Source organism: Arthrobacter sp. Soil_C_60 (genome assembly GCF_057656375.1).
Genome location: NZ_JBDGKM010000004.1, coordinates 226,812 through 284,482, shown reverse-complemented (window position 1 = coordinate 284,482; position 57,671 = coordinate 226,812). Strand labels below are relative to the sequence as shown.

Below are 57,671 nucleotides of genomic sequence, written 5' to 3'. Positions count from 1 at the left end.
CGCGCAGACGCGGGAAATACCGTTCGCAGACCTTGCATCCGTGGCCGAGGTCCCCGGGTCCGCCCCGTAATCCACAAACGGCAAATAGCGGGTATTGCCGCAGGGCCGCAGGCGCCAGACTGGTCGCACATGACACTTTCACTGGAGGCAAAATGTGCGACATATGCAACGGGATGACGCAGGACGAGGCGCTGGAAAAGACTGTCCGCACGGTTGCCCGGTACGGCTGGCAGCTTGTCATGGTCTCCGGTACAGCGACGGAGCCGTCATTTGGCTACACGGTCGGCCTGACAGAGCTGCCGCATCCCGAGATTCTGGTCACCGGGCGCTGCCAGGATGACACGGTAGCGCTGATCAACGAACTCGTGCATATGGTGCGCGGCCATGGGCGCGCCCTGATGGCGGGCATGGTCCTGCTGCTGCAGGCCCGCGATGTCTACCTGGCGCCGGTGGAGCGGCCGGAAGGTGTTGTCTTGACTGCCGTCTCGTTGTACGGCCCCCGGGCAGCTGCGCTACAAGCCGTCTGGGCGGACGACGACGGCTGCTTGCCTTGGGAGCAGGAGGTTCCGGACACGCTCACCCAGCCGCTGTACGGTACACCGCCCGGGCTATAACCGGCAGGGAACAGCAAACCCGGGGCTCCCGCGATGTCCTCGCAGGCGCCCCGGGCAGCTTTCACGCTCAGTTGTCAGTGACCGCGCGCGATCCACTCGTCCAGCTGCGGTGCCTCGGCGCCGATGCTGGTTGAATCGCCATGTCCGGTGTTCACCTTCGTTTCCGCCGGCAGCGTCAGCAGACGCGACTTGATGGAATCGATGATGGTTTCGAAGCTGGAGTAGCTCCGACCGGTTGCGCCGGGGCCGCCGTTGAACATGGTGTCGCCACTGAACAGTACGTTCTCCGACTCCAGATGGAAGCAGACGGATCCGGGGGAGTGGCCCGGAGTGTGCAGCGCTCGCAGTTCCGCCCCGGCTACCTGGAAGGTATCGCCGTCATTGATCTCATGGTCCGGTGCGGAGTCCGGGAAGATGGCGTCCCACAGCATGCGGTCGGCTGCATGCAGGTATACCGGTGCCTTCACCAGGTCCCGCACTTCGCCGACGGCACGGATGTGGTCGTCATGCCCGTGGGTCAGCAGGATGGCCTTGACCGTCCTGCCCTCCACGGCCTGGGCCACAGCTTCCGGGTTGTGCGCCGGATCAATGATGATGGCTTCTTCGGCATTGCCGACAATCCACACATTGTTGTCCACGTCCCAGGTACCGCCGTCCAGCGAAAAGGTCCCGGAGGTGACGAGGTTTTCGATCTTCACGCTCATGCGACCTCGACCACCGAACGCAGCACCTTGCCCTCGTGCATCTTCTCGAAGGCTTCCTCCACCTGGTCCAGCCCGATGCGCTCGGTGACGAAGGCATCGAGATCCAGGTTGCCCTGCTTGTAGTGGCTGACCAGCATCGGGAAGTCGCGGCTGGGAAGGCAATCGCCGTACCAGGAGGACTTCAGCGAACCGCCGCGGCCGAAGACGTCGAGCAGCGGCAGCTCGATCTTCATGTCCGGCGTGGGAACGCCGACCAGGACCACGCGGCCGGCCAGATCGCGGGCGTAGAACGCCTGCTTGTAGGTCTCCGGGCGGCCAACAGCTTCAATAACGACGTCGGCGCCGTTGCCTCCGGTGAGGGCCTGGATCGCCTCGACCGGATCCTGCTCCTTCGAGTTGACGCCATGCGTAGCGCCCAGGGACTTGGCCAGCTCCACCTTGTTGTCGTCGATGTCGACGGCGATGATGGTCGTCGCGCCGGCCAGCTTGGCGCCGGCGATAGCTGCGATGCCCACGCCGCCGCAACCGATCACGGCCACGGACTCGCCGCGCTTGACCTCCCCGGTGTTAATCGCCGCGCCGATGCCTGCCATGACGCCGCAGCCGAGCAGGCCCACGGCGGCGGGGTCGACGTCGTCGTCCACCTTGGTGCACTGGCCCGCGGCGACCAGCGTCTTCTCGGCGAAGGCGCCGATGCCCAAGGCGGGGGACAGCTCGGTGCCGTCCTCCAGGGTCATCTTCTGGGTGGCGTTGTGGGTGTTGAAGCAGTACTGCGCTTCGCCGCGCTTGCACGCCCGGCACTCGCCGCACACGGCGCGCCAGTTGAGGATGACACGGTCACCCGGGACAAGATCGGTCACATCGGGGCCGATGGCGCTGACCACGCCGGTGGCCTCGTGTCCCAGCAGGAACGGGAAATCATCGTTGATGCCGCCCTGCTTGTAGTGCAGGTCCGTATGGCAGACGCCGCAGGTGAGGATGTCCACCAGCGCTTCCCCCGGACCCGGATCCGGTACCAGAATGGTTTCGATGGATACCGGGGCATTCTTTTCCTTGGCAATTACTGCCCGAACTTTATGAACCATGCCTGGGTCGTTCCTTTCGCGGAGTCATCAGGTCGGCCGGTTGGCCGTATCACCATCATCTTAGGCAGCCATGTAGGGCCGATCACAATTACCAAAACGATTGTTATGGAAACTGCCGCCTGTGTCTACCTTCCACGCCCGTGGCGGTCGGAATGCGGTCTCCGTCTCGGGGGCGCCGTTAAGTAACAAACCGCGCCGGAGCGTCATCTGCGCTCCAGCGCGGTCTGCGGAAAATATCGCGGGATCAGGCCGCGAGGCGTTCCTGCACTTCGGCGAGCGAGGGGTTGGTTGCGCTGCTGCCATCGGGGAAGAGCACGGTTGGCACCGTCTGGTTGCCCTCGTTAATCTGTTCCACCAGCTCCGCGGTGCCCGGCACGTTCTCGATGTTGATCTCCGTGTAGCCGATGCCCTTCGCATCCAGCTGTGTCTTCAGGCGGCGGCAGTAGCCGCACCAGGACGTGGAGAACATGGTGATAGTGCCGGCTTCCGGGGTGTATTCCAAGGTGACTCCTTCGCAGAACTGCATTTAAAGGTGCAAACGGCGGCGGGGCCGCAAACATTCCCGCCGCCTGTGCGCACAATGGCAGACTGGGGAGATGTGCGGACGATACGTCATGGCAAGGGCCGTCGGTGACCTGATGATGGAATGCGGCGCTGAAGTTCCGGGGGACTTCGGACTCAAGGAGTCATACAACGTGGCGCCCACGGACGACGTGCCGATCGTCCTGGAGCGGCTGATCGACGGCGCCGTCCGCCGCCAGCTGCATATCGCCCGCTGGGGCCTGGTGCCGCGCTGGGCCAAGGAGATCTCCGTCGGCTCGCGTTCCTTCAACGCCCGGATCGAATCCGCCGCGGAAAAACCGACCTTCCAGGACTCGGTCCATACCCGCCGCTGCGCGGTCCCGGTGGACGGCTACTACGAGTGGAAAAAGCTCGGCGCCAAAACCAAGCAGCCCTATTTCGTGCACCGCGGGAACCATGCGCCGATTTTCTTCGCCGGGCTGTATGGCTGGTGGAAAGACCCGTCCAAGGCCCGGGACGCCGAAGACGCATGGCTGCTCTCCACGACCGTGCTGACCGCTCCGTCGCCGCCGGCAGACAGCGGCTCGCCGGTCCTGCGGGAACTGGCCGGGCTGCATGACAGGTACCCGGTGCCGATGGACACGGACACCATGGCTGCGTGGCTGGATCCCACGATCAGGGATGGGACGCACCTGCTGGAGATGCTCCGGAATAGGGCGTACGACGCCGCCACTGACTGGACGCTGGAACCGGTAGGTCCCGCTGTGGGCAGCGTCCGTAACAACTCGCCGGAACTGATTGTCGCGCAACCCTCGCTGCTGGATGGTTAGCCTGCGGCACCCAAGTGGACGGCGCCGTCGTCGTCGATCCTGAATCCTGGATTAAAGACGATGTCCCAGCGGTAGCCGTCAGGATCGGCGAAGCAGCCGCTGTAACCGCCCCACGCCTGGTTACGTGCCGCCGAAACAAGGGTGGCGCCGGCGGCGAGCGCCTGCGCGATGAGGTCATCCACCTCGCCAGGACTGGCCACGTTCTGGCCCAGCGAGACCGGGATGGCCGGTCCGCCGTAGTGATGGCCGACGTCCCCGTATTCGCCGCGCATGCTCTCCACGTTCCAGAGCCCCAGCATCTGGCCATGCGCAATCTGGACGAAGAAGATTTCGCCTTCTTGCTCGAACAGCGGTTCCCAGCCCAGGCCGTCGACGTAAAAGCGGCGGGCAGTGGCAACGTCCCGCACTCCGAGAGTCAGAGCGGTGACCTGTGGTCTCATGCCTCAATAGTCGCCGGTGGGGAGGCGGACGGCAAGAAGCCCGACCGGATCCGGCAACCGCTGCGGCGGTGCTCGGAACCCGGCCGGGCTCCTGTCCTTGGGCTACTCCTGTCCCTGGGTTACTGGGCGATCATGGTGAAGATGTTGAAGCCATGCCCAATCTGGATACGGGGGCTCAGGCCGCTGCCGTTGCCCGGGTAGAGCCAGAGCCTGCCGTCGGTGTGGCGGGCGATCACATCGTTGTTGGCGCCCGCGTTGAATGCGCCCGGTCCAACCAGCGAGGTCATGGAGTTCCACCCGCTTGAACCGATCATGGAGCGTGCACTGAAGCCACCGGTTCCGGTGCCCTTGTACAGGTAGAGCCGGCCGTTGCTGTCCCGTGCGATCATGTCGTTCGTGGAGCCTGCATCGAAGGTTCCGACGCCGGCGAGATCGGTCATGACGTTCCAGCCGCTGGATCCGGCCACAGACTTGGCATCGAAGCCGCCGCGGCCGTTGTTCGGGTAAAGCCAGAGCTTGCCCGCCCTGTCGCGGGCCAGCAGGTCCGCGGAACCGTCGCCATTGAAGTCGCCCGGAGCAACGAGCTCCGACATCGAGTTCCAGCCACTTGAACCGATCAGCGTGCGGCCCGCAAGCCGGCCGTTACCTGCACCGGCGTACAGCCACAGCCTGCCGGAGGTGTCGCTGGCGATCAGGTCCGACCTGGTGTCGCCATTGAAGTCACCGGGCATCAGCAGCGAGGTCATGGCGTTCCAGCCGCTGTTGCCGATGTTGAGCCGCGGAGACAGCGTGCCGTTACTTCTGCCGCCGTAGAACCAGAGTTTGCCATCGCTGGTGCGGCCGATGTAGTCCGGGGTCCCGTTGCCGTCCATATCCTTCTGGACACCGGTTCCCGCCGGTCCCGCTGTGGTGCCGATGCCCCAGCCGTAGGCAGCCGGGGTTCCGACGTTGCCGGCAACGTCAACGGCGCGGACGTTGAAGGTGTATATGGCGTCGGCCTGGTCATCGTAGGTCTTGCCCGAAGCGCAGTTAGTCTCCCAAGCCGGACTGGACGGCAGCAGCTGGCAATCATAGGTGGCACCTTGTTCATTGCTGCCGAAATTGAACGACGGCGTCCTGTCCAACGAAGGGTTGGACGGCATCGGTGCGGCTATGGTGGCCGTTGGGGCGGCGGTGTCTACCGTGATGCCAACCGGGGTCGAAGTCAGGAACTCCGGCGCTGCCGGGTCCGTAGCGAAGTCGGGATTGGCGATCCTGGCCCGGATCTCGTGACGCCCGTTGGCGAGCGCCGTCGGCAAAGCGAGGCTGTAGCCGTTGCCGGTACTCGTTCCCGTCGCGGCAGGAGTGGCGGAAGTGCCGACAAGCAGACTGACTTCCGTACCGGCCGGGACGTCCACCGCGAAGGTAGGCGTCGCAACGTTGGTGATGTTGTCCGTGGCCGAACGGCCGCTGTCACTGGCGGCGGCTAGGTCTGGAGTGCCCGGCGCCCCGTCCACGGCATCCGAGATGACGCCTTGGATGGTGAACTGGTTGACGGTCAGGGTGTTCACACCGGGCCCTCCGGCGTTAGGGCCGTCTACCCGCACGAAGTTGTTGCCGGAGGGCGCCCCGGTCACAGGGGCTGCGACTGCTGGATTACCCAGCGTTCCGGCAGGTGGGTTCACCTGGCGGAGGAAGGTCGCGGTGTTCACCTGGTAGTCGCCGAGGAAAGCAGCGCCCACACCCTCCCAATCACATGCTCTCGTGTCGGTAGGGGCACACATGCCTTCATCGAAGGTTTGATCGATCTCGCCTGCGGCATCGGCGACTAGACCTTCAGTGACGCCATAGGGATGCGTAACCGTGTAGCTCGCGTTAGGGACGAGGCCTTCCAGTCGGAACCGCAGCCGGGCAAATCCGATCTGCTCGCCATCTACCACTGCGTCGTTCAGATGAGCACCTTCCAGGGCAGCCTCGTAAAGTCCGAGATTTCCGCCGCTGGCTTCGGCTGCGAACCAGAATGCCTCCTCAGGGAAGTTGTCCGGGTAGGACGCCGGCCCGGCGTTGGGCGGCGTGGACAGGCAGCCCAGTTCCGCTGTGTAGCAGAACTGGAGCTTGACAGTGCCATCCGAGAACCACGTCGGGTAGCCGTTGTTGGGATCCACCGGGCCAACTCCTGAGAGTCCCGCGTTGGCAGGTGTGATTGACAGTGGCGAAAACACGGCAGCGAGCATTGCGGCTGCGGTGATGGTTGTTGTTAGTCGTTTGGCTGGAACTTTTTTGGGGCGACTAGGTAAATCTGCCCTGGGTGCGAGTGACATGCTGGGCTCCTTGTGAGGTGTCCCCCTCGGACACCATTACTTCTGGGTGTTACTGATAGCGCGGGATGCGCTGGGATAACTGTGGCCCTCGGTTATTGGATAAATCTTGGAGTGCCGGACATTTTGTCGGTGGTGGTTTGTAAGCTCGTCTTTGAATCGAATACATATTCGAATAGAATGAAGAGGTCAACCATTTCGACGGGCGTGTCGGCAGGAGCATGCATCGAAGTGTTTGGCCCGTATTTCCAGAAGAAAGGTGACTGGAACATGGGTGTTTTCAGCGAATCAGTAGAAGTTGTTTGTTCTCCTGCCGGCCAGCCGATCAGATTGCGGTGGCAGAACCGGACCTGGCACATCGCCGCGGAACCGGTGCGTTGGTATGAGCGCCGAAAATGGTGGGCCGAAGAGCTCCGGGCCGAACGCGGCAGGGGAGCGGGACTGGTGGACCATAAAATCTGGCGGGTCCAGGCGAGACTGAACAGCCGCTCGGAACTGCGCACACTCGATCTTTCCCATCAAGCAGATACCGGACGCTGGCGGCTGATCAGGGTCCATGAGGCCCTGCAGCGCCTGAGCGCTTAATACGTTCCTGCATCTCTGTCCGCGGAAGCTTCTTGCCCCGTCTCTCGTACTTGTTCATTGGATGATCATGAGCTTTACCCACTTGCATGTTTCATCGGCCTTCAGCGCCCACTACGGTGTGTCCTGGCCGGATGAACTGGTGGCAGCGGCGGTCGCCGACGGTGCGGATGCCTTGGCTTGCACTGACAGAGACGGACTGTACGGAACGGTCAAACATGTCAAAGCCTGCCTTGCCGCAGGGATCGATCCGATTGTGGGGGTAGACCTCGCCCTCCGTGGTTCCCAGGGGCAAAGCACTGGCCGGGTGGTTGTCCTGGCCCACGGCCATAACAACGGCAGGGGCTATCACGCCTTGTGCCGGTTGATCTCGGATGCGCATGAAGGTACAGCCTCCGGCCTCGGCGCTAAGGGCAGGAAGCCGGGTGTGGGCATAGCGCAGATAGCGCACCGCGCCGCCGGTTCCCTGGAATCATCAGATGCAGGTTCCCCTGCTGTGCTCACTGTGCTGCTGGGCCCGTATTCAGATGTTGGACAGGCCTTGCGGCACCGCCGTTATGCAGAGGCCCGCCAGCTGGCGGGTCATTGGCGCAGCATCATGCCAGCCGGTTCCCTAGTGCTGGAAGTGGTCAACCACCTCAGTCCGCCCGGAGACAATCTCAGTACGGCCCATGCCGTAAGAATGTTGAAACTGGCCGCTGACCTGAAATTGCCGGCAGTGCTCACAAACGCGGCGAGATACCGCCAAGTGGATGACGCAGCTACTGCAGACGTACTGGACTCCGTCCGTGCTTTAACCGCGCTCGCAAAGCTGCCGGATCTGCAGCCCAACGGCCAAGGCTGGCTCAAAAGCTCCGCCCAGATGCAGGTCCTGGGGTATGAAACCGCGCAGGAGGCAGGTACCGGCCGTGCCGGCGCCGGGGAACTGCTGGCGATGACTGAAACAGTTGCAGATCGCTGCCGGATGGATCCGTACCAGGACATGGGTTACAAGAACCCGGTGGTACCGGAGGCATCGGTAATCGGGATTGGCCAGGATCCGGTGACAGAACTTATCCAACGATGCGAGGCAGGGATTACCGACAGGTTCCCCGGCATCAGCGGCAAAGCCGAGCATGAGCTGCGGGACCGTCTGGCCCATGAACTGGGGATTATCACCAGATTAGGGTTCGCCTCGTATTTCCTGACCGTGGCCGAGGTATCAAAGATCATCACCGATATGGGGGTCAGGGCATCGGCCCGGGGATCCGGCGCTTCAAGCCTGGTGAACTATCTGCTCTTTATCAGCCATGTCAACCCGCTGGCCCATGGGCTGATCTTTGAACGGTTCCTCTCCCGCGACCGTTCAACCCTGCCGGATATCGACATTGACGTGGAAAGCGCCGAACGCCATAACGTCTACCGGCGGATCTTCGCACGGTTCGGGGATCGCCGGGTGACTTTGATGAGCATGCAGAACGGCTACCGCGCTCGCGGTGCCGTCCGTGATGCCGGGCTGGCTCTGGGAATGGAAGAGGAAGACATTTCAGGCATTGCCAAACAGCTTTGGCGTTTCTCCGCCCGGAAATTCCGGGAAGCGATGGAAGAGAAGCCCGAGCTTCGTGATTTTTCCGCCCAGGTGGAGCAGAACAAACAGTTGGATTTGCTGGTGGATGTGACGGAGCGGTTGGATAGGCTGCCGCGGCATATTTCCATGCATCCCTGTGGCGTGATTCTGGGGGATGAATCCCTGCTGGACCGGACGCCGGTCCAGCCCAGCGGCCTCGGTCTGCCCATGAGCCAGTTCGACAAACACGACATGGATCCCATGGGCATGCTCAAACTCGATGTGCTCGGGGTCCGGATGCAAAGTTCCATGGCCTATGCCGTGAACGAGGTTGTCCGTATCCATTCGGAAAAGGCCGCAGTTACCGCGGCCGGAAACCATCCGGTTGACGCCGGCGGAAATGGTCCCGGCTATATCGCCGAGGACGGCCGGATCGATTTGGAAGCAGTTCCGCTCGATGATGAAAAAACCTTTGAACTGATCCGCAGCACCCATACCTTGGGGTGTTTCCAGATCGAGTCCCCGGGCCAGCGGGAACTTGTGGGCAAAATGGCCCCCCGCAATTTCAACGACCTGATCATAGATATCTCCCTCTTCCGGCCCGGCCCGATGAAATCGGACATGGTCCGCCCTTTCCTGGAACAACGCCATGGATGGGCGCCCGAAAACTACCCGCACGCGGATCTGGAAACCGTCCTGAAGGAAACGCATGGTGTCACGGTTTTCCACGAGCAGGTATTGCGGACCTTCGATGTTTTTACCGGCTGCGGTCTGGCCAGAGCAGACGAGTTCCGGCGCTTGCTGGGGGACGAGGCAGCAGAGCCAACAGTGGAGGAATATTTCCGCCGTCAAGCCATGGACCGTGGATACTCGGTGGACACCATTGACAAGATCTGGAGCACGCTGAAAGCCTTCGGCAGTTTTGGGTTCTGCAAAGCCCACGGGGCTGCCTTTGCCGTCCCCACATACCAGTCGGCCTGGCTGAAGGCGCACCATCCCGAAGCTTTCCTGGCCGGCCTTTGGGAGCATGACCCGGGAATGTACCCACGTAGATTGCTGGTGGCAGAAGCCCGCAGGATGGGAATTCCCATCCTGCCGCTGGATATCAACCGCAGCGCGGACACGTACCGGGTTGAGCGCGTACCTGCTGCCAACGGTGAACCGGAAAAACTTGGAATCCGTTTGAGTCTTGCCGGTATTTACGGACTATCCGCCGCAGAGCTTAAACGCATTGTGGCCGGACAGCCCTATGATTCCCTGGCCGATTTGCGTGCCCGGGCCAAAGTCAGCAGACCTACCCTGAAACGGCTGGCAAAACTGGGAGCCTTCGACGAACTCAACCGGCTGGCCGGCCGTAAGGGGACCTCCACCCGCGCGGATCTCGTCCATCACCTGGATAAGCCTCCGGTTCGCCCGGTTCCGCGCCGCTACGAACCCATCGACGGCCAGCTCTCCTTCCCACTGGGAGATCTTGAATTGAGCAACCTCAAAACCTGCCTGCCGGAGCCGACGATGCTGGAAAAGGTCCGCACCGAACTGGACCTGCTGGCCGTGGACGTCAGCGCCCATCTGATGGACAGCTACGCGCCGCTGCTGAAAGAACTGAATGTAACCGCAGCCAAGGACCTGCTTTCCCTGCGCAATGGAACCGAGGTCCTGGTGGCAGGAATCCGGGTGGCAACCCAAACTCCACCCATGCGCGGAGGCCGCCGTGTGGTGTTCATCAGTGTGGATGACGGCACCGGCTGCGTGGACTGCACTTTCTTCCATGAAGCGCAGGACAAGGCAGGACCTCTGCTGTTCGGCACCAGCCTGCTGTTAATCCAAGGGCTGACGAGGAGGACCGGACCGCGCGGGATGAGTCTGCAAGCCACCAATGCCTGGGATCTTTCCCGCCTGGAGACGCTGCCCCTCGCTCGTCCGGCGGAAACACCGGCGCCGGACCGGGAACAGCCACACCTCCAGCTCCCGGACCGTGCCATGTTGGTCGGGCTCAATATCAGCGGATAACATCAAAGAGGCTCGTGGCACCCAAAGTATGGTGGCGCGGTAGATGCCTAAATCGAAACATAAGGAGACCTTCGTGTCAGCGCCCCAAAACATGACTCTCATCGTCGACGGCGAAGAGAAACAAGTGAACACGGGCACTACCGGGGCGGAGTTATTCTTCGAGCGCCGCGACGTCGTCGTTATGCGTGTTGACGGGGTGCTCAAGGACCTGGACCAGCCGCTGTCCGAAGACGCCAAGATCGAATCCGTCACCATCGATTCCCCCGACGGGCTGAACGTCCTGCGCCACTCCACCGCCCATGTCATGGCACAGGCCGTGCAGCAGCTCCGCCCGGACGCCAAGCTCGGCATCGGCCCGTACATCACCGACGGCTTTTACTTCGATTTCGACGTCGAGGAGCCTTTCACCCCTGACGATCTGAAGACCCTTGAGAAGATGATGCTCAAGATCGTCAACCAGAACCAGAAGTTTGCCCGCCGGGTGGTTACCGAGGACGAAGCCCGGGCTGCCATGGCTGAGGAGCCTTACAAGCTGATCCTGCTGGACAAGTCCGCCGAAGCCGATGAAGCAGGCGAGGGCGTGAACGTCGAGGTCGGCGCCGGCGAGATCACCATCTACGACAACGTGGACCGCAAGACCGGAGACACTATCTGGTGCGACCTCTGCCGTGGCCCGCACCTTCCCAACACCAAGCTCATCTCGAACGCCTTCGCGCTGACCCGCTCGGCAGCCGCCTACTGGCTGGGCAACGAGAAGAACAAGCAGCTGCAGCGCATCTACGGCACAGCCTGGCCCACCAAGGAAGCGCTGAAGGCCTACCAGGAGCGCCTCGCGGAGGCCGAGCGCCGGGACCACCGCAAGCTCGGCTCGGAGCTCGACCTGTTCTCCTTCCCCGATGAACTCGGTTCAGGGCTGCCGGTGTTCCATCCCAAGGGCGGCATTGTCCGCAAGGCGATGGAGGACTATTCGCGCCAGCGGCATACCGAAGCAGGCTACGACTTCGTCTACACCCCGCACATCACCAAGGGGCACCTGTACGAAGTGTCCGGCCACCTGGACTGGTACCGCGACGGCATGTTCCCGCCCATTCACGTGGACGAGACCCGCGACCCCGAAACCAATGAAGTGGTCAAGCCCGGCCAGGACTATTACCTGAAGCCGATGAACTGCCCGATGCACAACCTGATCTTCCGCTCCCGCGGACGTTCCTACCGCGAGCTGCCGCTGCGGATGTTCGAATTCGGTTCCGTCTACCGCTACGAGAAATCGGGCGTGGTGCATGGGCTGACCCGGGTCCGCGGCATGACCCAGGATGACGCCCACATCTACTGCACCCGTGAGCAGATGAAGGACGAACTGACCAATACCCTGAACTTTGTGCTGGCGTTGCTCAAAGACTACGGACTGGATGATTTCTATCTGGAACTCTCCACCAAGGACCCCGAGAAGTACGTCGGTGCGGACGAAGTCTGGGACGAAGCTACCCGTACCCTGGCCGAGGTCGCCGAAGCCTCCGGTCTGGAGCTGGTTCCGGATCCGGGCGGAGCTGCGTTCTACGGCCCGAAGATCTCTGTACAGGCCCGCGACGCCATTGGCCGCACTTGGCAAATGTCCACCATCCAGCTGGACTTCAACTTGCCCGAACGCTTCGAACTTGAGTACCAGGCCGCGGACGGTTCCCGCCAGCGGCCCGTCATGATCCACCGTGCCCTGTTCGGCTCGGTCGAACGCTTCATGGGCGTGCTCATCGAGCATTATGCCGGTGCCTTCCCGGCCTGGCTCGCTCCGGTGCAGGTTGTCGGTATCCCCGTGGCGGAGGCATTCAACGACTACATGGGAGAGGTCATCGCCAAGCTCAAGGCCGCCGGCATCCGGGCCGAAGCAGATTTCGGTTCGGACCGGTTCCCGAAGAAGATCCGGACCGCCAGCAAGGACAAGATCCCGTTTGTCCTCATCGCAGGTGGAGAAGACGCCGAAGCCGGCGCTGTGTCCTTCCGTTTCCGCGACGGCAGCCAGGACAACGGCGTACCCGTCGACGACGCCGTGGCCAGGATCGTTGAAGCCGTCCGTAACCGGGACCACCAGCTATGACGGATTCGGCGGGTGTACCTCACCAGCAGCCCGAAGGCCAGATGACCGACGAGTTCGAGTTGACCGGAGTCCCGGACGCCTTCCAGCGACTGTGGACTCCGCACCGCATGGCCTACGTCAAAGGCGGACAGGACCAGTTCAAGGGCAAGGACGAGTGCCCCTTCTGTGTGGCGCCCGGGCGTAGCGATGAAGAGTCCTTGATCGTGTACCGGGGCAAGTTCAACTACGTTGTCCTCAACCTATTCCCGTACAACCCCGGCCACTTGCTGATCTGCCCGTACCGCCACGTTCCGGACTACACCGATATCACCGTGGAAGAAACAGCCGAGTTCGCAGAGCTGACCCAGACCGCCATGCGCGTGCTGCGCAAGGTGGCCAATCCAACCGGTTTCAACCTGGGCATGAACCAGGGCGTTACCGGGGGAGCAGGCGTGGCCGCACACCTGCATCAGCACGTCGTGCCGCGCTGGGGCGGAGACGGAAACTTCCTGCCGATCATCGCCCAGACGAAGGCCATCACGCAGACCCTGGACGAGGTCCGTCAACAGGTGGCGCAAGCCTGGCCGGCCGGGTAGCGGCACGGATGCTCAATAAGTATGCGCGTGGTTTCTTCGGGAAGCTGTTTTCCCCTTTGGCGCGGCTGCTAATCAAACTCGGTGTTTCACCTGATGCGGTGACCATCATCGGCACTCTCGGAGTGTCCATCGGCGCCTTGGTCTTCTACCCCATGGGCGAACTGTTCTGGGGCACGCTCTTCATCACCGCGTTCGTTTTCTCGGACATGGTGGACGGGCTGATGGCCCGGATGCTCAACCGCAGCAGCAGCTGGGGGAGCTTCCTGGATTCGACCTTGGACCGTCTGGCTGACGCCGCGGTGTTCGCCGGGGTCACCATATGGTTCTTCACGGGCGGAGCCAGCGTTCCCATCGCCGTCGCGGCACTGATCTGTCTGGTTCTGGGGATGCTGGTTTCCTACGCGCGGGCGAAAGCCGAGTCCCTCGGCTGTCGGGCCGACGTCGGGATAGCAGAGCGTTCCGAGCGGCTCGTCGCGGTGCTGGTCTTCACCGGCTTCACCGGGCTCGGGCTGCCGCCGGTGGTGCTGCTCGTGGTGTTGGTCCTGCTGGCGGCTGCCAGCCTTGTGACCGTCATCCAGCGCATCCTGGCTGTCTACCGCCAGACGCAAGTCGAAGCGTGAAGCGTCCCTGACCTAGGTCCTGCCGCATGCCGTCATAGGTGAGCTGAAACACGACGGCACGGCGTATCATGAAATGTACTCCTTCCCACCAACTCCTAGGGGCTTTTAGTGTCCAGCAGTAACGAAACTTCAACTCACGCACCGGTAACGGGCAGCAGCCGGGTTAAGCGCGGTATGGCTGAAATGTTGAAGGGCGGCGTCATCATGGACGTCGTAACCCCCGAGCAGGCCCGCATCGCCGAAGACGCCGGAGCGGTCGCCGTGATGGCTCTCGAGCGGGTTCCCGCCGACATCCGTGCCCAGGGCGGCGTGTCCCGCATGAGCGATCCGGACATGATCGACGGCATCATCGAGGCCGTTTCCATCCCGGTGATGGCCAAGGCACGTATCGGCCACTTCGTCGAGGCACAGGTCCTGCAGTCCCTCGGCGTGGACTACATTGACGAGTCCGAGGTCCTGACCCCGGCCGACTACACCAATCACATCGACAAGTGGAACTTCACCGTTCCGTTCGTCTGCGGCGCCACCAACCTCGGTGAAGCCCTGCGCCGCATCAATGAAGGTGCAGCCATGATCCGCTCCAAGGGTGAAGCGGGTACCGGCGATGTCTCCAACGCCACCACGCACATGCGCCAGATCCGCGCGCAGATCGCCAAGCTCGCCGCCCTGCCGGAAGACGAGCTGTACGTCGCGGCCAAGGAACTGCAGGCCCCGTACGAACTGGTCAAGGAAATCGCTTCGACCGGCAAGCTTCCGGTGGTGCTCTTCACCGCAGGTGGTATCGCCACTCCGTCGGATGCGGCCATGATGATGCAGCTCGGGGCGGACGGCGTGTTCGTCGGTTCCGGCATTTTCAAGTCCGGCAACCCGGCCGAGCGTGCCGCTGCCATCGTCAAGGCCACCACGTTCTATGACGACCCGGACATGATCGCCAAGGTCTCCCGCGGACTGGGCGAAGCCATGGTCGGCATCAACGTAGACGAAATTCCTGAGCCGCACCGCCTCGCCGAGCGCGGCTGGTAGGAAATTAGGAACAACTAACGACGCCGGAAGTCCGGAACCGCTGAAAGCAACGGTTCCGGACTTCTTGCGTTAACACTGTTGGGGGACCGGATTGCCGCAAAAGCAGCGCTTGGTCCAGCAGGCGCCGGTTCCGTTCAAAGTCAGTCGGCGTTCGCGTTGCCTCGGAGGTGGCTTGGGAGCCGGTTGCCGGGGATCCGGCTCCGGATGCGGATGATCTCCCGGACGTGCTGTTCCAGCTCGCGGTCCTCATCGGAAACCGGATGCCACGGGGGGATCGGTACGGCGGTGCCCGTCTCGTCGCGCGCCACCATGACCGTCAGACAGTGGGTGGTCAACTCAAGTTTGCCGGTTTTCGGGTCGCCCGAGCGCACATGTACCGAGACGTGCATTCCCTTGTTGCCGGTGTAAACCAGCCGTGCCTCGACTTCGACCACATTGCCGATCAGCAAGGGATGGTAGAAGCGTACGCCGCCGGAGAAGACGGCGACAACGTCCTTGCCGCAGTACCGCGACGCGCAAACGTAGGCGGCCTCGTCGATCCACTTCATCACGGTCCCGCCATGAACCTTCCCGCCCCAGTTCACATCGGCAGGGGCGGCCAGGAAACGCAGCACGGTGCGGGGAGCTGTTCCTGCTTCGGTGTACACCTGCCGGGACATCGCCTTCTCGATGTCGGCGCGGATGTCCAGGCGCTTGATGGCCAGCTGCTCCTGTTCCTTTTCCTCCTCGGTCCGGGGAATCCAGGGCTCTACCGGAACGGATTTGCCGTCCTTGCCCACCGCCACGAAGATCACCAGGCACCGACTGCGCATCGTGGCGCCACCGCCCTTGGGATCTCCGGAGCTAACAGTGGTCTGGATGTGCATGCTGCTGCGCCCGGTGTAGATGATCGTGGATTCAACCTCGACCATGTCTCCGACGCGAACAGGATCGGCAAAGTGGATGTTGCCCACATAGGCCGTCACGCAATAGGACTTGCTCCAGCCCACGGCACAGGCGTAGGCAGCCTTGTCGATCCACTCAAGGACAGTTCCGGCGTCAACCGTCCCGCTGTAACCGACATCCGTGGGAGCGGCGAGGAACCGAAGGGTGATGGAATTCTTCGCGGTGGCCGGTTCAGGCATTGGTCGTATCTCCTGGTTGGTGGTGAAATCAGCATTGCATTGTTCGTCGAAGGTTCCGCTAGCTGATGCTGGTCCGCTCGTTTCCGTCGAGTCCCCGTCGAGTGAGCAGCGGCCTGATTTCGGCGTCGCGGCCACGGAAATCGCGGAAGGCCTGCAACGGATCCATGCTGTTGCCCCGGGAGAGCAATCGACTCCGGAAGCGATCTCCGTTCTCCCGGTTCAGTCCGCCGTTTTCGTGGAACCACGTCACGGTGTCCGCGTCCAGCACTTCGCTCCAGGGATAGGAGTAGTAGCCGGCCGCATAGCCACCCGCGAAGATGTGCTTGAAGTAGCCGCTACGGTAGCGCGGGGGAATGATGTCCAGATCGAGTCCGGCGTCCTTAAGCGCCTCCTTCTCGAAGGAGAGCGGATCATCGATGCGCGTCCCTGCAGGGAGGCTGTGCCAGGCCAGATCCAGCAGAGTGGCCGCCAAATATTCGGTGGTGGCGAAGCCTTCGCCCCAGAGCCGCGCCGCATCGATCTTGTCGACGGTCCGCGGCGGAAGGGCGGCACCCGTGACGTGGTGGCGGGCATAGCCGTCCACGATCTGCGGCCACAACGCCCACATTTCGTTGACCTGGGAAGGATACTCGACGAAGTCCCGGGGCACGCTGGTTCCGGAGAACCGCGGATACCTGACCTGGGAGAACAATCCATGCAGCGCATGGCCGAATTCGTGGAACAGCGTCACAACTTGGTCAAAGGTGAGCAAGGTTGGCTCGCCCGGCGCGGGTTTGGTGATGTTCAGATTGTTGAGAACTACTGCCTGCTGGCCGAGCAAGCCGGACTGTTCGACAAACGAATCCATCCACGCACCCCCGTTTTTGGTCGGCCGCGCATAATAGTCGCCCAGGAACAGGCCAAGTCCGGTGCCGTCGTCGTTCTTGACTTCCCAAACCCGGATATCCGAGTGATAGCCCTGCAGGTCCGGACGTGCTTCGAAGCTCAGTCCGTACAGTTGTTCCGCCGCCTGGAAGACGCCGCCATGGAGCACACTTTCGAGTTCGAAGTAAGGACGCAGCTGCGCCAGATCGACGTCATAGTCACGGCGCCGAACCTGCTCGGAGTAGAAGGCCCAGTCCCAGGGTTCGATGTCGTACCCCGCCGCCGCGGCCAGGACGCCGGCCTCGGCCCGCGCATTGGTCACCGCCGCCGGCACCAGCTGCGCGAGCAGCTGACGCACTGCTTCAAGCGAAGGCGCCGTTTGGGAATCCAGGGCGTACTCGGCGTGGTTCCGGTAGTCGAGCAGCGCGGCGCGCTCGGCACGCAGCTCGGCCAATCGCGCTGCGAGGAGCACCGTCCGGTTTCCATCGTCGCCGCGGCCCACAGAGGCTTGGAAGAGGCGCCGCCGGGTCTTCCGGTTCGTGAGCACTTCGAGGGCAGGCTGGGCGGTCGGCAGGACCAGCGTGAGCAGCCAGCCGCTGTCATATCCGGCTTCCCGGGCGGCCTGGGCCGCGGCGGTGATGTCCTCCTCGGCCAGCCCGTCCAGAAGAGCGCGGTCAACCACGTGCAGGGCGGCAGCGTTCCCCGCTGCCAGGAGCTCCTGCGAATACTCCGTGGCCAGTTCCGACAAGCGCACGTTCAACTCGCGCAGCCGCTTCTGCCCGGCGGGCTCGAGGCCGGCTCCGGCCCGGCGGAACTGCTTGCGCAGCTCGGATACCAGGCGCAGATCCTCGCCGTCGAGGTCCTCTGCGCTCTCATCGACCGCCAAGATGCGCCGGTACAGCCCCGGATGCAGGTAAACGTTGTCCTGGTGCGCGGCCAGCCGCGGGGACACGGCCTGTTCCAGCTGCCGGATCTCCCCGGTCGCGTCTGCGGAGGCGATGTTGCGCAGGACCGCGGCAACACGCTGGAGCGTCCGGCCGGATCGCTCAAAGGCAACCATGGTGTTGCCAAAGGACGCCGGTTCCGGGTTCGCGGCGATGTCCTCGATTTCGGCCAGCTGCTGTGTGAATCCGGCCTCGAACGCGGGCAGGTATTCCTCTGCGCGGATGTCAGCGAAGGCCGGCAGCTCGTAGGGGAGCGTACTGGGGGCGAGGAACGGGTTTGCCATGGCACTACTTTGTCATGCGCAGCCGGTACTCCTGAGGTCATTTAGGGGCGGCGCAGACGCGTCGTTGAAGGCCACGCCTCGCTGCGGCTTACACTGACGGCATGCCAGAAAGCAGCGCAAGGATTCACCCACGTCCGCGGCAACGGGCGGCTACGGGCGGGGCCGGCAGGGTGCGGCCTCGGTTGGTGCTGGCCCTGGCCGCAGCAGTGCTGCTCGCCGGCTGCAGTGCAACGGGCACAGGGTCAGGCAATAGAACGGCAGCTGGCACGGCATCTTCTGCCGCAGCTGCCTCGGCCGGCCCGGCCCAAGAGAGGAGCGACGGCGGCAGCCAAGTGCCGCCGTCGTCGTCCGTATCGCCGTCCACAACGGCCGGAGCCGGACCGGAATGCCCCGGTACCCGCTGCACCTCGGTGGTCATGACCGGGGATTTGCTGCTGCACGAAGCCCTCTGGGACCAGGCAGCAAAGGATGCGGAGGAAACGGGCCGGGGACCATTGGACTTTGGCCCGATCCTGTCAGCGCAGGAACCTTACGTGGACACCAGCGATCTTGCCCTCTGCCATATGGAAACCCCGGTGGCCGAAGCTGGCGGCCCGTACGCGGCGTATCCGTCCTTCAACGCGCCCCCGCAAATCCTGGATGCCATCGCGGAGCTAGGCTACGACGCCTGCACCACGGCCAGCAACCACACCATCGACCGCGGCACCGCGGGGCTGGAACGGACGCTGGATGCGCTGGACGAAGCAGGGCTTGAACATACCGGGTCCTACCGCACCCGCGCCGATGCCGAGGAAGTGCTGATCATGGATACGCTTGCCGCCCGTGTCGCAGTCATCGAGGCAACGTACGCGCTTAACGGGCTGGTGCCGGACCAGCCGTGGCAGGTGGACATGCTGGATGCGGATGTCATGATCGCCAAGGCCAGGCAGGCCCGGGAGGAAGGCGCGGACATCGTACTTGGCGTTGTCCATGCGGGGGATGAGTACACTGACTACGCGAACGCGCAGCAGCAGGACGTGGCGCACAAACTGGCGGACAGCGGCGAGTTCTCGCTGATCTACGGGCACCACAGCCATTCGGTGCAGCCCATCGAGAAGTACAAGGACACGTGGATTGTCTATGGGCTGGGCAATGCCATCGCGGCCCATGCCACGCCGAACATCCTCAACACCGAGGGGCTCATGGTGCGCGCCCAGTTCAGCCAGAACGACGACGGCGGCCCCTGGGACGTTTCCCGGCTCGCCTGGCTGCCCGTTACCTTTGATGGCCCGGAGCACCGCTGGTGTCCGGTCTCGGCGGATGCCCTCGAAGAGGGCCCCGCGTGCGTTTCACCGGCGGCCGATGCCGCAAGCCGGGAACGGACCAAGGACACCGTGGAGTCGATGGGCGCAGGGGAGGACGGCGCGCAGGAGTGGCTGCTTAGCGGCAGGTAGTGCTGGGCAGCTGCCCTAACGGGTAGCGATGCGGCATGCTCAGCGCGGGCGCGCGGCGGCGTCTTCGCGGGCCTGTTCCTCGAACGGGATCTGCAGCGGCGTATCATCGAAACTGCCATGGCGGCGCAGTGCGGCGTGGCGGACCAGGAAATCCGCCACCGCAGGGTTCTTGGGCAGCAGCGAACCGTGCAGGTAGCTGGCAACCACGTTGCGGTAGCGGGCGCCCTCGGTGGAGTCCTGGCCGTTGTTGCCGTCCCCTTTGGTGACCGTGCCCAGCGGCTGGGTCCCGCCCTTGAGAAACGTCTGGCCGCTGTGGTTTTCATAACCGATGACGGTGCCGAACTCTTCGCTCTCCAGGACGGTGTTGCCGATCAACCGCTTGGGCCCGCCGACGGTGTCCACATCCAGCAGCCCGATGCCCTTGATGACCTCGCCGGTGTGGGTCTTGAAGAAGTTTCCGAACAGCTGGTACAGCCCGCAAATGGCGAGCATGGGTAGGCCGTCGTCCGCGAGTTCGCGCAACCGCCCGCCGAGCTGGTGCAGATCGGACTGGATCTTGTTCTGGCCGGAATCCTGGCCGCCGCCGCCGACAATCAGGTCCACTTGGTCCGGAAACGTGTCGCCAGGGTTGTATTCGTGCAGCCGGACGTCGTAGCCGCGCAGCTGCAGGCGCTTGCGCAGGACCAGGACATTGCCCCAGTCTCCGTAGATGTTCATGTCGCGCGGATACAGCTGGAGCAGGTCAATCACGGGGGCATCCATTTAGGAAACCACCTCCACTTCGGTCAGCTTCCCCAGCTCCCGGCGCAGCGCGAGCATGGCGGTGTAAGTGCAGTAAATACGTTTGGGCGCGTCCGGTTCCAGTGCGATGAACCGGTGCAGCGACGCCGAAAGGTCCGTGTCCACGTGCCGTACCGGAACGTCCTCGTAGAAGAGCCGCAGCGCCATGTCGTTGGCACGCACTCCGCTGACTTCCGCAACCCCGGCAGCGGCGAGCGAGTCGAAATCCACGTCCCACAGCCAGGACATGTCACGGCCGTCGGCGTAATTGTCATTGATCGCGATCATGGTGCTGAAGCCTGCAGGCGGGAACGAGCGCAGCGCCAGACGGAACCCTGCCGGATTCTTCACCAGCACCAGGTCCAGCGGCTTGCCGTTGACGGTCAAACTCTCGCCGCGGCCGAAGGCAGGGGTGACTGCCTCCAGCGAGTCCAGCAGGGCATCTTCATCCACGTCCGCGCCGACAACGGTCCGGGCCAGCGCCAAGGCGGCGGCAGCGTTGTAGATGTTGTAGACGCCGGTAAGTTTCAACTCCGCGTCGATATCGCGGCTGCCAACGGTAAAAGTCGCTGAGGCACCCTCACAGGCGGACAGAACGACGTCGGCCGCGGGCAGGCCGGAGGCGTCGCTTGTGCCGCCCGAACGCATGTCATCGTCATTGGGGAACATGGCACGCAGCTGCGGGGCCAAGCCAAAGTAATGGACCCGCTCCGCGGTAACGGATTCGGCCAGGGCGGCAATGCGCGGATCTTCCCGGTTGAGCACCACGGCCTCGGTGGTGGCCGCAGCGATCTGCCGCAGGAACCCTGCGGTGGTCTCGATCTCGCCGAACCTGTCCAGCTGGTCGCGCATGACATTGAGCAGCAGGCTGTAGCGCGGGGCGATGAGTTTGACGAAGTGCACCGCATGGGCTTCATCGAGCTCCAGCACGGCAACGTCGGCGTCGAGCTTGCCGCCGATGGTGGTTTCGCCCAGCACGGCTGCCACCACGCCGCGGGTGAAATTACTGCCGGTCCGGTTAGTGAAGACGTTCAAGCCCTGGCCCTGCAGCAGTTCCACCACCATCTTGGTCGTGGTGGTCTTGCCGTTTGTACCGCTGATGACGACGACGCCCTGGGGCAGATTGCCCAGAGTGCGCGGCAGGAAGTTCGGATCGATCTTCTCCGCAACCAGGCCGGGGAGGGCGGAACCACCTCCGCGCAGTTTCGCCACCGTCTTAACGGCCTTTCCGGCAAGGGTCGCAAGGAGGTGTCGCATGAGTAGAAACTATACAAGAGGCCTATGACCGTTCGGGGACGGTTGCGCGCCGGCCCATTTAACACTGGACCAACAGTTGGCGTTACTGTTTTTGCAGCGGCCGCTCAAGATCCGGCCCCTGATGGAGAAACCCGAGGAATCAGCCGTTGGTCAACATTGGTGTACTTGCCCTGCAGGGAGATGTCCGCGAACACATCGCGGCTCTGGAACACAGCGGCGCCTCCGCGGTCCCGGTCCGCCGCCCCGCCGAACTCGATGCTGTGGATGGTCTGGTGATCCCCGGCGGTGAATCCACGACCATTGACAAACTCACCCGCATCTTCGAACTCGCCGTCCCGTTGCAGAAGCGGATTGCCGACGGCATGCCGGTATACGGGTCGTGCGCCGGAATGATCATGCTTGCCGATGAGATTGCCGATCCCTCCACCGATCTGAAGGGCAACCCCCAGCAAACCCTGGGCGGGCTCGATATAACCGTGCGCCGGAACGCCTTCGGCCGCCAGCGCGAGTCCTTCGAAACGGATTTGCGCTTCAGCGGACTCGAATTCAGCGCCTCCCGGCCCGGCGCCGACCCCGCGCCGGTCCATGCCGTGTTCATCCGCGCGCCCTGGGTGGAACGGGTGGGGGAAGGCGTGGAGATCCTGGCCCAGGTAGAGCCGCAGGAAGCCTCCCATACGGACACATTGCACGGGACAGCTAGAATTGTCGCAGTGCGTTCGCGGCATTTGCTGGCGACATCCTTCCACCCGGAGGTTACGGGGGAGCGCCGCATCCACGAACTTTTTATCCGAATCGTTAGAGGAGAAGCGTAAGCATGTCGGGACACTCTAAATGGGCGACCACTAAGCATAAGAAAGCGGTCATCGACGCCCGCCGTGCGAAGTCCTTCGCGAAGCTGATCAAGAACATTGAGGTTGCCGCCCGCGCTGGCGGAGCCGATATGGCGGGCAACCCAGGCTTGGAACTGGCCGTACAGAAGGCCAAGAAGACGTCCGTGCCGAACGACAACATCGACCGTGCCATTAAGCGCGGTGCCGGCCTGACCGGCGAAGTAGTCGACTACACCGAAATCATCTATGAAGCGCGGGGTCCGCAGGGATCTGCAGTGCTCATTGAGTGCCTGACCGACAACAAGAACCGCGCCGCCTCGGAGGTGCGCCTGGCTATCACGCGCAACGGCGGAACTATCGCCGATCCGGGATCGGTGGCGTACATGTTCGCGCGCAAGGGCGTTGTCGCTCTGCCCAAGAACGATCTGACCGAGGACGACGTCCTGATGGCGGTGCTGGACGCAGGCGCCGAAGAGGTCAAGGAATCCGGCGACAACTTCGAAATCCACTCCGATCCGACCGACCTGCGTGCCGTGGTCGCGGGTCTGGAGGAAGCCGGCATCGAATACGAGACCGACGAGGTCGAGTTTGTGCCTTCAATGGAGGTCGAGCTGGAAGCGGACGCGGCGCGCAAATTCATGAAACTTGTGGATGCTCTCGAAGACCTCGACGACGTGCAGAACGTCTATTCAAACGCTGACATCTCCGAAGAGGTCATGGCAACGCTGGAATCCGAAGACGCGTAGTGCTGCAGTGACGTTGCGGGTGCTGGGAGTGGACCCGGGTCTGACCAGGTGCGGTTTCGGCGTGGTGGACATTGAGCCCAACCGGCGGGCGACCCTGGTCGGCGTCACGGTGGTAGGCACCCGGGCCGATGTAGCCCTGGAGCAGAGGCTCCTCGCCATTTCCAATTCGATCGATGAGTGGCTCGACAGGTACACGCCCGACGTGCTGGCCGTCGAGCGGGTATTCAGCCAGCTCAATGTCAGTACCGTGATGGGCACGGCCCAGGCCTCCGGCGTCGTTATTGCCGCAGCCGCCCGTCGCGGCATCACCGTTGCCCTGCACACTCCCACGGAGGTGAAAGCCGCGGTAACCGGAAACGGCCAGGCGGACAAGACCGCCGTGACGAAAATGGTCACGAGGATTTTGCGCCTGGACAGGCCGCCGTCGCCAGCCGATGCGGCCGATGCCCTGGCCCTGGCCATTACCCATGCGTGGCGTGGAAGTGCGGCGCCGGTGGCGGGGTCGAGGGGCCAGTCCGGCTCGGGGCAGACTGCCGCGCAGCGATTGTGGGCAGAAGCTGAGGCGAAGGCGCGGCGCAAGATCCGTTGATCACCACCAGGCGTGGCGGTGCTGCGTTCAGCGGCTCGGCGTCGTAGGCTGTTCGTACGTATGTTCGGAAGAACGGATGCCGGCAAGTGGCTCCGACTTCCGCCGGAAGCTGTTTTGGAGCGGGTACATGATTAGTTCGTTGCGCGGAATCGTCAGCCATGTTGGCCTGAATTCCGCCGTCGTTGATGTCAATGGTTTCGGGATGCTGGTCCAGGCCACCCCGCAGACGTTGGCAACCCTGCACCTCGGCCGCGAGGCTGAGCTTTCCACCACCATGATCGTGCGCGAAGATTCCATGACGCTGTACGGCTTCGAGGATCCCTCCCAGCGGGAAGTTTTCGAGACGCTCATTTCCGTCAGCGGTGTAGGTCCCCGGCTGGGACTGGCTGCTCTTTCGGTCCACACTCCTGAGATCCTGCGAATCGCCGCAGCCGAAGGGGATACCAAGACGTTCAGCAAGGTTCCCGGCATCGGCCCGAAGCTTGCCAGCCGGATGGTGCTTGAACTTGCCGGCAAACTCGTGCCCCTTGGCGAGGCTTCCGCTGCCGTCGCGAATGCCTGGGAGGACCAGGTCCTTGAAGCACTCAAAGGTCTCGGCTGGACCGAAAAGGACGCCGGTGCGGCATTGGACAACACCGCCGCAGAGCATCCGGAAGCGGCGGCAGCGGGCGATGTGGCCAACATGCTCCGGCTGACGTTGCGCAGCTTGGGCCAGGACGGTGTGCGTAGCGGCAGCGCGCGGCGGACTGCCGCGGGGGCCAGGTAATGGCTTCCGACGCGGACCGCGAATCCCTGGTGTCGGCGGCAGGGGAAGCGGAGGAGCGGGCCATCGAATCCGCGCTGCGCCCGAAGAACCTCTCCGATTTTGTGGGCCAGGCCCGGGTCCGCCAACAGCTCTCCCTGGTGCTCGAAGCCTCCCGGATCCGGGAACGGACGGCGGACCACGTTCTGCTCTCCGGCCCGCCCGGCCTGGGAAAAACCACGTTGGCCATGATTATTGCTGCCGAAATGAATGCGCCGCTGCGGATCAGCTCGGGACCAGCAATCCAGCATGCCGGCGACCTCGCTGCCATTCTGTCCTCGCTGACAGAGGGTGAGATTTTGTTTCTGGACGAAATCCACCGCATGTCCCGTCCCGCCGAAGAAATGCTCTATATGGCCATGGAGGATTTCCGGGTGGACATCATCGTCGGCAAGGGAGCTGGGGCGACGGCCATTCCGCTGGATCTGCCGCCGTTCACCTTGGTCGGCGCTACCACGAGGGCGGGCCTGCTGCCCGGGCCGCTGCGCGACCGGTTCGGATTTACCGGGCATCTGGAGTTCTATTCGACCCAGGAGCTCGAACTGGTGCTTCGCCGCTCTGCAATGCTGCTGGATCTGAAGATCAATTCGGCCGGTTTCGCGGAAATTGCCGGTCGCTCCCGCGGGACGCCGCGTATTGCCAACCGGTTGTTGCGCCGCGTCCGGGACTGGGCACTGGTCCACGGGGTGGAGGAAATCGATGCCCGGACGGCGGCCGCCGCGCTGGACATGTATGAAGTGGACGCCCGCGGACTGGATCGTCTGGACCGCTCGGTGCTCAGCGCGTTGATCACCAAGTTCGGGGGCGGCCCTGTTGGGCTGTCCACGCTGGCGATCGCCGTGGGGGAGGAGACCGAGACCGTTGAAACGGTGGCGGAACCGTATCTGGTCCGTGAAGGACTGCTGGGCCGGACCCCGAGAGGACGCGTAGCCACGGCTGCTGCCTGGGCTCATCTAGGGATCGAGATGCCGGAATCGGCGGTCCGGACGGGTGCAGACCTGTTTACGGTACTTGCCGAAGACGAACCGGATTTCTCCGACAACTGATGATGCGCGCCGGTTTGCCACGACGCGTAGAATAGTGGAGATGCCGGGCACATCCTGGGGCTGTTCAGGCCGCAGCGATGCCGGCGCAGACCGCTGGGCCCGGCCACGTCGGGCTCAACCCAGAACAAGGAACGGAACAACTCTGTGTTCGAAAACGTCTTGACCGCCAGCAACGCGCAGCCGCAGGGCGGTGGCATCGACTTCATGACCATCGCGTTGTTCGTGATTTTCGGGCTGCTCATCTTCATGATGTTCCGCAAGCAGAAGAAGGCCCAGGCCCAGATGAGGGAAAAGGCTGAAGCTCTGCAGGAAAAAATGCATCCGGGCGCCCAGGTCATGACCGCGTTCGGGCTGTACGGCACCGTTGTCTCCGTGGACCGTGACGAGAACAAGGTTGTCATCGAGCTGTCGCCTGGCAATACGGCGACCGTCCATACGCAGGCTGTCAACGAAGTAGTCGACACCGAAAGTCCTGCTGTGCCGGACGATGCCTCGGCGTTGACGGGCGAGAGCAGCGGGAGCACTGCTCCGTCGGAGCCGGCAGAGGACCCGTTGAACCGCCTCAACGAAGAAAACAACAAAGACAACAAGTAGGCCGATAACGGCTTTGTCGACGCGGCACTGGGTGGGGCAGGGCCCCGCCTGGCTGTCACGCAGGTGCACTAGCACCGCCGGCCAAAGCTGATGAGAGAAAGATCATCAATGGCACGATCCGGTCACACCACCGCAGCTAAACGGACCCTGGTCTGGCTGGGTGTCCTATTTGCCGTCCTCACCGCCGCTCTCGCCGGCGGAGTCATGTCCAGCCAGGCCACCTGGGCGCCGAAGCTGGCGCTGGACCTTGAGGGTGGAACGCAGATGATTCTGGCTCCGCAGGTCCAAGGCGGCGGTGATCAAATTTCCGCCGAACAGCTGACGCAAGCTGTGGAAATCATCCGTCAGCGTGTCGACGGCTCCGGCGTCGCCGAGGCTGAAATCAGCACCCAGTCCGGCCGCAACGTTGTAGTCAGCCTGCCCGGCGTTCCCGATGCAAAGACCCGCGAGCTCATTCAGGCCTCCGCCGCGATGGAGTTCCGGCCCGTCTTGGCCGGAAGCCAGGGAGCAGCAGTTCCGGAAGAAAGCCGCACACCGGAAGAAGAACTGCCGGAGCCAACGGCTGAACCGACGAACGCCAGCGACCTGAACTGGATTACGCCGGAGCTCTATCAGAAGTTCGAAGCCCTGGACTGCACGGATCCGGCGGCCGTTGCCGCTGCTACCGAAGAGCGTGCACCGGCGGACCAGCCCATGGTGGCATGCGAGCCTGACACCGGGATGAAATACATTCTGGGCCCGGTAGAGGTTCCCGGTACCAATATTGCTACTGCCAGCTTCGGGCAGGTCCGCGGTACTCAGGGCCAGTCGCTGAACCAGTGGGCCGTCAACATCGAATTCAATGAAGAGGGCACCCAGACCTTCAAGGAGGTCACCGAACGCCTCTTCGGAATGTCCGGCGTGCAGAACCAGTTCGCCATTGTCCTCGACGGCACCGTCATTTCGGCTCCGACAACCAATGCCGTGATTCCCGATGGCAAGCCGCAGATTACGGGTAACTTCACGGAAGAGTCCGCCCGCGCGCTGTCCGAGCAACTCAAGTACGGTGCCCTGCCGATCAGTTTCGAGATCCAGAGCGAAATGCAGATTTCCGCAACCCTGGGTGACGAACAGCTCCGCATGGGCATCATCGCGGGCCTGATTGGTTTGGTCCTCGTGGCCGTCTACTCGCTGTTCCAGTACCGCATGCTCGGGTTTGTCACCATCGCCTCACTGGTGGTGGCAGGGTTCTTGACTTATCTGGCGATTGCATTGCTTGGGTGGACCGAAAACTACCGGCTTTCCCTCGCCGGTGTTGCGGGTCTGATTGTCGCCATCGGCCAGACGGCAGACTCGTTCATCGTCTACTTCGAACGTATCCGTGACGAGCTTCGCGACGGACGCGGCCTGGTGTCCGCCGTCGACAATGGCTGGAAGCGGGCACAACGAACCGTGCTGGCTTCGAAGGCGGTCAACCTGCTTGCCGCCGTCGTGCTCTACTTCGTCGCTGTCGGAAACGTCCGTGGTTTCGCATTCACCTTGGGCCTGACAGCACTAGCCGACCTCGCCGTCGTCTACCTCTTCACGCACCCGGTCATGCAACTGCTGGCGCGGACCAAGTTCTTCGGTGAAGGCCACCGGTTCTCCGGACTGGATCCGAAGCTGCTGGGAGCCGTTCCGCTGTACCGCGGCGCCGGCAGGATCCGCCAGCCGGGCGAGGCCCAGCCAAAGGTCCGGACCAAGAACGCCAAGGCCGCAGCTGAAGCCAGCAGACGCCAGACCATTGCCGAACGGAGGGCCGCAGCAGAGAAGGAACGCTCGGCTTCTGTCCCGGGACGTGGCTCGGATAAGGAGAGCAACTAATGCCCAGCTTGGCAAAATTCGGTAATGACCTCTATTCCGGCAAGCGCTCCTACCCCTTTGTGCAGAAGTACAAGCTGTGGTTCCTGATCGCGGCGGTAGCCATCCTGATTTCAATCATCGTGCCGGTCGTCAAGGGCGGGTTCAACCTGGGCATCGACTTCCGCGGCGGTTCGGAGTTCACGGTTTCGCAAACGGAGAACACCGACATCTCCCGGGGTGAAGAGGCAGTCACCTCGGTGGAGCCGGGTCTGGTCCCGCAAGTGACCAATATTGCGCCCAACACGATGCGGATCCAGACGGAGCAGCTCTCCGATGACCAGACGCTGGCCGTCCGTGACGCGTTGATCGAGGCGTACGAGGTGGAAGCGGACCAGGTGACGTCAACCTTCGTGGGACCGACCTGGGGACAGGACGTGACCCGTCAGGCCATCTGGGGACTGGTGGTATTTGTCGCCCTGGCAGCGGTGATGATGGCCATCTACTTCCGCACTTGGAAGATGTCCGTGGCCGCCCTGTCCGGTATGACAGTTGTCCTGATCGTGACCGCGGGCCTCTATTCCTTGAGCGACTTCGAAGTGACGCCGTCGGCCATCATCGGCTTCCTGACGGTCCTGAGTTACTCGTTGTATGACACGGTGGTGGTCTTCGACAAGGTCCGGGAGAATACCGAGAACATCGACAAATCCACCAAACGGACGTTCTCGGAGGAGGTCAACCTTGCCGTCAACCAGACGTTGGTCAGGTCGATAAATACCTCGGTAGTGGGCGTCCTGCCGGTCGCGTCGATCCTCTTTATCGGGGCGATGCTGCTCGGCGCTGGCACCCTCCGGGACCTGTCTCTGTCCCTCTTTATCGGCATCATCATCGGCACCGTGACAACGGTCTTCATTGCGGCCCCGATGTATGCGTGGCTGCGCGCGAAGGAACCTGCCTTGGTGAAGCATGCCAAGCGGGTTGAAGCCCGCCGGCGTCATGAGTCGTCGGAAAGCGACGAGGTTACCGTATAGCAGGCCCTTGAAAGGCCGGTTGCCACTCATCGGTGGCAACCGGCCTTTCTGCTCTCCATGGGTGTGAATGGCATGTCTCGTGGGGCATAGACTAGAACGATCGGATGATGTATCTGTTGTCAGGTACAACGCGGGCTGGAGTATTCCTGCCTCGTTGCCGGCAAGGAAAGCGGGGCAGGATTTGGCTGAGAACGGCAGGCCTACGGACCAGGGTCCCAATTCGGCGGTAAAGCCGGGGCCAGGTCCTGTTGTTGTGCCCTCACCACAACAGGCCGTTCCGGACCAGGCGCCTGTCCGCAATTCGTTCCCGGGACGGCGCGAACGCACCATGTCCCGCCTGGCACGGCTGACCGGACGCGGCTCCGCGGGCTACTCGCCGATCCTTGAACCACTGCTGCGCACAGTGCGGGCGAACAACCCGCGCGAGGACTTCGACCTGATCCACCGCGCGTTCGTAGTTGCCGAGCGCAGCCACCGTGGCCAAAAGCGTAAGAGCGGCGACCCCTACATCACCCATCCGGTAGCCGTGGCCACCATTCTGGCCGAGCTGGGCATGACCGGGACGACCTTGGCCGCCGCACTGCTGCATGACACGGTCGAGGATACCGACTACACCCTTGACCAGCTGCGTGCCGAGTTCGGAGCCGAGGTCGCCATGCTGGTCGACGGCGTGACCAAGCTGGACAAAGTCCAGTTCGGCGACGCCGCGCAGTCGGAGACAGTGCGGAAAATGGTTGTGGCGATGGCCAAGGACATCCGCGTCCTGGTCATCAAGCTTGCGGACCGTCTGCACAACGCCCGGACCTGGCGTTTCGTGTCGCCGGAATCCTCTGCCAAGAAGGCCCGGGAGACTCTGGAAATTTTCGCCCCGCTGGCGCACCGGCTGGGCATGAACACCATCAAATGGGAGCTCGAGGACCTGTCCTTCGCGGCGCTGCACCCCAAGGTGTACGAGGAGATCGTGCGCATGGTGGGGGAGCGCACGCCGGAGCGCGAGAAGTACCTGACCATGCTCCGTACCAAGATCGGCGACGATCTGCGCGCGGTGAAGATCAAGGCGACGATCACCGGGCGCCCCAAGCACTACTACTCCATCTACCAGAAAATGATCGTTCGAGGTAAGGACTTCGACGACATCCATGACCTGATGGGGATCCGTGTCCTGGTGGACAGCGTGCGCGATTGTTACGCCACGCTCGGCGCGCTGCATGCGCGGTGGAACCCCCTGCCCGGGCGGTTCAAAGACTACATTGCCATGCCGAAGTTCAACATGTACCAGTCGCTGCACACTACAGTGATCGGTCCGGGCGGCAAGCCGGTGGAGATCCAGATCCGGACGTACGAGATGCACCGCCGGGCCGAATACGGCGTGGCCGCGCACTGGAAGTACAAGGACGCGGCGAAAAACTCCGGCACGGCGGCCGACGGCGGCGACATGGGCTGGCTTCGCAGCCTGGTCGACTGGCAACAGGAAACCTCCGACCCGGCAGAGTTCCTTGATTCGCTGCGCTTCGAAATCAACGCCCGCGAGGTGTTTGTCTTCACACCCAAGGGCGAGGTCATGGCGTTGCCTGCGGGATCAACACCGGTGGACTTCGCGTACGCCGTCCATACCGAGGTGGGCCACCGCACCATCGGTGCACGCGTCAACGGGAAACTTGTCCCGCTCAACAGCGAGCTCAACCATGGCGACTGGGTTGAAATCTTCACCTCGAAGGCCGAGGGGGCGGGGCCGAGCCAGGACTGGCAGGGCTTCGTCAAGAGTCCTCGGGCACGCAACAAGATCAGGCAGTGGTTCACCAAGGAACGCCGCGAAGAGGCGATCGAAAAGGGCAAGGACCAGCTCACCAAGGCCATGCGGAAGCAGAACCTGCCGCTGCAGAAAATGATGACGCACGACGCCCTGATGGCTGTGGCGCAGGAATTGCACCATCAGGACATCGCCGCGCTCTATGCTGCCGTCGGGGACGGTCATTCCTCGGCCCAGAACGTCATCGAACACCTGGTGGCGTTGCTCGGCGGCACTGAGGCGGCCGAGGAGATGGAAGCACCGATCTCCACCGCCCCCAAACGCCCGAAGACCTCGGACTCCGGCGTGACCGTGGTCGGAGTGGGTGATGTCTGGGTGAAGCTGGCTCGGTGCTGCACGCCGGTGCCGCCGGATCCGATTATCGGGTTTGTGACGCGGGGATCCGGTGTGTCCGTCCACCGCTCCGACTGCCGGAATGTGTCTGACCTGAGGGACCAGCCCGGGCGGATCGTGGATGTTGAGTGGGCGCCGACCAAGTCCAGCGTGTTCCTCGTTGAGATCCAGGTCGAGGCGCTGGACCGCAAGAGCCTGCTCTCCGATGTGACGCGCGTGCTGGCCGAGAACCACGTAAACATCCTCTCCGCCACCGTGCACACCTCAAGCGACCGTCTGGCGATCTCGCGGTTCTCCTTCGAGATGGGGGACCCGAAGTATCTGAGCCATGTGCTCAGCGCGGTCCGCCGCATCGACGGAGTGTTCGACGTGTACCGCACAACGGACGCCCGCCGCCGGATCTAAGTGGTTCCTCCGGCTTGCTGTTTCCGCAGGTCGAGTGCGGCTGCCAAGCGCCGGAGGGCCACGTTCTTGCCCGGCATCCGCTCCCGGATCTGCAGGGCCTGCCGGATGTAGCCCAAGGGGCACTTCAGCCCGGGGTCGGAGGATAAGGCGAGCAGGATCCGGACCGCGTCTTCGTCACGGGCGTAGACGGCGATATCCAGCGCCGTCCTCAGGGGAGAAGTGATCTGGACGCCCGAGATATTCAACGTGTCCAGCGGCCCCAGCGCGACTTCGTGCAGATGGATACTTCGGTGCCTCCCCTGTGAGGTGGCCCGGTAGCGGTGGTCGAGCAGGACGGTGATCTTGTTGCCCGGCGGCGAGCAGCCGTAGACCCAAGCTGCCGTGAGTCTCCCGAGCACCACTTTGTGCCGGATGGGCTGCGGCAAGGCCGCATGTGCAGCTAACGCACGGTGTACGGAGGTGACGGGTTCGCCGGCGGCGACGTAGGCAGGACCGTAAATATTGACCACCAGGCCATCGATTGCCATGGCCTGCAGTTCGGCAAGGCTGAACGGTCGCCCGGCATAGAGCAGGCCGCCTCCCTGGGAGCTGGTGCCGGGAACGGTCGTCGAAGGCTGCTGCCGGTGCTCTCCCATGGTCATGATGCCAGCTTGTCAAAGCCCGCTGACCAACGAGAGAGGGCGGAACCCCTTTGTGGAAAAGCGGCTCCGCCCTCAGACGGTGTGTAGATCGGGTGGCTCAGGCCGCCCGGTCAGTTATTCGGCTGGATCGTTCAGGAGAAGTCCTGTGCCGACTTCTGCAAGGTATTCAGCCACTGCCGACGAGCCTCGAGAGCCTCGCGGGCGTCGGCAATCTTCCGCTCATCGCCCTGCCGTTCAGCCTTGGACAGATCCTCTTCGAGACCCGCAATGGCCGTCTCCAACTGGCTCAAAGCACTGTTGGTACGGGCCTTGGTTTCCGGGTTGCTGCGCCGCCACTGGTCGTCTTCGGCTGCCTTGACAGCGTCTTCGACCTTGCGCAGGCCCCCGTCGATCCGCTGCATGTCCCCGCGCGGCACCTTGCCGGCTTCTTCCCAACGGTCCCTGATGGATTGGAGGGCCTTCTTGGCGGCGCCGAGATCGGTGATCGGGAGCAGCGCCTGCGCCTCGGCTACGAGCGCTTCCTTGACCACCAGATTGGCGGCATACTCCTGATCGATGACTTGGTTAGCGGCCTGGCGTGCGGCAAAGAATTTGTCCTGGGCGGCACGGAAACGGGCCCAGAGCGCGTCGTCATCCTTCCGGCTGGCACGCTTGGAAGCTTTCCATTCGTCCATCAGATGGCGGTACTCGCCGGCGGTCGGTCCCCAGTCTGTGGAGTTCGAGAGCTCCTCGGCTCGCGCGATCAACGCTTCTTTAGCCGCCTTGGCGGCAGCATTGTCGCTGTCCAGCTGGCTGAAGTAGGCGCGGCGATGGCGGTCAAAGACCGTGCGTGCGGACCTGAAGCGTTTCCACAACGCATCTTCGGTGCCGCGGCCCAGCCGGATGCCGTTCTTCTGCGCGCTCTTCCAAGTTTCGAACAGCTCGTTCATCCGTGCGCTGCTGGTCTTCCACTGCACCGTGGCAGGGTCCTTGCCGGCGATGGATTCCGCTTCGGCGACGATGGCCTCACGTGCAGCCAGTTCGGCGGAGCGCTGCGCTTCCTGCGCATCCTTTTCGCTGCGCTGCAGCGCAGCGATCGCGGTGTCGAGGCTATCCAGCCGTGCCTCCAGAGCCGGGATGTCCCCGATCATGTGGCGCTCCGCAACTTGTGCCCTCAGATGCTCAAGGGTTTTGTGCATGTCGGTGGACGGCGCCTTCGCCTCCACCCGCTGCTCCAGGAGCGCTGCCTGTGCGGCGGCGTCGTCATACTTGCGCACAAAGTAGGCCAGCGCTTCGTCCGCCGGGGCATCCGGATACTGCCCGACGGGGTGTTCTTCGCCGTCGAGAATCAGGAAAACGTGCCCGTCCTCGGCAACCCGGCCCCATTTGGCGGCTTCGGAAAGCGGCGTACTGTGCACCGGCGGAGCAGCGACAACGGTCTGTACCGCAGAGGCCGCAGCATGCTTCGGTGCCATTGCTGCCGGTGTCGGGCGAGGCCGTGCGGACGGTTTCATGCTGGCCGGCGTCGGCGGCTTTGGCGTTTCGGAGGCCGTGCCGTCAACTGTTTCGTCGGATTTCTGACTGTCTGTCACCGCTAAAACTCTTTCACTCGTTGTTCGGTGCACCCACCGCAGGTGCGCGCACCAGGTACTTCACTAGATCAATCTAGAGTAAACGCATCAATCGTTACTGGTATTTTAGGTTGTCCGTCCTGGCTGCCGGTTTCTTTGACGCCGCCGTCGGCAATCTCCTGGATCACGTCGAGGCCTGTGGTTACCTTACCCATAATCGTGTAGCCACCGGTATCTTGCGGAATCGTGCTGTCTTTGTAGGCAATGAAGAACTGGCTGCCGTTGCTGAAAGTGCTCTGGCCGCGCGCGACGGCAATTGTGCCGGCAGGATACAGGCCGGATTCCGGCGAATTTTCGACCGGACCCCACTGGAACTCCGGGTCGCCGCCGCCTTGGCCGTCCACGGAGCCGCACTGGAGCACGCCCATGGAAGCGGCGGTAGTGAGGCGGTGGCACGTCTTACCCGCGAAAAAGCCCTCGTCGGCCAAGGACTTGAACACCGAAACGGCCTGCGGCGCAGCCTCGCCGTCGAGCTCAACACCGATGTCGCCGGCACTGGTGGACAGCGTGCCGGTGAGTACTTGGCCGCGCGCCAGATCCGCGGAAGGGATATGGGCCGCATTCGTTTGTGCGCCGGCGGGATCAGGGGAGGCAGAGTCGCCGGGTATCGGCTCTTCGATACCCTCGCGTACCTGGTCAACCTCGCGCGCCGTGGGGTTGGTGCCGAATACCGTCAGCTGGAGCAGCACACCCAGGATGACCAGGACAGCGATAGTCACGCCGCCGATAATGTTGTCGCGCTTGCGCCGCTTCATTTGATCTGCACGCAGGGCGCGTTTGGCCTCCATCTGCGCAATGCGACGCTTTGTTTCGCGGTCCTGGCTCTTGGCGGCCACCGGGCCCTACCTTTCCCCTCTGGTCCCACCTCGGCGGATGGGATGGTCAATTCTTTGGGCCGGGACTGCTGCCTGCCCTTAAAATGGTCCGGCAGCCAGTTTAGGCATTCGCGGGCCAAAGGGCCCGTTATCCTGAGTAGTCAGCCCGCATGAGTCTTTCGACCCACAATTTAGGAGATATCCCCGCATGGCACGTAAGGCCTCCCTGTCAGGTTTCCCGGAATGGCTTCCGCAGGAGAGGCTCGTGGAGCAGCATGTGCTGGACAGCCTGCGGCGGACCTTTGAACTGCACGGGTTCTCCTCCATTGAAACCCGCGCCGTGGAGACGGTGGAGCAGCTGCTGCGCAAGGGCGAGATCGACAAAGAGGTCTACGGCCTGCACCGGCTCCAGGCGGACGAAGAGGGCGCCAAGGCGGAGGACAAACTGGCGCTCCACTTCGACCTGACCGTGCCGTTTGCCCGGTACGTCGTCGAGAACGCCGGACACCTCGCCTTCCCGTTCCGCCGCTACCAGATCCAGAAAGTCTGGCGCGGGGAACGCCCGCAGGAGGGCCGCGCGCGCGAATTTACGCAGGCCGATATCGACGTGGTGGGTGACGGTGAGCTGCCGTTCCGTTACGACGTGGAGCTGGCTCTGGTCATCGTGGAAGCCCTGGGCGCTCTGCCCATTCCGGAATTCAAGCTTCGCGTGAACAACCGCAAGCTGGCGGAGGGCTTCTACCGTGGAATCGGGCTGGACGATACCGCCGGGGTCCTGCGCAGCATCGACAAGCTTGAGAAGGTCGGGCCCCAGAAGGTTGCCGAGCTGCTGCAGCAAGAGCTCGGTGCCACCGCGGAGCAGGCCGAGGCCGCGTTGAAGCTGGCCTCCATCCGCAGCGAAGACACCTCCTTTGCACAGGAGGTGCGTGCCCTCGGCGTGAGCAACGACCTGCTGGACGAGGGCCTGGCCGAGCTCGAACAGGTCATCGGTGAAGCTTCGCACCGCGCACCGGGACGCGTCCTGGCGGACCTGAGCATCGCCCGCGGGCTCGATTACTACACCGGAACCGTCTATGAAACGGTCCTGGTCGGACACGAACAGCTCGGCTCGATCTGCTCCGGCGGCCGGTACGACGCCCTCGCCGCCAAGGGAAACCGCAAGTTCCCCGGTGTGGGCCTGTCCATCGGCGTGACCCGGCTGGTGATGCGGATCCTCAGCCAGGAGTTCGCCTCGGCCTCCCGGCACGTGCCCACCGCCGTGCTGGTCACGCTGGCCGACGACGGCAGCTGGTCGCAGGCGCAGGATATTGCGGCGCAGTTGCGCGGGCGCGGCATCAGCGTGGAAGTTGCGGCCAAGGCAGAGAAGTTCGGCAAGCAGATCAAGTACGCGGACCGCCGGGGAATCCCCTTTGTCTGGTTCAGCACCGACGAAGACGGCAACCTCAACCACGAGGTCAAGGACATCCGTTCCGGCGAACAGGTTGCGGCCGATCCCAAGACCTGGACCCCGCCGGCAGAGGACTTGATCCCGCAGATCACTTCCGCCCAGTAGCGGCCGCGGCCCGGGCGACTAGGCGTGGGGCCTGCGCCGGCGGCCGGGTTTGAGCACTGCCCGGCCCAGCAGCCCTACCGCCAGCACCGCCGTCATGGTCAGCACCGAGGACAGCGGCAGGGTGAACGCCAGGACCAGGCAGCCGGCCAGGCCCAGCCAGTTCAAGGCCTTGGGCGCCTGCCACGGCCGCTCCGTGAGGGTCAGTGCGGCCGCGTTCGTGACCGCGTAATAGATCAGCACGCCGAAGCTGGAAAAGCCCACCACGGCCAGGACATCCTGGGTGAGCAGCAGGAAAATAACGACGGCGGCGACGGCCAGGTCGGCCAGGTAGGGAACCTTGAAGCGTTCCCAGACCGAGGCAAAGGCACGCGGCAGATCCCCCTCCCGGGCCATGGCGAACATGGTGCGGCTGACGCCGGCAATCAGCGCGAGCAGTGCGCCCAGACAGGCCAGCGTTGCCGCAATCGTTACGGCGGTGGTGCCAACGCCGCCGCCGACAGCTTCGCCGACCGCCAGCAACGGGGCGGGTGTGGCGGCCAGCAGGCCCGCACCCATGAAGTCCAGCAACGCCAGGCCCAGCACGGCGTAGAGAGCCAGCGTGACGATCAGGGCCGCCAGGATGGCGCGCGGGATTAGCTTCTTCGGGTCGCGGATTTCCTCGCCCATGGTCGCAATCCGGGCGTAGCCGGCGAAGGCAAAGAAAAACAGTCCGGCGGCCTGCAGGATCCCGTACGGCGAGGCACCGTCAACCGGCATATTCTGGCCGATGGGCTCCGCGTCGAAGGCGACCACGATCACGAAAACCAGAATGGCCACCACAATGGACACGATCCAGCGCGTGGCCCAGGCCGTGCGGGTGATCCCCATCAGGTTCACGCCGGTGAGCAGTACGACGGCGGCTACCGCGGCCGCCGTCGCAAATTCCGGGGCGGCGTAGAGGCCGAAGGCCAGCGCCATGGCGGCACAGGAAGCCACCTTCCCGGTGATGAAGCCCCAGCCCGCCAGGAAGCCCGGCCATTCGCCGAGCTGGCGGCGGCCGTAGATGTAGGTGCCTCCGCTGGTGGGATGGACCGCGGCCAGCTGGGCCGAGGCCATCGCATTGCAGTAAGCAACAACACCGGCGATTGCCAGCGCCAGCGGCAGCCAGTTGCCGGCTATCGCGGCGGCGGGGGAGAAGACCACGAAGACGCCGGCGCCCACCATGGAACCGATGCCCACCGTGGTGGCGTCAACACCGCCCAGCCTGCGTTCGAGGGCTGATTCGCTGCTCAAAGTTTGCCTCCGTCTGTTCCTGGTTCCGCCAGGCATCGGCGCTCCGGGTCGATCCTGCGGCTGCCGGTCCGGTGTCGGGACCCAAGCCCGATCAACGGTAAACTCGTTCAAGACCCATTTAAGAACACTCTAGTCACATCACAGCCGGCCCGGGGCGGAAGCCTCCGCGATAGCGCCGGTGAAGTTTTACTGAAAGGAATGCTGTGCTGCGCACACATGACCTCGGCTCGCTGAGGGCTGAGCACATTGGACAGACCGTAACCCTCGCCGGCTGGGTGGCCCGCCGGCGTGATCACGGCGGCGTGGCATTCCTGGATCTGCGTGATGCCTCCGGCATTGCCCAGGTTGTGGTGCGCGAAGAGGACGTCTTTCACGCCCTGCGCAACGAATACGTGCTGCAGATCAAGGGCACGGTCGAGAAGCGGCCCGAAGGCAACGAAAACCCGGCCCTGGCCACCGGTGAGATCGAAGTCATAGCCGATTCCGTCGTCGTACTCAGTACTTCGGATCCGCTGCCGTTCCAGATCGACGAGCACGTCGAGGTCGGCGAGGAAGCACGCCTGAAGCACCGTTACCTGGACCTGCGCCGTCCCGGCCCCGCCGCCGCCATGCGGTTGCGCTCGGAGGCCAACCGGGTGGCGCGCGAGCTGCTGCACCAGGACGGTTTCGTGGAAATCGAAACCCCGACGCTGACCCGTTCCACCCCGGAAGGCGCCCGCGACTTCCTGGTGCCGGCGCGCCTGGATCCGGGCTCCTGGTACGCCCTGCCGCAGTCCCCGCAGCTGTTCAAGCAGCTGCTGCAGGTGGGCGGTTTCGAAAAGTACTACCAGATTGCCCGCTGCTACCGGGACGAAGACTTCCGCGCCGACCGCCAGCCGGAATTCACCCAGCTGGACATCGAGGCCAGCTTCGTCGAGCAGGATGACATCATCGCGCTGGGCGAGAGCATCGTGAAGGCGCTGTGGCAGCTGATCGACGTCGAGATCCCCACCCCGATCCGCCGCATGACCTACGCCGATGCCATGGCGAAGTACGGGTCCGACAAGCCTGACCTGCGGTTCGGCCTGGAGCTGACCGAGCTGACGGAGTTCTTCAAGGACACCACCTTCCGCGTCTTCCAGGCCCCGTACGTCGGCGCCGTGGTCATGCCCGGCGGTGCCTCCCAGGCCCGCCGCACGCTGGACGCTTGGCAGGAATGGGCCAAGCAGCGCGGCGCCAAGGGCCTGGCCTACGTCCTGATCCAGGAAGACGGAACGCTGAGCGGTCCGGTGGCCAAGAACCTCACCGACACCGAGCGTGCCGGCCTCGCGGATGCCGTGGGCGCCAAGCCCGGCGACTGCGTCTTCTTCGCCGCCGGCGACAAGTCCTCGGCGCGTGCGCTGCTGGGTGCCGCCCGCGTGGAGATCGGCCACCGCACCGGTTTGATTAACGACGGCGACTGGGCCTTCGTGTGGATCGTCGACGCCCCGCTGTTCGAACCGGCCGCGGCAGCAGTCGAATCGGGCGACGTGGCCGTCGGCGCGGGTGCCTGGACCGCCGTCCACCACGCCTTCACCTCGCCGAAGCCCGAGTTCATGGACACCTTCGATGAGGACCCGGCGAACGCCCTGTCCTACGCCTACGACATTGTCTGCAACGGCAACGAACTCGGCGGCGGCTCCATCCGTATCCACCAGCGGGACGTGCAGGAACGCGTCCTGGCCGTCATGGGGATCGACCAGGAGCAGGCCCAGAGCAAGTTCGGCTTCCTGCTCGAGGGCTTCAAGTACGGCGCGCCCCCGCACGGCGGCATCGCCTTCGGCTGGGACCGCGTTGTCCAGCTGCTGACTGGCTCGGACTCCATCCGCGACGTCATTGCCTTCCCGAAGACCGGCGGCGGCCACGACCCGCTGACCGATGCCCCCGCGCCGATCACCCCGCAGCAGCGCAAGGAAGCCGGCATCGACTTCAAGCCCAAGCCGAAGGACGCCTCCAAGGATGGCTCCAAGGACGGACAGAAGGATGCTGCCCAGCACTCTGTAAAGGACAGCGTCCAAAGCTGACCTGCGTTACGACTGCGCCGTCCGGCAGCCCATGGGGCAGGCCGGGCGGCGCAGTCCGTTAAGCGGCCGCCTCGTTTATCGGCCTGGCACGGCCGCCTCAAGCGGAGCTGTTGAAGCCGGGCACCGGCCACGTGATCACCGCCTTGATGCCCGCCAACTCCCGTGCGACCTCGGCGAGTTGCCGTTGCCGCGGGTCGGCGTTCAGCTCGATATGTGTCTCCGGCAGCGCCGCGAGACCGGCCAGACGTGCATCGGCCAGCAGCTGGCGCAGCAGGTCCTTGTCGCCGCCGGTGGCCAGGCACGACGGTTTGGCTGCAGGGAAGTGGCCGGCCACGTACTCGGTCGCGGTCAGCACCAGCGAGTCTGCCTGGTTGGCGCGCCTGCGGGCGTAACGCTGCTGCGACCAGCCTCCGGCGGCAGTGCGGGACTGTACATACCGGGTGCCGGATTTGGACCAGATCAGCTGCCCCTGCTCAGACGTACCGACGCTGTAGCCGCCGCGGCGCAGCAGGATCAGCCCGCAGGTTCCGATGTCCGCCGCAGCGGCGGCAAGCTGCTCCGGCCACCCTTCCGCACTCAGCTCCGGGATCAGTTGCTCCCACGGCAGGCCGAGTCTGACAGCAAAGCCGTCAGGACATGAAAGAACGACGCCGCCACCTGGCCTGGGACTGTTGACCTCACAGAGCGGATCGCCGTGGTCCGCGGCGAATTTGTCCGCCCAGGCCCGGAGTCGGCCTGGCGGCAGGTAGATGGTCTTGGTCCGTGCCATAAGCGATAGCCTAGGCAGTGTGAGTGATTTGTTCAGTGCCGGCAGCGACACGGAAGATGACCGGGACGAAGAAGCCGGCCCCGGCGGCAGTTCCGGACGTGGCGCGGGGAGCATTGAGCGGCCCCGCAGCCCGCTCGCGGTGCGGATGCGTCCCCGGACCGTGGACGAGGTGGTGGGCCAGCAGCATCTGCTCCAGCCGGGCTCGCCATTGCGGCTGCTGGCCGCCGGCGGACAGGCAACCGGTCCTGCAGGGCCCTCGTCGCTGATGCTCTGGGGGCCTCCGGGCACCGGCAAGACCACGCTGGCGCACGTCATTGCCAGGGGGCCGGGCCGGAAATTCGTGGAACTCTCCGCCATCACCGCCGGCGTCAAGGATGTGCGCCGGGTGATGGACGAGGCGCTGACGGCCCGCGACCTGCACCGGACCACCACCGTGCTGTTCCTGGACGAGATCCACCGTTTCAACAAGGCCCAGCAGGACGCGCTGCTGCCCGGTGTCGAGAACCGCTGGGTGGTGCTGGTTGCCGCCACCACCGAAAACCCGTCCTTCTCCGTTGTCTCGCCGCTGCTGTCCCGGTCGCTGCTGCTGACGCTCAAGCCGCTGACCACCGAGGACATCGAGGGGCTGCTCCAGCGTGCCGTGACGGACGAGCGCGGCTTGGCGGGCCGGGTGGAGGTCAGTGATGAGGCGCTGGAACACCTGGTCAGGCTGGCCGCCGGCGACGCACGCCGCGGCCTGACTGCACTGGAGGCGGCTGCGGGAGTGGCCTGGGGCGAGGCAGAAAATTCCGGAGAGGCAGGCCCCGTCCGCGTTGAGCTGTCGCACGCGGAGCGGGCCATGGACCGCGCAGCCCTGCGCTATGACCGCGCCGGCGACCAGCACTATGACATTGCCAGCGCCTTCATCAAGTCGATGCGCGGCTCCGATGTGGACGCCGCGCTGCACTACATGGCGCGCATGCTCGAGGCGGGGGAGGACCCGCGGTTTGTCGCCCGCCGGATCGTGATCTCCGCCTCCGAGGACGTGGGGATGGCGGACCCATCGGCGCTGCAGACAGCGGTGGCGGCCGCGCAGGCTGTGCAGCTGATCGGCATGCCCGAAGCCAGGCTGGTGCTGGCGCAGGCCGTGGTCCACATCGCCACCGCGCCCAAATCCAATGCCGCGCATGATGCGATCAACGCCGCCGTCGCCGATGTCCGGGCCGGCCGCGGGCAGGGCGTGCCGGCCCACCTGCGGGACTCGCACTACCGCGGCGCGCAGCAGCTGGGCCATGGCAAGGGCTACATCTATTCCCACGATGCCCCGCACGGCATTGCCAAGCAGCAGTATGCGCCGGACGATCTGGTAGGCAGGAATTACTACGAGCCCACCGGGAACGGCGTCGAACGCGAGATTTCGGCGCGGTTGGAACGGCTGCGCAAAATCATCCGCGGCGAATAACGACGGCGGATTCCGGCTTCCGTACGCAGTTCAGCCGTGGCGCGGCTTGGCAAAGTCCGCGGTGTCCAGGCTGATGGTGAAGGGGCCGTCGTTGACCAGCGATACTTCCATCATCGCGCCAAAGACTCCCGTTTCCACGGTGGCGCCGAGTCCGCGCAACTGCTCGACCAAGCTCTCAAGCAGCGGCTCGCTGACGTCCCCGGGCGCCGCAGCCGACCAGGAAGGCCGGCGGCCCCGGCGGGTATCGGCATACAACGTGAACTGGCTGACTACCAACAGCGGCGCGTTGACGTCGGCACAGGATTTTTCGCCGTCGAGAATCCGAAGCCGCCACATCTTCTCGGCCAGAGCCCCGGCGTCGGCGGCAGTGTCGGTGTGGGTGGCGCCGGCGAGCACCAGCAGGCCGGGACCGTCGATGGCTCCGACTACCTTTCCGTCCACGCTGACGCTGGCCCGGCTGACCCGTTGAAGAATGGCTCGCATCCGATAACTCTAATCCGAACCCGGATAGGTGCTAGAATTGTGCGCTGACTGGCAAGCCGACTCTTCGGTGCCGCAATCCACTCCTGCACGTGCACGGTTTCTTAGCGGAAACCCCTGTGTTCGCAGGAGTGCACGCGTGCATGGGAGCAAGCCGGACTGTAGCTGAAGGCAGCGGTTGACCAACGCTCTCCACACATGGAGGCCAGCAACATCACCTCACCGCATGAATTGGAAGGACATCGTGGCTAACAACACACGAGCCCGCCGCAAGGTCCGCATTTCGCGTGCCCTTGGTATTGCCCTGACCCCCAAGGCCGAAAAGTACATGGAGCGCCGTCCGTACGGTCCCGGCCAGCACGGCCGTGCCCGTCGCAAGCAGGACAGCGACTACGCCGTACGTCTGCGCGAAAAGCAGCGTCTGCGTGCCCAGTACGGCATCCGCGAAGCACAGATGACCCGTGTCTTCGAAGAGGCCCGCAACACCGCCGGTCTGACCGGTGAAAACCTGATCGAGCTGCTGGAAATGCGTCTTGACGCCCTGGTCCTGCGTGCAGGCTTCGCCCGCACCATCGCCCAGGCCCGCCAGCTGGTTGTGCACCGCCACATCATGGTTGACGGCAAGCGCGTGGACCGTCCGTCCTTCCGCGTTTCCGAAGGCCAGCTGGTGCACGTCCACGAGCGCTCCGAGAAGATGCCGCCGTTCCAGGTTGCAGCAGCCGGCGCACACCGCGACGTTCTGCCGAACGTTCCGGCCTACCTTGACGTTACGTTGGAGAAGCTCCAGGCCCGCCTGGTCCGCCGCCCCAAGCGTTCCGAGGTTCCCGTAACCTGCGAAGAGCAGCTGGTGGTTGAATACTACGCACGCTAAACCTTTCCGGGAGCTAATCCTCCCTGGAAGTTGGGCAGCGTAAAACTGCATACCGCTCTTGGGCGGAAACCTCACCGAACAGCCCGTGGCACGCGCCGCGGGCTGTTCAGTAGGTAATGTACTTACAGGTGCGCCGAAAGCAACGAGTGCCAGGCGCCGTCGTCGTTAGCCGGATCCGCCCGCGGGTGGGTTTGAAAATATGCCAAACAAAGGAGTTCCCTCCCATGTCAGGTGGAGATATCGCCGGTCTCATCGCTGCGGGCGTTTTCGCGGTGCTGGTGGCCCTGCTGGCCATACCGGTATGGAAGCTGGGGAAAGTCTTTGACGAACTTCGGGTAGCCATCCGCTCCATCAGCGACGGCACCACGCCGCTGATCGATGAAGTGACCACCACGGTGACCACCACCAATGAGCAGCTGCGGAAGGTGGATGGCATCTCGTCCAACGTTTCGGACGCCTCGGCCAATGTCTCCGCGTTGTCCTCGCTGGTCGCTGCGACGATCGGCTCGCCGCTGATCAAGGTGGCAGCCTTCTCCTACGGCGTACGCACCGCATTCAACTCGCGCGGCCAGTCCGGCAGAACTACCGAGGGCAAAGGCCGTCGCAGCCGCTAAGGCTGAGGGAGGAAACAGATGAAACGGCTTATTTGGATGGGCGCGGGAATCGCCATTGGCGTTCTGGCGGTCCGCAAGATCTCCGCGACCAAGCAGACTTTCGGGCCCGAGGGGCTGAACCGTGCGGTCGCGTCCCTGGCGGACAGCGTTGCGGATTTCACCCACACGTTCCGCACCGGCATGACCGAACGTGAAGCGGATCTGCGCGCCGCCCTGGGAATCGATTCCGCAGATCACGTCAACAACCGCTAGATTTTCCTAGGCGCATTCCCGTTTTCGGGAAGCGGCGCCGCATTTTTGTTTCACCGGAAGGGTATTTAGGCACCATGAAGTCCCATGAGATCGTTCGCCGCTGGCTCGACTTCTTCGAGAACAAGGGACATACCGTGGTGCCCTCGGCGTCGCTGGTGTCGCCGGACCCCTCGCTGCTGTTCACCGTCGCGGGCATGGTGCCGTTCATTCCGTACCTCACCGCCCGGGAAACACCGCCGTTCAACCGCGCCACGAGCGTGCAGAAGTGCATCCGCACGGCCGATATCGAAGAGGTCGGCAAGACCGTCCGGCACGGCACCTTCTTCCAGATGTGCGGCAACTTTTCTTTCGGCGACTACTTCAAGGAAGGCGCCATTACGATGGCGTGGGAGCTCCTGACCTCCCCCGTGGAAGACGGCGGATACGGCCTGCCCGCCGACCGGCTCTGGATCACCGTCTACCAGGAGGATGACGAGGCGCTGCAGATCTGGCGCGACAAGATCGGCGTGCCCGTCGAGCGGATCCAGAAGTCCGGCAAGAAAGACAACTACTGGTCCACCGGCCAGCCCGGCCCCGCCGGCCCCTGCTCCGAAATCTTCTACGACCGCGGACCCGAATACGGGATCGAGGGCGGACCCATTGCCGATGAAACGCGCTACATCGAGATCTGGAACCTGGTCTTTATGCAGTACCAGCGCGGCGAGGGCATCGGCAAGGAGGACTTCGAGATCCTTGGCGAGCTGCCCAAGAAGAACATCGACACCGGCCTGGGCATGGAACGCCTCGCCATGATCCTCCAGGGCGTGGAGAACATGTACGAGACGGACCAGGTCCGCCCCGTCCTGGACAAGGCCGCCGAGCTCTCCGGCAAGGAATACACCAGCGCCGAGACCGACGAGGACCCACACCACACCGACGACGTGCGCCTCCGCGTGGTGGCCGACCACATCCGTTCGGCCCTGATGCTGATTTCCGACGGCGTGACCCCCTCCAACGAGGGCCGCGGCTACGTGCTGCGCCGCCTGATCCGCCGTGCCGTCCGCGCCATGCGTCTGCTGGGCGTCGAACAGGCCTGCCTGCCGGAGCTGCTGCCCGTGTCCCGGGACGCGATGAAGGGAACCTACCCCGTTGTCGCCACCGACTTCGAGCGGATCAGCCGTATCGCATACGCCGAGGAGAAGGCCTTCCTGCGCACCATCGCCTCCGGCACCGCACGCCTGGAGGAAGCCGTCAAGGAGTCAAAGGCCGCCGGCAAGCCGCTCTCGGGCGAAGACGCTTTCAGCCTGCACGATACCTACGGCTTCCCGATCGACCTGACGCTGGAAATGGCCGAGGAAGCCGGGCTGAAGGTCGACGAGGCCGGCTTCCGCAGCCTGATGACCGAGCAGCGCGAGCGTGCCCAGGCCGACGCCCGGGGCAAGAAGCTCGGCCATGCAGATGTCCGCGTCTTCAACGAGCTGCTCGCCGGCGGCGAGACCGTGTTCACCGGCTACGAAGAGCTGGCCACCGAGTCCGCCGTGCGCGGCATCGTCAGCGGCGGAGCCACGGTCGGCTTCGCCAGCCAGGGCGAGGAAATCGAACTGGTCCTGAACGAGACGCCGTTCTATGCCGAAGCGGGCGGCCAGGCCGCCGACGTCGGACTTATCACCGGCGACGGCTTTGTGGTTGAGGTCCTCGACGTCCAGCGCCCGGTCAAGGGACTCAGCGTCCACAAGGCCATTGTCCGCGAGGGCGAGATCCCTGCGGATGCGAAGGTCCTGGCAGCGGTGGACCAGCAGCGCAGGCAGGCAGGCGAGCAGGCCCACTCCGGCACGCACATCATCCACGCCGCCCTGCACCAGATCCTCGGTCCGGAGGCGCTGCAGCGAGGCTCCTTCAACAAGGCAGGCTACTTGCGCTTCGACTTCTCCTGGGGCGAAGGCATCAGTGCCGCGGCCAAATCGGAAATCGAGGAAGTCTCCAACCTGGCCATCCGTAACAATTACCAGGTTGAGACGAAGGTCATGAGCCTGGCCGATGCCAAGGCGCTCGGCGCAACCGCGTTGTTCGGCGAAGCCTACGGGGACAAGGTCCGCGTAGTGGAGATCGACGGCGCGTGGTCGCGTGAGCTGTGCGGCGGTACCCATGTGGATGCCACTGCGGAGATCGGCAGCCTGACGCTGCTCGGCGAGCAGTCGGTGGGCTCCGGCAACCGCCGTGTGGAGGCGTTCGTGGGCATGGAGGCTTTCCGCCACCTGGCAGCCGAACGCGCCCTGGTCACCGAACTTTCGGAAATGCTCAAGGTTCCGGGTCCGCAGCTGCCGGACCGTATCGCTGCCACGCTGGCCAAGCTCAAGGCTGCCGAGAAGGAACTGGACCGGCTGCGCAAGGAACAGTTGGCTGCCTCGGCCGCCTCCCTCGTGGAAAAAGCCAAGGATGTCGCCGGCGTACGGCTGTTGGCGCACAATGCCGGGGAGTTGGGCGGAGCGGATGCCCTGCGGTCCCTCGCTCTGGACCTGCGCGCACGGCTCGGTTCAGACCCGGCTGCCGTCGCCATGACGGGCGTGGCGAACGGACGCCCGCTGATTCTCGTGGCGACCAACGAAGCAGCCCGTGCCGCAGGCGTCAAGGCCGGTGCGCTGGTCAAGACTGCTGCGGGCGTACTCGGCGGCGGCGGCGGTGGCAAGGACGACGTCGCCCAAGGCGGCGGCACGGACGTAACGAAAATTGATGAGGCGATCACCGCCGTCGTCAATGCCGTGGCTAACCGGGGCTAAGGACCTTAAGTGTCCAGTTCAGAGGCGCCAGCCGGAACAAAACTCGGGGTCGATGTCGGACTGGCTCGGGTCGGTCTGGCCGGCTCCGATCCCGGCGGCATCCTGGCGACGCCGATCCGCACTTTGAAGCGCGATGCGAAGAAGAACAGCGACATCCGCGTGCTGGTGAGGGAGATTGCCGAGCGTTCCGCGGTGCAGGTCTTCGTCGGCCTCCCGCGCACCATGAAGGGCGGAGAGTCTGCTTCCACCCAGATGGCGCGGGAGTACGCGGATCTGCTGGCACAGGCACTTGCCGATGCAGGCCTGGCGGTTTCAGTGAATCTAATCGATGAGCGTTTGACTACAGTCTCGGCGCATCGCACTCTTCACAGCGCTGGCATGAGCAGCCGTGAACATCGTAAAGTTGTTGATCAGGTTGCAGCAGTCGAAATACTCCAGCAGGCGCTGGACATGCAACGCGCGCTTGGACGGGACGTGGGGAGTCCTGTGGCCGTTCCGGATTCAGTCCGCAGGGGAGCCCAGGCATTGGAAGAGGAGACGAAGATTCCACACGTACATGACAGCGATGGTGAGAGCAGACGGTGAGCAATACTTATCCGGAGCATCCTCCGTATCCGGAACAACAGCCCGTTGACGAGTTGGTCGATGAGGCCGATCACCTGGCCCATGGGCATGACGATGATCCTGGCGTCTTCTACGACGAGACGCCGGTGATCAAGCGCAGCCGTCGAAACAAGATCAAGCGGCAGCGTCGGCGCCGGCGCAACATCATCATGCTGGTGGTCTTTGGCGTCTTCGCGGCAGGCCTGATCGGCGTCGTCTTGTTACTGCAAAATCTGCTGGGCATGAACGAGCTCAAAGACTATGAAGGTCCCGGTGAAGGCCAGGTAACGTTCACGGTTGAACAGGGCGCCGGTCCTCTCGCCATCGCCGCTTCGCTGGTGGAGCAGGACATTGTTGCCTCCACCGATACTTTCGTCGATGAGGTTTCGAACCAGGCCGAAGGCCGGGAGATCCAGCCGGGGCAGTACCCGCTGAAGTACCGCATGCCGGCCGCTGCAGCGGCGTCGATCCTGCTGGAGGAAAGCAACGAAGGCGTGCATTACGCGGCCATCAACCGGACCTGGCGGCAGGAAGAAGTGTTCAAGGCCCTGTCCGAGGGGACCCGGATCCCCGTTGCCGAATTCGCCAAACTGGCCGAGGACCCGCAGGCACTGGGTCTGCCCGAGCAGGCACGGAACCTGGAGGGCTATCTCTTCCCGGCCGAATACCGGTTCCCGCTGGATATCACCGCAGAGGAAATCCTGCGCGAAATGATCGGCAACACGATCGAGCGTCTGGAAGCGGACGGGATTACCGACGCCGACCAGCAGTTCCGCGTGCTGACCATCGCCAGCATCATCGAGGCGGAGGCAGGCGAGGCCGATTATGGCGCGGTTGCCGGTGCCATTGAGAACCGGCTGCAACCCGACAACACGGAGACGAACGGTCTGATCCAGTCCGACGCCACGGTCACCTATGGGCTGGGCCGTAAGGGCTACGACATCACGCCCGAAGAGAAGGCGGATAAGTCCAACCCGTACAACACCTACGCCCACACCGGTCTGCCCGTGGGGCCGATTAATTCCCCGGGCGGCCCGGCCATCGATGCCGCGGCCAATCCGGATGACGTGCCGTACTACTACTGGGTAACGGTGAATCTGGATACCGGGGAGACCAAGTTCTCCGAGACGCTTGCCGAGCACAACGCCTTCACCAAGGAATATCTGAACTGGTGCAGCGAGCAGGAGGAAGGCCGTTGCAACTAAGAAATTCCGACTCCACGGTCATTCGCCGTGGCTGAGCCGGCGCCTGCCCGGAGGGCCGCGGTTCTGGGCCATCCGATCAGTCATTCGCGGTCCCCGCTGCTGCACGGGGCCGCTTACGAACTGCTCGGCTTCGACTGTGCGTATGAGGCCATTGACCTGACCCCGGAACAGCTGCCGGCGTTCGTGGCAGGTGTGCGGGAGAGCAGTTGCTGGGCCGGGCTGTCCGTCACGATGCCGCTTAAGGCAGCCATGGTGCCGCTGATGGACGAGACGAGTGACCTCGTCCGCTCCCTGGGTGTTCTCAACACCGTGGTGGTGCGCCGGCAGCCGGACGGTACGGTTCGATTGGCCGGGCAGAACACCGACGTAGCCGGCATCATTGAGGCGCTGCGCCATGCCGGCGCTACCCCGGGCGGCCACGCAGTCATCCTCGGCGGTGGCGGCACCGCCGCGGCTGCGGCCGCCGCCCTTGCCGGACTGCAAGTGAACAGCCTGAGCGTCTGCCTGCGCGACCCGGAGAAGGCCAGCCCTGTCCTGGCCGTCGCACGTAACGCAGGGCTGGAGTGCCGGGTGGCCAGCTGGGATGACGTGATGGCCGAGCTGGCTTCGGCACAAGTGGTGGTTTCCACCTTGCCCCCGCGCGCAGCCGACCCCATCGCGGATGGGCTGGATGCCTCGGGAGCACGGCTGGACTCCCAGGTGCTGCTGGACGTCACCTACGATCCGTGGCCCAGCCGGATCGCCTCTGTCTGGAATCAACGCGGGGGCGCAATCGTTCCCGGGTTGGAAATGCTGATCTACCAGGCCGTCGAGCAAGTACGACTGTTCACGGGCATGGAGCTGGCCGAACCGGATCAAGTCATAAATGTGATGTGTGACGCTGTGGGCGCGCCCCGGCGTTAAAGCGGTGCCGTGGACATGGCAGTATTGTTTCCATGCTGCGTTGGTTAACTGCCGGTGAATCCCATGGTCCGGCCCTGGTTGGAATTATTGAAGGCGTCCCTGCCGGAGTGGAGCTCAACAGCTCCGACATCCAGGCGGCCCTGGCCCGACGCCGGCTCGGCTACGGCCGCGGCGCACGCATGAAGTTTGAGCAAGACGCCGTCACCATCACCGGTGGCGTCCGGCACGGACGCACCCAGGGCGGCCCGGTGGCCATCCAGGTGGGCAACACCGAGTGGCCCAAGTGGGAAAAGATCATGTCAGCGGATCCGGTTGATCCCGTGGAGCTGGCCGAACTGGCCCGCAACGCGCCGCTGACGCGTCCGCGGCCTGGCCACGCGGATTTCACCGGAATGCAGAAATACGGGTTCGATGAAGCCCGTCCCGTCCTGGAACGCGCCAGCGCCCGCGAGACCGCTGCCCGGGTGGCCCTTGGCACCGTGGCCGCCAATTTCCTGAAGGCTCTGGGCATCGAGCTGGTCAGCCACACGGTTTCGATTGCACGGGTTGCCGTTCCCGAGGAAAGTCCGGTGCCGCTTCCCTCCGATGTGATTGCGCTGGACGAAGATCCGCTGCGCTGCTTCGACGCCGAGACCTCGCTGGCCATGGTCCAGGAGGTTGACGCTGCCCACAAGGAAGGCGAGACCCTGGGTGGGGTTGTCGAGGTCCTGGCCTACGGCCTGCCGCCGGGGCTGGGCAGCTATGTGCATTGGGACCGCCGCCTCGACGCACGGCTCGCCGCGGCGCTGATGGGCATCCAGGCGATCAAGGGCGTTGAAGTCGGTGACGGTTTCCAGACCGCCGGCCGCCGGGGTTCGGCCGCCCATGACGAGATCGTCCGCGATTCCAGCGGCACCATCGTGCGTTCGACCAACCGTGCCGGCGGCATCGAGGGCGGCATGAGCATCGGCGATACGCTGCGTGTGCGCGCCGCCATGAAACCCATCGCCACCGTTCCCCGCGCTCTGAAGACCATCGATGTCAGCACCGGCGAAGATGCCAAGGCCCATCACCAGCGTTCCGACGTGTGCGCCGTCCCGGCAGCCGGCGTAGTCGCCGAGGCCATGGTCGCATTGGTGCTCGCGCAGGCGGTTACGGAGAAGTTCGGCGGCGATTCGGTAGCAGAGACGGCACGCAACATGCGCAGCTTCATTGAGGCTATTCCGGAATCGCTGGATTCGATCGGCAGCTAGTGCCCGACTCCATGGCTATGGCGTTAGACCGCCATCTGGTGCTGATCGGCCCGATGGCATCAGGCAAATCCACGGTGGGCCAGTTGTTCGCAGCCCGCCATGGTCTTCAGTTTGTCGACAGCGACAAGAAAATCGTGGCCAAACACGGTAGCATTCCCTCGATCTTCAGTGCCCAAGGCGAACGCGGCTTCCGTGAAATTGAGGCGCGTGAAGTTGCCGCACTGCTCACCGCTGCGGGCGATCCCTGCGTGATCTCGCTGGGCGGGGGAGCGATACTCGACACCGGCACCCAGCAGCTGCTGGCCAACTGCCGCGTGGTGTTTCTGGATGCCGACTTGGATACAGTGCTTCCGCGGATCCGTCGGGACACCGGCCGGCCGCTGCTGGCGGGGGATGCCGCGGCCCGATGGGTCGAGATGGCCGAACGCCGCCGTCCAACGTATCTGAAGCTGGCGGACCTGGTCCTGACCACGCGGAACAAATCACAAGCAGAGCTGGTCGAAGAACTTTCCGCACTGCTCAACGAAAGGCAAAACAGTTGACGAACCCGATCAGCGACCCAAAGGTCATTAAGGTCACCGGCAGCTCCCCGAACGAAAACTACGACGTCGTTGTGGGCAATGGCCTGCTGGGTCGGCTGCCCGGCATTCTCGGCGAGCGTGTGCGCAGGGTGCTGGTCATCCATCCGCGCGCGCTTCGTGCCACCGGCGATGCGGTGCGCCAGGATCTGGATGCGGCCGGATTCACCGCGTTGACCGCGGAAATTCCCGACGCCGAAGAGGGCAAGCACATCCAGGTCGCTTCCTTCTGCTGGCAGGTGCTGGGGCAGAACGATTTCACCCGGTCCGACGCCATCGTCACGGTCGGCGGAGGGGCGGTCACCGACGTGGGCGGATTTGTTGCCGCTACCTGGCTGCGGGGCGTGAGGGTGGTCCACATCCCCACGAGCCTGCTTGGCATGGTCGACGCAGCGGTCGGCGGGAAGACCGGGATCAACACATCCGAAGGCAAGAACTTGGTTGGCGCCTTCCATCCGCCGGCGGCAGTGCTCGCTGATCTGGACGCCTTGGCTACCCTGCCCAGGAATGAGCTGCTCACCGGCATGGCGGAAGTGGTCAAATGCGGTTTCATCGCGGACGCCGCCATTCTTGACCTCATCGAGGCAGCACCGGATGCCGTCGCAGACCCCGAATCTGCTGTGGTGCGGGAGCTGGTGGAGCGCTCTATCGCCGTCAAGGCGGAGATTGTGTCCAGCGATCTGAAGGAAGCCGGCCGTCGGGAGTTCCTCAATTACGGCCACACCCTGGGCCATGCCATAGAACTCGCAGAGCGCTACAGTTGGCGTCATGGGGCGGCAGTATCGGTAGGCCTGACATTTGCCGCCGAGCTCTCGCGGATGGTCGGCCGCCTGGACGATGAAACAGCGGACCGGCACAAGCGGATCCTCCAGTCCCTGGAACTGCCGGTCACCTATCGCCGTGACCGCTGGGCGGCGCTGCTGGACGGAATGAAGCGGGACAAGAAGGCCCGCGGAGACCTGCTGCGGTTCGTTGTCCTGGACGCTCTGGAAAAGCCGGCAATCCTCGATGTTCCGGACACTTCGCTGCTCTTCGCCGCGTACCAGGAGATCGCCGAATAGTTGGTCTGCGCTCAGCAGGTAGAATTACCGATGAACTTTCCACACACAAGTTGTATCGACGAAAGAGAAACTGTGGCGACAACCAACGACATTAAGAACGGCACCGTGCTGAAGCTGGACGGCCAGCTGTGGAACGTCATCGAGTTCCAGCACGTCAAGCCGGGCAAGGGCGGCGCTTTCGTTCGCACCAAGATCAAGAATGTTGTCAGCGGCAAGATCCAGGACAAGACCTTCAACGCAGGCCTGAAGATCGAGACCGCTACGGTTGACCGCCGCGACTACACCTACCTGTACAAGGACGGCGACGACTTCGTCTTCATGGACGTGCAGGATTATGACCAGGTCACCGTGCCGGGCCCCGTTGTCGGCGATGACGAGAGCTTCCTGCTGGAAAACATCAAGGTCAACATCGCGATGCACGACGGTACGCCGCTGTACATCGAATTGCCGGCCTCCGTGACCATGGAAATCACCTACACCGAGCCGGGCCTTCAGGGCGACCGCTCCACCGGCGGAACCAAGCCGGCGACAGTTGAAACCGGTTACCAGATCCAGGTTCCGCTGTTCCTGGAAACCGGTACCAAGGTCAAGGTTGATACCCGCAGCGGCGATTACCTGGGACGTGTTAACGACTAGTGAGTGCACCCACTTCCGCACGCGGCAAAGCCCGGCGCCGCGCCGTCGATGTTCTGTTTGAAGCGGAGCAGCGTTCCGTTTCGGCGTTCGACGCGCTTCGGGACCGCCGCGAAAAAACGGATCAGGTTATCAACCCCTACACGGTGGACATCGTTGAGGGCGTCGTAGCCATGCAGGCCCAGATCGACGAATTCCTGACTACCTACTCCCAAGGCTGGCCGCTGGAACGGATGCCCAGCGTGGACCGCATCATCCTGCGGGTGGGCTCCTGGGAGCTGCTGTACAACGAAGATATTCCGGATGGGGTAGCGGTCAGCGAAGCAGTCGAACTGGCCAAGACGCTCTCAACGGATGAATCGCCGTCGTTCGTCAACGGTCTCCTCGGCCGGCTGCAGCAACTGAAGCCGACCCTGCTGGCGTGATTGACTGCGGCTGCAGGCAGGCCTGATCGAGCTTCGAAGGTGGTCCCCGTGATGGGGGCCACCTTCGGGCGTTTTTGGGCTGTCCGCCCCTGGCCCTGTGATAGTTTTGACTACGCAACCAGCCTTTAAATCCGTCCTGTGAGGCGGGGAAGGAGGAGGCAACAATATGAGCACGTCAGCCGCGGCGCCATCGCCGCAACCAGCCCGTGTAGTTCTTGCCGAAGCGGACATCGACCGCGCCCTCACTCGTATAGCCCATGAGATTCTCGAGGCGAACAAGGGATCCAAGGATCTTGTTCTGCTGGGCATTCCGCGCCGCGGCTATCCATTGGCCCGCCGCCTTGCCGCTAAAATTGCGGCCACCGATCCCGGTGTGAAGGCCGATGACATTACCGGCCAGCTGGACGTCACCATGTTCCGTGACGATCTCAAACGCCAGCCGACCAGGGCTCCGCTGCCCACCCAGCTTCCCGCTACTGGCATCGACGACAAAGTCGTGGTGCTCGTCGACGACGTGCTCTATTCGGGCCGGACCATCCGCGCCGCCCTCGACGCCCTCGTTGACCTGGGCCGTCCGCGCATCGTCCGACTCGCCGTCCTGGTGGACCGCGGCCACCGCGAACTGCCAATCCGCGCGGACCACGTGGGCAAAAACCTGCCGACGTCTTCGGCCGAAAAGGTGCGGGTGCACCTGGCCGAGACGGATACCGTGGACGGCCGGCCCGTCAACGAAGTAGTGATCGAGGACCGCACCGCATGAGGCATTTGCTCTCCACCGAAGACCTCGGCAAGGACGACGCCGTACGGATTCTGGATACCGCCGAAGAAATGGCCGCCGTGTCCGACCGCGAGGTCAAGAAACTTCCCGTCCTGCGCGGCCGTACCGTAGTCAACCTTTTCTTCGAGGACTCAACGCGTACGCGGATCTCCTTCGAGGCGGCCGCTAAACGGCTGTCGGCGGACGTGATCAACTTCGCCGCCAAGGGATCCTCCGTGTCCAAGGGCGAGTCGCTCAAGGACACCGCGCAGACGCTCGAAGCGATGGGGGCCGACGCCGTCGTTATCCGACATTGGGCCTCCGGCGCGCCGGCAAGGCTCGCGGCCTCGGGCTGGATCGACGCTGCCGTGGTCAACGCCGGTGACGGCACGCACGAACATCCCACGCAGGCGCTGCTGGACGCGTTCACCATGCGCCGCAACTGGGCGCGCATCAACGGTACGGCCTCCCTCGGCACGGATTTGTCCGGCATGAAAGTGGCCATTGTCGGCGATGTGCTCCACTCCCGGGTGGCGCGCTCCAACCTCTGGCTGCTGCGCACCCTGGGCGCCGACGTCACGATGGTTGCTCCGCCCACATTGCTTCCGGTAGGCGTCGCGAAGTGGCCCTGCACCGTCAGCTACGACCTGGACGAAACCCTGGCAACCGGCCCGGACGCCGTCATGATGCTGCGCCTTCAGGGCGAACGGATGAACGCCGCGTTCTTCCCGTCCACCCGGGAATACTCGCGGCGCTGGGGCTTCGATGACCGCCGCCTCCAGGCGCTGGATTCGCACGGCCTGACGGACACGATCATCATGCATCCGGGCCCGATGAACCGCGGACTGGAAATATCCGCAGCCGCAGCGGACTCGCCCCGCTCCACTGTCTTGCAGCAGGTGCGCAACGGCGTCTCAGTACGCATGGCCGCCCTCTATCTGCTCCTCTCCGGCGAGACCCACACCGCACCCGCAACTATCCAGGAGGCCCAGCGATGACCGCTACAGCACCCAACGAAGCTACGGCCTATCTGGTCAAGGGAGCCGCAATCGGCAGCGGCGCCGCGACCGACCTGCTGATCCGCAACGGGGTCATCACCGAAACCGGCACCGGGCTCAGCGCCGCCGGTGCCACCGTGATCGACGCCGAGGGCCTCGTGGCCGTGCCGGGGATGGTGGACCTGCACACCCACCTGCGCGAACCCGGACGTGAAGACGCCGAGACCGTGGAGACAGGCAGCCGGGCCGCCGCCCTCGGTGGTTTCACCGCCGTCCACGCGATGGCGAACAGCTCGCCCGTGGCGGACACAGCCGGCGTCGTCGAGCAGGTTTACACCCTGGGCCGCAAGGCCGGCTGGACCGATGTCCGTCCGGTCGGAGCCGTGACCATCGGACTGGCCGGCGAACGCTTGGCCGAACTCGGGGCGATGGCCGATTCGCGCGCCCGCGTCCGGGTCTTCTCCGACGACGGCATCTGCGTCCACGATCCGGTACTGATGCGCCGGGCGCTGGAATACGTCAAGGCGTTCGACGGCGTCATCGCCCAGCACGCCCAGGAACCCCGGCTGACGGACGGGGCCCAGATGAACGAGGGTGATGTCTCCGCCGTGCTCGGCATGACCGGCTGGCCCGCCGTCGCCGAGGAAAGCATCATTGCCCGCGACGTGCTCCTGGCCCAGCACGTGGACTCCCGGCTGCACGTCTGCCACGTCTCCACCGCCGGTTCCGTGGAGATCATCCGCTGGGCGAAGCAGCGCGGCATCAAGGTCACGGCCGAGGTCACTCCGCACCACCTGTGGCTCACGGACGAACTGGTCCGCAGCTACGACCCGGTCTACAAGGTGAACCCGCCGCTGCGCACCGATGAAGACGTGCAGGCTTTGCGGGCGGGACTGGCCGACGGCACCATCGACATCATCGGCACCGACCACGCCCCGCATCCCAGCGAAGCCAAGGAATGTGAGTGGGCGCAGGCCGCGATGGGCATGACCGGACTGGAGACCGCGCTCTCCGTGGTCCAGCACACCATGATCGAGTCGGGTCTGATCGGCTGGGACGATTTCGCCCGGATTACCTCCTTGATGCCGGCGCAGATCGGCCGGCTGCAGGACCAGGGCCAGCCGCTGGAGACCGGCTCCGCCGCCAACATCACGCTGATCGACCCGGCGGCGCGCTGGACGGTTGAGCCGAACAAGATGGCGACCATGGGACGCAACTCGCCGTTCGCCGGCCGGGAGCTTCCGGGCCGCGTGGTGGCAACCTTCTACCAGGGCCACCCCACCGTTCTGGACGGGAGCCTCAACACCCCGCGGACCGCAGAGGGGGAGTAGCTCCAGTGGAATATCTTGGCCCCGGGCTCCTCACACTGAGCCTGATCATCGTCCTGCTGGCGCTGGTTTTTGTCGGCTGGCGCAGCAGGCTCAAGCGGCAGCAGGACATCGCCCCGCTGCCCCAGATTCCGGACGACGTCGATAATCCATCCGCGGCGTATGACGGGCAGTACGTCGTGACGACGACGGCGGGGGACTGGCTGGACCGCCTTGCGGTCCATGGCCTGGGGATCCGCTCCGGCGCCCTGCTGCGCCTCTACGACCACGGACTGCTGTTCGAACGACGCGGTGCCACGGACGTCTACATCCCGGCCGGAAGCATCAGGGCCGTACGGTCCGAAAGCGGGATGATCGGGAAGTTCGTGGAGAAAGACGGACTGGCCGTGATCACTTGGAATTTGGGCGGGCAGGACGTGGACACCGCGTTCCGCAACCGCCACGCCGAGGAGAAAAAGCCGCTCCTGGCGCACCTGAACTCTTACCTACCTACTGCTGCACCTGACGAAGACTAGGAACTACAGTGACAGATCATCAAACAACTTCCTCGAATGCAGCGCTGCTGATTCTTGAAGACGGCCGCACATTCCGCGGACGCAGCTACGGTGCCCAGGGCACGGCGTTGGGCGAGGCGGTTTTCGCCACCGGCATGACCGGTTACCAGGAAACCATCACGGACCCGTCCTACGCCCGCCAGCTGGTGGTGCAGACCGCTCCGCACATCGGCAACACCGGCGTCAACCGCGAGGACGCGGAGTCCCGCAGGATCTGGGTTGCCGGCTACATTGTCCGCGACGCCGCCCGCAGGCCGTCCAACTGGCGCTCCGAGCGCAGCCTGGACGAGGAACTGATCGAACAGGGCATCATCGGCATCCAGGGCGTCGACACCCGGGCCATCACGCGGCACCTGCGCGAACGCGGCGCCATGAAGGCCGGAATCTTCTCCGGCGAGGAAGCCGCCCGGCCCATGCCGGAGCTGCTGGCCGAGGTCAACGGACAGGCTCCAATGGAGGGCGCCCGGCTGGCCGAGGAGGTCAGCATCGATGCCGCCTATGTGGTCGAGCCGGCAGATCACGGCTGGGAAGGTGAACCGCGCTTCAGCATCGCCGCACTGGACCTCGGCATCAAATCCATGACGCCGCAGCGTTTCGCCGAACGTGGCGTGCGCGTGCATGTGCTGCCTGCCAGCGCAACCTTGGCAGA

Annotated in this window: 54 protein-coding genes (2 of these 54 cut by a window edge); 39 read left to right on the top strand and 15 right to left on the bottom strand. The window is 64.1% G+C overall.

Features of this window, described 5'->3' with window-relative positions:
• Both AC3A4M_RS11005 and AC3A4M_RS11000 read left to right on the top strand, forming a co-directional pair.
• Positions 1–70, top strand: the final stretch of a protein-coding gene (locus AC3A4M_RS11005; RefSeq protein WP_498735967.1) for a lipoate--protein ligase family protein. The gene continues 698 nt to the left of window position 1, outside the view; only the last 70 of its 768 coding nucleotides appear in the window; the start codon falls outside the window, past its left edge; the stop codon is at positions 68–70.
• A gap of 82 nt (positions 71–152) precedes the next feature.
• Entirely contained in the window at positions 153–614 is a 462-nt protein-coding gene (locus AC3A4M_RS11000; RefSeq protein WP_498735773.1) for a DUF4262 domain-containing protein, read from the top strand.
• Positions 615–688: 74 nt separating this feature from the next.
• Here AC3A4M_RS11000 and AC3A4M_RS10995 read toward each other — a convergent pair whose 3' ends face one another.
• The 3 genes from AC3A4M_RS10995 to AC3A4M_RS10985 all read right to left on the bottom strand — a co-directional run bounded on the left by AC3A4M_RS10995 (position 689) and on the right by AC3A4M_RS10985 (position 2,905).
• Complete coding sequence (locus AC3A4M_RS10995; protein WP_139003421.1) at positions 689–1,318, bottom strand: MBL fold metallo-hydrolase; 630 nt, start codon at positions 1,316–1,318, stop codon at positions 689–691.
• Positions 1,315–2,403 carry an S-(hydroxymethyl)mycothiol dehydrogenase gene (locus AC3A4M_RS10990; protein WP_139003422.1) on the bottom strand — a complete coding sequence of 363 codons (1,089 nt, stop codon included), beginning with the start codon at positions 2,401–2,403 and terminating at the stop codon, positions 1,315–1,317. The genes AC3A4M_RS10995 and AC3A4M_RS10990 overlap by 4 nt, the downstream gene beginning before the upstream one ends.
• Positions 2,404–2,647: 244 nt before the next feature.
• Positions 2,648–2,905: a mycoredoxin gene (locus tag AC3A4M_RS10985; RefSeq protein WP_074703397.1), complete on the bottom strand. Its 258-nt coding sequence runs from the start codon at positions 2,903–2,905 to the stop codon at positions 2,648–2,650.
• 94 nt (positions 2,906–2,999) lie between these two features.
• On the opposite strand from AC3A4M_RS10985, the gene AC3A4M_RS10980 reads away from it, so the two are divergent.
• Positions 3,000–3,755 (top strand): SOS response-associated peptidase, encoded by a 756-nt coding sequence (locus AC3A4M_RS10980; RefSeq protein ID WP_498735772.1) that lies wholly within the window; start codon positions 3,000–3,002, stop codon positions 3,753–3,755.
• Here AC3A4M_RS10980 and AC3A4M_RS10975 read toward each other — a convergent pair.
• Both AC3A4M_RS10975 and AC3A4M_RS10970 read right to left on the bottom strand, forming a co-directional pair.
• Positions 3,752–4,195 (bottom strand): VOC family protein, encoded by a 444-nt coding sequence (locus AC3A4M_RS10975; RefSeq protein ID WP_498735771.1) that lies wholly within the window; start codon positions 4,193–4,195, stop codon positions 3,752–3,754. The genes AC3A4M_RS10980 and AC3A4M_RS10975 overlap by 4 nt on opposite strands.
• 119 nt (positions 4,196–4,314) lie before the next feature.
• Complete coding sequence (locus AC3A4M_RS10970; protein WP_498735770.1) at positions 4,315–6,339, bottom strand: FG-GAP-like repeat-containing protein; 2,025 nt, start codon at positions 6,337–6,339, stop codon at positions 4,315–4,317.
• A 423-nt stretch (positions 6,340–6,762) separates the two neighbouring features.
• Between AC3A4M_RS10970 and AC3A4M_RS10965 the strand changes: the two genes are divergently transcribed.
• The 6 genes from AC3A4M_RS10965 (at position 6,763) to pdxS (ending at position 14,940) form a co-directional block, all read left to right on the top strand.
• A complete protein-coding gene (locus AC3A4M_RS10965) occupies positions 6,763–7,077 on the top strand; it encodes a DUF6504 family protein (protein ID WP_498735769.1) in 315 nt (104 codons plus the stop codon).
• A gap of 67 nt (positions 7,078–7,144) precedes the next feature.
• Entirely contained in the window at positions 7,145–10,630 is a 3,486-nt protein-coding gene (locus AC3A4M_RS10960) for a DNA polymerase III subunit alpha (RefSeq protein WP_498735768.1), read from the top strand.
• A gap of 73 nt (positions 10,631–10,703) precedes the next feature.
• On the top strand, positions 10,704–12,722 hold the full coding sequence (gene thrS, locus AC3A4M_RS10955; protein WP_498735767.1) for a threonine--tRNA ligase: 2,019 nt from the start codon (positions 10,704–10,706) through the stop codon (positions 12,720–12,722).
• A complete protein-coding gene (locus AC3A4M_RS10950) occupies positions 12,719–13,297 on the top strand; it encodes an HIT family protein (RefSeq protein WP_498731447.1) in 579 nt (192 codons plus the stop codon). The genes thrS and AC3A4M_RS10950 overlap by 4 nt, the downstream gene beginning before the upstream one ends.
• Before the next feature lie 8 nt (positions 13,298–13,305).
• Positions 13,306–13,917, top strand: coding sequence for a phosphatidylinositol phosphate synthase (gene pgsA / locus AC3A4M_RS10945; RefSeq protein WP_498635057.1), 612 nt, complete (start codon positions 13,306–13,308; stop codon positions 13,915–13,917).
• 108 nt (positions 13,918–14,025) lie between these two features.
• Positions 14,026–14,940 carry a pyridoxal 5'-phosphate synthase lyase subunit PdxS gene (gene pdxS / locus AC3A4M_RS10940; protein WP_208574527.1) on the top strand — a complete coding sequence of 305 codons (915 nt, stop codon included), beginning with the start codon at positions 14,026–14,028 and terminating at the stop codon, positions 14,938–14,940.
• A 140-nt stretch (positions 14,941–15,080) separates the two neighbouring features.
• Here pdxS and AC3A4M_RS10935 read toward each other — a convergent pair whose 3' ends face one another.
• Both AC3A4M_RS10935 and AC3A4M_RS10930 read right to left on the bottom strand, forming a co-directional pair.
• Positions 15,081–16,064, bottom strand: a complete 984-nt coding sequence (locus AC3A4M_RS10935; protein ID WP_498735766.1) for an acyl-CoA thioesterase — start codon at positions 16,062–16,064, stop codon at positions 15,081–15,083.
• A 58-nt stretch (positions 16,065–16,122) separates the two neighbouring features.
• Entirely contained in the window at positions 16,123–18,156 is a 2,034-nt protein-coding gene (locus AC3A4M_RS10930; RefSeq protein WP_498735765.1) for a M3 family metallopeptidase, read from the bottom strand.
• A 101-nt stretch (positions 18,157–18,257) separates the two neighbouring features.
• Here AC3A4M_RS10930 and AC3A4M_RS10925 point away from each other — a divergent pair, with 101 nt between their 5' ends.
• Positions 18,258–19,589 carry a CapA family protein gene (locus AC3A4M_RS10925; RefSeq protein WP_498735764.1) on the top strand — a complete coding sequence of 444 codons (1,332 nt, stop codon included), beginning with the start codon at positions 18,258–18,260 and terminating at the stop codon, positions 19,587–19,589.
• Between the two features lie 39 nt (positions 19,590–19,628).
• Here AC3A4M_RS10925 and AC3A4M_RS10920 read toward each other — a convergent pair whose 3' ends face one another.
• Both AC3A4M_RS10920 and AC3A4M_RS10915 read right to left on the bottom strand, forming a co-directional pair.
• On the bottom strand, positions 19,629–20,351 hold the full coding sequence (locus tag AC3A4M_RS10920) for a type 1 glutamine amidotransferase (RefSeq protein ID WP_498735763.1): 723 nt from the start codon (positions 20,349–20,351) through the stop codon (positions 19,629–19,631).
• Positions 20,352–21,626, bottom strand: coding sequence for a MurT ligase domain-containing protein (locus tag AC3A4M_RS10915; protein WP_498735762.1), 1,275 nt, complete (start codon positions 21,624–21,626; stop codon positions 20,352–20,354).
• 146 nt (positions 21,627–21,772) lie between these two features.
• On the opposite strand from AC3A4M_RS10915, the gene pdxT reads away from it, so the two are divergent.
• The 9 genes from pdxT (at position 21,773) to AC3A4M_RS10870 (ending at position 31,630) form a co-directional block, all read left to right on the top strand.
• Positions 21,773–22,438: a pyridoxal 5'-phosphate synthase glutaminase subunit PdxT gene (pdxT, locus tag AC3A4M_RS10910; RefSeq protein WP_498735761.1), complete on the top strand. Its 666-nt coding sequence runs from the start codon at positions 21,773–21,775 to the stop codon at positions 22,436–22,438.
• A 2-nt stretch (positions 22,439–22,440) separates the two neighbouring features.
• Positions 22,441–23,202 (top strand): YebC/PmpR family DNA-binding transcriptional regulator, encoded by a 762-nt coding sequence (locus tag AC3A4M_RS10905; protein WP_074702223.1) that lies wholly within the window; start codon positions 22,441–22,443, stop codon positions 23,200–23,202.
• A gap of 7 nt (positions 23,203–23,209) precedes the next feature.
• On the top strand, positions 23,210–23,791 hold the full coding sequence (gene ruvC / locus AC3A4M_RS10900) for a crossover junction endodeoxyribonuclease RuvC (protein ID WP_498735760.1): 582 nt from the start codon (positions 23,210–23,212) through the stop codon (positions 23,789–23,791).
• A gap of 127 nt (positions 23,792–23,918) precedes the next feature.
• Positions 23,919–24,557 carry a Holliday junction branch migration protein RuvA gene (ruvA, locus tag AC3A4M_RS10895; RefSeq protein WP_498735759.1) on the top strand — a complete coding sequence of 213 codons (639 nt, stop codon included), beginning with the start codon at positions 23,919–23,921 and terminating at the stop codon, positions 24,555–24,557.
• The gene (ruvB, locus tag AC3A4M_RS10890; protein ID WP_498735758.1) at positions 24,557–25,639 is read left to right on the top strand and encodes a Holliday junction branch migration DNA helicase RuvB; all 1,083 of its coding nucleotides are present in this window, start codon (positions 24,557–24,559) and stop codon (positions 25,637–25,639) included. The genes ruvA and ruvB overlap by 1 nt, the downstream gene beginning before the upstream one ends.
• 144 nt (positions 25,640–25,783) lie before the next feature.
• The gene (gene yajC / locus AC3A4M_RS10885) at positions 25,784–26,233 is read left to right on the top strand and encodes a preprotein translocase subunit YajC (RefSeq protein ID WP_498731437.1); all 450 of its coding nucleotides are present in this window, start codon (positions 25,784–25,786) and stop codon (positions 26,231–26,233) included.
• Between the two features lie 108 nt (positions 26,234–26,341).
• On the top strand, positions 26,342–28,075 hold the full coding sequence (gene secD / locus AC3A4M_RS10880; protein ID WP_498735757.1) for a protein translocase subunit SecD: 1,734 nt from the start codon (positions 26,342–26,344) through the stop codon (positions 28,073–28,075).
• Positions 28,075–29,082: a protein translocase subunit SecF gene (gene secF, locus AC3A4M_RS10875; protein ID WP_498735756.1), complete on the top strand. Its 1,008-nt coding sequence runs from the start codon at positions 28,075–28,077 to the stop codon at positions 29,080–29,082. The genes secD and secF overlap by 1 nt, the downstream gene beginning before the upstream one ends.
• 328 nt (positions 29,083–29,410) lie before the next feature.
• Positions 29,411–31,630 (top strand): RelA/SpoT family protein, encoded by a 2,220-nt coding sequence (locus AC3A4M_RS10870; RefSeq protein ID WP_498735966.1) that lies wholly within the window; start codon positions 29,411–29,413, stop codon positions 31,628–31,630.
• Here the strand turns inward: AC3A4M_RS10870 and AC3A4M_RS10865 are convergent.
• From AC3A4M_RS10865 to AC3A4M_RS10855, 3 genes are all read right to left on the bottom strand, one after another.
• Complete coding sequence (locus AC3A4M_RS10865; protein WP_498735755.1) at positions 31,627–32,271, bottom strand: hypothetical protein; 645 nt, start codon at positions 32,269–32,271, stop codon at positions 31,627–31,629. The genes AC3A4M_RS10870 and AC3A4M_RS10865 overlap by 4 nt on opposite strands.
• Before the next feature lie 131 nt (positions 32,272–32,402).
• Positions 32,403–33,842, bottom strand: a complete 1,440-nt coding sequence (locus AC3A4M_RS10860) for a DUF349 domain-containing protein (RefSeq protein ID WP_498735754.1) — start codon at positions 33,840–33,842, stop codon at positions 32,403–32,405.
• A 68-nt stretch (positions 33,843–33,910) separates the two neighbouring features.
• Positions 33,911–34,717: a peptidylprolyl isomerase gene (locus AC3A4M_RS10855; protein ID WP_498735753.1), complete on the bottom strand. Its 807-nt coding sequence runs from the start codon at positions 34,715–34,717 to the stop codon at positions 33,911–33,913.
• A 187-nt stretch (positions 34,718–34,904) separates the two neighbouring features.
• Here AC3A4M_RS10855 and hisS point away from each other — a divergent pair, with 187 nt between their 5' ends.
• Positions 34,905–36,248, top strand: coding sequence for a histidine--tRNA ligase (gene hisS / locus AC3A4M_RS10850; RefSeq protein WP_498735752.1), 1,344 nt, complete (start codon positions 34,905–34,907; stop codon positions 36,246–36,248).
• Positions 36,249–36,266: 18 nt separating this feature from the next.
• On the opposite strand, the gene AC3A4M_RS10845 is transcribed toward hisS, so the two are convergent.
• Complete coding sequence (locus AC3A4M_RS10845; RefSeq protein WP_498735751.1) at positions 36,267–37,520, bottom strand: APC family permease; 1,254 nt, start codon at positions 37,518–37,520, stop codon at positions 36,267–36,269.
• A gap of 203 nt (positions 37,521–37,723) precedes the next feature.
• Here AC3A4M_RS10845 and aspS point away from each other — a divergent pair, with 203 nt between their 5' ends.
• Positions 37,724–39,562: an aspartate--tRNA ligase gene (gene aspS, locus AC3A4M_RS10840; RefSeq protein WP_498735750.1), complete on the top strand. Its 1,839-nt coding sequence runs from the start codon at positions 37,724–37,726 to the stop codon at positions 39,560–39,562.
• Between the two features lie 97 nt (positions 39,563–39,659).
• Here the strand turns inward: aspS and AC3A4M_RS10835 are convergent, their stop codons facing one another.
• A complete protein-coding gene (locus AC3A4M_RS10835) occupies positions 39,660–40,331 on the bottom strand; it encodes an acVLRF1 family peptidyl-tRNA hydrolase (RefSeq protein ID WP_498735749.1) in 672 nt (223 codons plus the stop codon).
• A gap of 19 nt (positions 40,332–40,350) precedes the next feature.
• Here AC3A4M_RS10835 and AC3A4M_RS10830 point away from each other — a divergent pair, with 19 nt between their 5' ends.
• Entirely contained in the window at positions 40,351–41,772 is a 1,422-nt protein-coding gene (locus AC3A4M_RS10830) for a replication-associated recombination protein A (RefSeq protein ID WP_498735748.1), read from the top strand.
• A gap of 30 nt (positions 41,773–41,802) precedes the next feature.
• Here the strand turns inward: AC3A4M_RS10830 and dtd are convergent, their stop codons facing one another.
• Positions 41,803–42,255: a D-aminoacyl-tRNA deacylase gene (dtd, locus tag AC3A4M_RS10825; protein ID WP_498735747.1), complete on the bottom strand. Its 453-nt coding sequence runs from the start codon at positions 42,253–42,255 to the stop codon at positions 41,803–41,805.
• A gap of 241 nt (positions 42,256–42,496) precedes the next feature.
• Between dtd and rpsD the strand changes: the two genes are divergently transcribed.
• From rpsD to carA, 17 genes are all read left to right on the top strand, one after another.
• On the top strand, positions 42,497–43,123 hold the full coding sequence (rpsD, locus tag AC3A4M_RS10820; protein WP_074703404.1) for a 30S ribosomal protein S4: 627 nt from the start codon (positions 42,497–42,499) through the stop codon (positions 43,121–43,123).
• 224 nt (positions 43,124–43,347) lie between these two features.
• Positions 43,348–43,737 (top strand): DUF948 domain-containing protein, encoded by a 390-nt coding sequence (locus AC3A4M_RS10815; RefSeq protein WP_139003451.1) that lies wholly within the window; start codon positions 43,348–43,350, stop codon positions 43,735–43,737.
• 18 nt (positions 43,738–43,755) lie between these two features.
• Positions 43,756–43,989: a hypothetical protein gene (locus AC3A4M_RS10810; protein WP_170837969.1), complete on the top strand. Its 234-nt coding sequence runs from the start codon at positions 43,756–43,758 to the stop codon at positions 43,987–43,989.
• Between the two features lie 74 nt (positions 43,990–44,063).
• Positions 44,064–46,745, top strand: coding sequence for an alanine--tRNA ligase (alaS, locus tag AC3A4M_RS10805; protein WP_498735746.1), 2,682 nt, complete (start codon positions 44,064–44,066; stop codon positions 46,743–46,745).
• A gap of 9 nt (positions 46,746–46,754) precedes the next feature.
• Positions 46,755–47,330, top strand: a complete 576-nt coding sequence (gene ruvX, locus AC3A4M_RS10800; RefSeq protein ID WP_498735745.1) for a Holliday junction resolvase RuvX — start codon at positions 46,755–46,757, stop codon at positions 47,328–47,330.
• Positions 47,327–48,553, top strand: a complete 1,227-nt coding sequence (mltG, locus tag AC3A4M_RS10795; protein WP_498735744.1) for an endolytic transglycosylase MltG — start codon at positions 47,327–47,329, stop codon at positions 48,551–48,553. The genes ruvX and mltG overlap by 4 nt, the downstream gene beginning before the upstream one ends.
• A gap of 27 nt (positions 48,554–48,580) precedes the next feature.
• The gene (locus AC3A4M_RS10790; protein WP_498735743.1) at positions 48,581–49,456 is read left to right on the top strand and encodes a shikimate dehydrogenase; all 876 of its coding nucleotides are present in this window, start codon (positions 48,581–48,583) and stop codon (positions 49,454–49,456) included.
• Positions 49,457–49,488: 32 nt separating this feature from the next.
• Positions 49,489–50,688, top strand: coding sequence for a chorismate synthase (gene aroC / locus AC3A4M_RS10785; RefSeq protein ID WP_498731420.1), 1,200 nt, complete (start codon positions 49,489–49,491; stop codon positions 50,686–50,688).
• Between the two features lie 11 nt (positions 50,689–50,699).
• Positions 50,700–51,230 (top strand): shikimate kinase, encoded by a 531-nt coding sequence (locus tag AC3A4M_RS10780; RefSeq protein ID WP_498735742.1) that lies wholly within the window; start codon positions 50,700–50,702, stop codon positions 51,228–51,230.
• Positions 51,231–51,238: 8 nt separating this feature from the next.
• Positions 51,239–52,327: a 3-dehydroquinate synthase gene (aroB, locus tag AC3A4M_RS10775; protein WP_498735965.1), complete on the top strand. Its 1,089-nt coding sequence runs from the start codon at positions 51,239–51,241 to the stop codon at positions 52,325–52,327.
• Between the two features lie 72 nt (positions 52,328–52,399).
• Positions 52,400–52,963 (top strand): elongation factor P, encoded by a 564-nt coding sequence (gene efp, locus AC3A4M_RS10770; protein WP_498731418.1) that lies wholly within the window; start codon positions 52,400–52,402, stop codon positions 52,961–52,963.
• Complete coding sequence (gene nusB / locus AC3A4M_RS10765) at positions 52,963–53,385, top strand: transcription antitermination factor NusB (protein WP_498731417.1); 423 nt, start codon at positions 52,963–52,965, stop codon at positions 53,383–53,385. The genes efp and nusB overlap by 1 nt, the downstream gene beginning before the upstream one ends.
• 166 nt (positions 53,386–53,551) lie before the next feature.
• The gene (gene pyrR, locus AC3A4M_RS10760) at positions 53,552–54,145 is read left to right on the top strand and encodes a bifunctional pyr operon transcriptional regulator/uracil phosphoribosyltransferase PyrR (RefSeq protein ID WP_498735741.1); all 594 of its coding nucleotides are present in this window, start codon (positions 53,552–53,554) and stop codon (positions 54,143–54,145) included.
• The gene (locus AC3A4M_RS10755; RefSeq protein WP_498731415.1) at positions 54,142–55,140 is read left to right on the top strand and encodes an aspartate carbamoyltransferase catalytic subunit; all 999 of its coding nucleotides are present in this window, start codon (positions 54,142–54,144) and stop codon (positions 55,138–55,140) included. The genes pyrR and AC3A4M_RS10755 overlap by 4 nt, the downstream gene beginning before the upstream one ends.
• Positions 55,137–56,471, top strand: a complete 1,335-nt coding sequence (locus tag AC3A4M_RS10750) for a dihydroorotase (protein ID WP_498735740.1) — start codon at positions 55,137–55,139, stop codon at positions 56,469–56,471. Before AC3A4M_RS10755 ends, AC3A4M_RS10750 begins: the two co-directional genes overlap by 4 nt.
• A 5-nt stretch (positions 56,472–56,476) precedes the next feature.
• Positions 56,477–56,983, top strand: a complete 507-nt coding sequence (locus tag AC3A4M_RS10745; protein ID WP_498735739.1) for a PH-like domain-containing protein — start codon at positions 56,477–56,479, stop codon at positions 56,981–56,983.
• Between the two features lie 8 nt (positions 56,984–56,991).
• Positions 56,992–57,671: the 5' portion of a glutamine-hydrolyzing carbamoyl-phosphate synthase small subunit gene (gene carA / locus AC3A4M_RS10740; protein WP_498735738.1), read on the top strand. The gene runs 583 nt beyond the window's last position; 680 of the gene's 1,263 nt are visible here — the first part of the coding sequence; its start codon is at positions 56,992–56,994; its stop codon lies beyond the right edge, outside the window.

Coding starts and splice junctions, on each gene's coding strand:
- dtd (WP_498735747.1), bottom strand. CDS start 42,255: ATGCGAGCCATTCTTCAACGGGTCAGCCGGGCCAGCGTCAGCGTGGAC.
- AC3A4M_RS10905 (WP_074702223.1), top strand. CDS start 22,441: ATGTCGGGACACTCTAAATGGGCGACCACTAAGCATAAGAAAGCGGTC.
- AC3A4M_RS10980 (WP_498735772.1), top strand. CDS start 3,000: ATGTGCGGACGATACGTCATGGCAAGGGCCGTCGGTGACCTGATGATG.
- pyrR (WP_498735741.1), top strand. CDS start 53,552: ATGAGCACGTCAGCCGCGGCGCCATCGCCGCAACCAGCCCGTGTAGTT.
- AC3A4M_RS10965 (WP_498735769.1), top strand. CDS start 6,763: ATGGGTGTTTTCAGCGAATCAGTAGAAGTTGTTTGTTCTCCTGCCGGC.
- hisS (WP_498735752.1), top strand. CDS start 34,905: ATGGCACGTAAGGCCTCCCTGTCAGGTTTCCCGGAATGGCTTCCGCAG.
- AC3A4M_RS10950 (WP_498731447.1), top strand. CDS start 12,719: ATGACGGATTCGGCGGGTGTACCTCACCAGCAGCCCGAAGGCCAGATG.
- AC3A4M_RS10780 (WP_498735742.1), top strand. CDS start 50,700: ATGGCTATGGCGTTAGACCGCCATCTGGTGCTGATCGGCCCGATGGCA.
- AC3A4M_RS10870 (WP_498735966.1), top strand. CDS start 29,411: ATGTCCCGCCTGGCACGGCTGACCGGACGCGGCTCCGCGGGCTACTCG.
- AC3A4M_RS10920 (WP_498735763.1), bottom strand. CDS start 20,351: ATGGATGCCCCCGTGATTGACCTGCTCCAGCTGTATCCGCGCGACATG.
- AC3A4M_RS10815 (WP_139003451.1), top strand. CDS start 43,348: ATGTCAGGTGGAGATATCGCCGGTCTCATCGCTGCGGGCGTTTTCGCG.
- AC3A4M_RS10935 (WP_498735766.1), bottom strand. CDS start 16,064: ATGCCTGAACCGGCCACCGCGAAGAATTCCATCACCCTTCGGTTCCTC.
- alaS (WP_498735746.1), top strand. CDS start 44,064: ATGAAGTCCCATGAGATCGTTCGCCGCTGGCTCGACTTCTTCGAGAAC.
- AC3A4M_RS10990 (WP_139003422.1), bottom strand. CDS start 2,403: ATGGTTCATAAAGTTCGGGCAGTAATTGCCAAGGAAAAGAATGCCCCG.
- AC3A4M_RS10995 (WP_139003421.1), bottom strand. CDS start 1,318: ATGAGCGTGAAGATCGAAAACCTCGTCACCTCCGGGACCTTTTCGCTG.
- AC3A4M_RS10960 (WP_498735768.1), top strand. CDS start 7,145: ATGAGCTTTACCCACTTGCATGTTTCATCGGCCTTCAGCGCCCACTAC.
- AC3A4M_RS10755 (WP_498731415.1), top strand. CDS start 54,142: ATGAGGCATTTGCTCTCCACCGAAGACCTCGGCAAGGACGACGCCGTA.
- AC3A4M_RS10925 (WP_498735764.1), top strand. CDS start 18,258: ATGCCAGAAAGCAGCGCAAGGATTCACCCACGTCCGCGGCAACGGGCG.
- aroC (WP_498731420.1), top strand. CDS start 49,489: ATGCTGCGTTGGTTAACTGCCGGTGAATCCCATGGTCCGGCCCTGGTT.
- pgsA (WP_498635057.1), top strand. CDS start 13,306: ATGCTCAATAAGTATGCGCGTGGTTTCTTCGGGAAGCTGTTTTCCCCT.
- AC3A4M_RS10810 (WP_170837969.1), top strand. CDS start 43,756: ATGAAACGGCTTATTTGGATGGGCGCGGGAATCGCCATTGGCGTTCTG.
- ruvB (WP_498735758.1), top strand. CDS start 24,557: ATGGCTTCCGACGCGGACCGCGAATCCCTGGTGTCGGCGGCAGGGGAA.
- AC3A4M_RS10835 (WP_498735749.1), bottom strand. CDS start 40,331: ATGGCACGGACCAAGACCATCTACCTGCCGCCAGGCCGACTCCGGGCC.
- secD (WP_498735757.1), top strand. CDS start 26,342: ATGGCACGATCCGGTCACACCACCGCAGCTAAACGGACCCTGGTCTGG.
- ruvA (WP_498735759.1), top strand. CDS start 23,919: ATGATTAGTTCGTTGCGCGGAATCGTCAGCCATGTTGGCCTGAATTCC.
- secF (WP_498735756.1), top strand. CDS start 28,075: ATGCCCAGCTTGGCAAAATTCGGTAATGACCTCTATTCCGGCAAGCGC.
- AC3A4M_RS11000 (WP_498735773.1), top strand. CDS start 153: ATGTGCGACATATGCAACGGGATGACGCAGGACGAGGCGCTGGAAAAG.
- AC3A4M_RS10865 (WP_498735755.1), bottom strand. CDS start 32,271: ATGACCATGGGAGAGCACCGGCAGCAGCCTTCGACGACCGTTCCCGGC.
- AC3A4M_RS10975 (WP_498735771.1), bottom strand. CDS start 4,195: ATGAGACCACAGGTCACCGCTCTGACTCTCGGAGTGCGGGACGTTGCC.
- AC3A4M_RS10930 (WP_498735765.1), bottom strand. CDS start 18,156: ATGGCAAACCCGTTCCTCGCCCCCAGTACGCTCCCCTACGAGCTGCCG.
- AC3A4M_RS10750 (WP_498735740.1), top strand. CDS start 55,137: ATGACCGCTACAGCACCCAACGAAGCTACGGCCTATCTGGTCAAGGGA.
- AC3A4M_RS10915 (WP_498735762.1), bottom strand. CDS start 21,626: ATGCGACACCTCCTTGCGACCCTTGCCGGAAAGGCCGTTAAGACGGTG.